At 72.2% G+C, this 55,016-nt stretch carries 48 protein-coding genes and 1 pseudogene; 23 read left to right on the plus strand and 26 right to left on the minus strand.

Translation table 11 applies throughout. The features are described 5' to 3' along the window. Nucleotides 1-92 precede the first annotated feature (92 nt). Nucleotides 93-338, plus strand: a pseudogene (locus IH09_RS28380) (PhzF family phenazine biosynthesis protein); the annotation flags it as partial. Between the two features lie 214 nt (nucleotides 339-552). On the opposite strand, the gene IH09_RS28385 reads toward IH09_RS28380, so the two are convergent. Together IH09_RS28385 and map are read right to left on the minus strand one after the other, a co-directional pair. Beyond that, nucleotides 553-1,242 carry a biliverdin-producing heme oxygenase gene (locus IH09_RS28385; protein ID WP_052860362.1) on the minus strand — a complete coding sequence of 230 codons (690 nt, stop codon included), beginning with the start codon at nucleotides 1,240-1,242 and terminating at the stop codon, nucleotides 553-555. Between the two features lie 139 nt (nucleotides 1,243-1,381). Further along, a complete protein-coding gene (gene map / locus IH09_RS28390) occupies nucleotides 1,382-2,239 on the minus strand; it encodes a type I methionyl aminopeptidase (protein WP_052860363.1) in 858 nt (285 codons plus the stop codon). Nucleotides 2,240-2,306: 67 nt separating this feature from the next. Here map and IH09_RS28395 point away from each other — a divergent pair, with 67 nt between their 5' ends. After that, nucleotides 2,307-2,591, plus strand: coding sequence for a hypothetical protein (locus IH09_RS28395; RefSeq protein WP_052860364.1), 285 nt, complete (start codon nucleotides 2,307-2,309; stop codon nucleotides 2,589-2,591). A 146-nt stretch (nucleotides 2,592-2,737) separates the two neighbouring features. On the opposite strand, the gene IH09_RS28400 is transcribed toward IH09_RS28395, so the two are convergent. Beyond that, nucleotides 2,738-3,463, minus strand: coding sequence for a hypothetical protein (locus IH09_RS28400; RefSeq protein WP_052860365.1), 726 nt, complete (start codon nucleotides 3,461-3,463; stop codon nucleotides 2,738-2,740). A gap of 322 nt (nucleotides 3,464-3,785) precedes the next feature. On the opposite strand from IH09_RS28400, the gene npdG reads away from it, so the two are divergent. Next, on the plus strand, nucleotides 3,786-4,517 hold the full coding sequence (gene npdG, locus IH09_RS28405; RefSeq protein ID WP_052860366.1) for an NADPH-dependent F420 reductase: 732 nt from the start codon (nucleotides 3,786-3,788) through the stop codon (nucleotides 4,515-4,517). A 187-nt stretch (nucleotides 4,518-4,704) separates the two neighbouring features. Beyond that, nucleotides 4,705-4,947 (plus strand): hypothetical protein, encoded by a 243-nt coding sequence (locus IH09_RS28410; protein ID WP_052860367.1) that lies wholly within the window; start codon nucleotides 4,705-4,707, stop codon nucleotides 4,945-4,947. A 62-nt stretch (nucleotides 4,948-5,009) separates the two neighbouring features. On the opposite strand, the gene IH09_RS28415 is transcribed toward IH09_RS28410, so the two are convergent. Then, a complete protein-coding gene (locus IH09_RS28415) occupies nucleotides 5,010-5,828 on the minus strand; it encodes a site-2 protease family protein (protein WP_052860368.1) in 819 nt (272 codons plus the stop codon). A gap of 247 nt (nucleotides 5,829-6,075) precedes the next feature. Between IH09_RS28415 and IH09_RS28420 the strand changes: the two genes are divergently transcribed. Beyond that, the gene (locus IH09_RS28420) at nucleotides 6,076-9,597 is read left to right on the plus strand and encodes a BTAD domain-containing putative transcriptional regulator (RefSeq protein ID WP_052860400.1); all 3,522 of its coding nucleotides are present in this window, start codon (nucleotides 6,076-6,078) and stop codon (nucleotides 9,595-9,597) included. An 81-nt stretch (nucleotides 9,598-9,678) separates the two neighbouring features. Here IH09_RS28420 and IH09_RS28425 read toward each other — a convergent pair whose 3' ends face one another. The 3 genes from IH09_RS28425 to panB all read right to left on the minus strand — a co-directional run bounded on the left by IH09_RS28425 (nucleotide 9,679) and on the right by panB (nucleotide 12,673). Continuing rightward, on the minus strand, nucleotides 9,679-10,509 hold the full coding sequence (locus IH09_RS28425; RefSeq protein WP_052860369.1) for an ABC transporter permease: 831 nt from the start codon (nucleotides 10,507-10,509) through the stop codon (nucleotides 9,679-9,681). Then, on the minus strand, nucleotides 10,506-11,543 hold the full coding sequence (locus IH09_RS28430; protein WP_052860370.1) for an ATP-binding cassette domain-containing protein: 1,038 nt from the start codon (nucleotides 11,541-11,543) through the stop codon (nucleotides 10,506-10,508). The genes IH09_RS28425 and IH09_RS28430 overlap by 4 nt, the downstream gene beginning before the upstream one ends. A gap of 155 nt (nucleotides 11,544-11,698) precedes the next feature. Continuing rightward, a complete protein-coding gene (gene panB, locus IH09_RS28435) occupies nucleotides 11,699-12,673 on the minus strand; it encodes a 3-methyl-2-oxobutanoate hydroxymethyltransferase (protein WP_205379462.1) in 975 nt (324 codons plus the stop codon). Between the two features lie 155 nt (nucleotides 12,674-12,828). On the opposite strand from panB, the gene IH09_RS28440 reads away from it, so the two are divergent. The 4 genes from IH09_RS28440 (at nucleotide 12,829) to IH09_RS28455 (ending at nucleotide 18,025) form a co-directional block, all read left to right on the plus strand. Further along, on the plus strand, nucleotides 12,829-14,448 hold the full coding sequence (locus tag IH09_RS28440; protein ID WP_052860371.1) for an MFS transporter: 1,620 nt from the start codon (nucleotides 12,829-12,831) through the stop codon (nucleotides 14,446-14,448). Beyond that, entirely contained in the window at nucleotides 14,445-15,080 is a 636-nt protein-coding gene (locus IH09_RS28445) for a TetR/AcrR family transcriptional regulator (protein WP_052860372.1), read from the plus strand. The genes IH09_RS28440 and IH09_RS28445 overlap by 4 nt, the downstream gene beginning before the upstream one ends. Before the next feature lie 384 nt (nucleotides 15,081-15,464). Beyond that, nucleotides 15,465-16,385 carry an endonuclease/exonuclease/phosphatase family protein gene (locus tag IH09_RS28450; protein ID WP_387808675.1) on the plus strand — a complete coding sequence of 307 codons (921 nt, stop codon included), beginning with the start codon at nucleotides 15,465-15,467 and terminating at the stop codon, nucleotides 16,383-16,385. 416 nt (nucleotides 16,386-16,801) lie between these two features. Then, on the plus strand, nucleotides 16,802-18,025 hold the full coding sequence (locus IH09_RS28455; RefSeq protein WP_052860374.1) for an MFS transporter: 1,224 nt from the start codon (nucleotides 16,802-16,804) through the stop codon (nucleotides 18,023-18,025). Nucleotides 18,026-18,063: 38 nt separating this feature from the next. On the opposite strand, the gene IH09_RS28460 is transcribed toward IH09_RS28455, so the two are convergent. Further along, complete coding sequence (locus tag IH09_RS28460; RefSeq protein ID WP_052860375.1) at nucleotides 18,064-18,534, minus strand: ATP-binding protein; 471 nt, start codon at nucleotides 18,532-18,534, stop codon at nucleotides 18,064-18,066. A 142-nt stretch (nucleotides 18,535-18,676) separates the two neighbouring features. On the opposite strand from IH09_RS28460, the gene IH09_RS28465 reads away from it, so the two are divergent. After that, nucleotides 18,677-19,435 carry a GntR family transcriptional regulator gene (locus tag IH09_RS28465; RefSeq protein ID WP_052860376.1) on the plus strand — a complete coding sequence of 253 codons (759 nt, stop codon included), beginning with the start codon at nucleotides 18,677-18,679 and terminating at the stop codon, nucleotides 19,433-19,435. Between the two features lie 44 nt (nucleotides 19,436-19,479). Here the strand turns inward: IH09_RS28465 and IH09_RS28470 are convergent, their stop codons facing one another. The 3 genes from IH09_RS28470 to IH09_RS28480 all read right to left on the minus strand — a co-directional run bounded on the left by IH09_RS28470 (nucleotide 19,480) and on the right by IH09_RS28480 (nucleotide 23,772). After that, on the minus strand, nucleotides 19,480-21,312 hold the full coding sequence (locus IH09_RS28470) for an NAD+ synthase (RefSeq protein ID WP_052860377.1): 1,833 nt from the start codon (nucleotides 21,310-21,312) through the stop codon (nucleotides 19,480-19,482). 173 nt (nucleotides 21,313-21,485) lie between these two features. Next, on the minus strand, nucleotides 21,486-23,120 hold the full coding sequence (locus IH09_RS28475; protein ID WP_052860378.1) for a multicopper oxidase family protein: 1,635 nt from the start codon (nucleotides 23,118-23,120) through the stop codon (nucleotides 21,486-21,488). A 91-nt stretch (nucleotides 23,121-23,211) separates the two neighbouring features. After that, a complete protein-coding gene (locus IH09_RS28480; RefSeq protein WP_052860379.1) occupies nucleotides 23,212-23,772 on the minus strand; it encodes a hypothetical protein in 561 nt (186 codons plus the stop codon). Between the two features lie 323 nt (nucleotides 23,773-24,095). Here IH09_RS28480 and IH09_RS28485 point away from each other — a divergent pair, with 323 nt between their 5' ends. Both IH09_RS28485 and IH09_RS28490 read left to right on the plus strand, forming a co-directional pair. Continuing rightward, nucleotides 24,096-24,917, plus strand: a complete 822-nt coding sequence (locus IH09_RS28485) for a DUF998 domain-containing protein (RefSeq protein WP_052860402.1) — start codon at nucleotides 24,096-24,098, stop codon at nucleotides 24,915-24,917. Nucleotides 24,918-24,961: 44 nt separating this feature from the next. Beyond that, nucleotides 24,962-25,786: an alpha/beta fold hydrolase gene (locus IH09_RS28490; protein WP_052860403.1), complete on the plus strand. Its 825-nt coding sequence runs from the start codon at nucleotides 24,962-24,964 to the stop codon at nucleotides 25,784-25,786. Between the two features lie 160 nt (nucleotides 25,787-25,946). Here IH09_RS28490 and IH09_RS28495 read toward each other — a convergent pair whose 3' ends face one another. Genes IH09_RS28495 through IH09_RS28505 form a run of 3 tightly spaced genes read right to left on the minus strand, consistent with a single transcriptional unit; the run spans nucleotide 25,947 to nucleotide 27,909 of the window. Then, a complete protein-coding gene (locus IH09_RS28495) occupies nucleotides 25,947-26,612 on the minus strand; it encodes a hypothetical protein (protein WP_052860380.1) in 666 nt (221 codons plus the stop codon). Nucleotides 26,613-26,638: 26 nt separating this feature from the next. Beyond that, a complete protein-coding gene (locus IH09_RS28500) occupies nucleotides 26,639-27,577 on the minus strand; it encodes a WXG100 family type VII secretion target (protein WP_052860381.1) in 939 nt (312 codons plus the stop codon). Next, a complete protein-coding gene (locus IH09_RS28505; RefSeq protein ID WP_052860382.1) occupies nucleotides 27,574-27,909 on the minus strand; it encodes a hypothetical protein in 336 nt (111 codons plus the stop codon). The genes IH09_RS28500 and IH09_RS28505 overlap by 4 nt, the downstream gene beginning before the upstream one ends. 330 nt (nucleotides 27,910-28,239) lie before the next feature. On the opposite strand from IH09_RS28505, the gene IH09_RS28510 reads away from it, so the two are divergent. Then, nucleotides 28,240-29,601 carry a glutamine synthetase family protein gene (locus IH09_RS28510; protein ID WP_052860383.1) on the plus strand — a complete coding sequence of 454 codons (1,362 nt, stop codon included), beginning with the start codon at nucleotides 28,240-28,242 and terminating at the stop codon, nucleotides 29,599-29,601. A 23-nt stretch (nucleotides 29,602-29,624) separates the two neighbouring features. Beyond that, the gene (locus tag IH09_RS28515; protein ID WP_052860384.1) at nucleotides 29,625-32,648 is read left to right on the plus strand and encodes a bifunctional [glutamine synthetase] adenylyltransferase/[glutamine synthetase]-adenylyl-L-tyrosine phosphorylase; all 3,024 of its coding nucleotides are present in this window, start codon (nucleotides 29,625-29,627) and stop codon (nucleotides 32,646-32,648) included. Between the two features lie 25 nt (nucleotides 32,649-32,673). Here IH09_RS28515 and IH09_RS28520 read toward each other — a convergent pair whose 3' ends face one another. Continuing rightward, complete coding sequence (locus tag IH09_RS28520; RefSeq protein ID WP_052860385.1) at nucleotides 32,674-33,285, minus strand: TetR/AcrR family transcriptional regulator; 612 nt, start codon at nucleotides 33,283-33,285, stop codon at nucleotides 32,674-32,676. Between the two features lie 236 nt (nucleotides 33,286-33,521). On the opposite strand from IH09_RS28520, the gene IH09_RS28525 reads away from it, so the two are divergent. Together IH09_RS28525 and IH09_RS28530 are read left to right on the plus strand one after the other, a co-directional pair. Beyond that, a complete protein-coding gene (locus tag IH09_RS28525; protein WP_110952641.1) occupies nucleotides 33,522-35,159 on the plus strand; it encodes an APC family permease in 1,638 nt (545 codons plus the stop codon). 35 nt (nucleotides 35,160-35,194) lie between these two features. Then, on the plus strand, nucleotides 35,195-36,847 hold the full coding sequence (locus IH09_RS28530; protein ID WP_244934322.1) for an amidohydrolase: 1,653 nt from the start codon (nucleotides 35,195-35,197) through the stop codon (nucleotides 36,845-36,847). An 82-nt stretch (nucleotides 36,848-36,929) separates the two neighbouring features. On the opposite strand, the gene IH09_RS28535 is transcribed toward IH09_RS28530, so the two are convergent. The 3 genes from IH09_RS28535 to IH09_RS28545 all read right to left on the minus strand — a co-directional run bounded on the left by IH09_RS28535 (nucleotide 36,930) and on the right by IH09_RS28545 (nucleotide 40,688). Continuing rightward, nucleotides 36,930-37,778 carry a phosphatase PAP2 family protein gene (locus IH09_RS28535; RefSeq protein ID WP_094795293.1) on the minus strand — a complete coding sequence of 283 codons (849 nt, stop codon included), beginning with the start codon at nucleotides 37,776-37,778 and terminating at the stop codon, nucleotides 36,930-36,932. Between the two features lie 127 nt (nucleotides 37,779-37,905). Further along, a complete protein-coding gene (locus tag IH09_RS28540) occupies nucleotides 37,906-38,955 on the minus strand; it encodes a LacI family DNA-binding transcriptional regulator (RefSeq protein ID WP_052860387.1) in 1,050 nt (349 codons plus the stop codon). A 53-nt stretch (nucleotides 38,956-39,008) separates the two neighbouring features. Beyond that, nucleotides 39,009-40,688, minus strand: a complete 1,680-nt coding sequence (locus tag IH09_RS28545; RefSeq protein WP_052860388.1) for a glycoside hydrolase family 13 protein — start codon at nucleotides 40,686-40,688, stop codon at nucleotides 39,009-39,011. 372 nt (nucleotides 40,689-41,060) lie between these two features. Here IH09_RS28545 and IH09_RS28550 point away from each other — a divergent pair, with 372 nt between their 5' ends. The 6 genes from IH09_RS28550 (at nucleotide 41,061) to IH09_RS28575 (ending at nucleotide 47,374) form a co-directional block, all read left to right on the plus strand. Then, nucleotides 41,061-42,386, plus strand: a complete 1,326-nt coding sequence (locus IH09_RS28550) for an extracellular solute-binding protein (protein WP_110952642.1) — start codon at nucleotides 41,061-41,063, stop codon at nucleotides 42,384-42,386. Then, complete coding sequence (locus IH09_RS28555) at nucleotides 42,383-43,318, plus strand: carbohydrate ABC transporter permease (protein WP_052860389.1); 936 nt, start codon at nucleotides 42,383-42,385, stop codon at nucleotides 43,316-43,318. The genes IH09_RS28550 and IH09_RS28555 overlap by 4 nt, the downstream gene beginning before the upstream one ends. A gap of 11 nt (nucleotides 43,319-43,329) precedes the next feature. Continuing rightward, nucleotides 43,330-44,175: a sugar ABC transporter permease gene (locus IH09_RS28560; RefSeq protein WP_052860407.1), complete on the plus strand. Its 846-nt coding sequence runs from the start codon at nucleotides 43,330-43,332 to the stop codon at nucleotides 44,173-44,175. Nucleotide 44,176: 1 nt separating this feature from the next. Continuing rightward, nucleotides 44,177-45,805: a glycoside hydrolase family 13 protein gene (locus IH09_RS28565; RefSeq protein ID WP_052860390.1), complete on the plus strand. Its 1,629-nt coding sequence runs from the start codon at nucleotides 44,177-44,179 to the stop codon at nucleotides 45,803-45,805. Between the two features lies 1 nt (nucleotide 45,806). Further along, nucleotides 45,807-46,850, plus strand: coding sequence for a LacI family DNA-binding transcriptional regulator (locus tag IH09_RS28570; RefSeq protein WP_052860391.1), 1,044 nt, complete (start codon nucleotides 45,807-45,809; stop codon nucleotides 46,848-46,850). Between the two features lie 74 nt (nucleotides 46,851-46,924). After that, nucleotides 46,925-47,374 (plus strand): DUF6224 family protein, encoded by a 450-nt coding sequence (locus tag IH09_RS28575; RefSeq protein ID WP_052860392.1) that lies wholly within the window; start codon nucleotides 46,925-46,927, stop codon nucleotides 47,372-47,374. A gap of 118 nt (nucleotides 47,375-47,492) precedes the next feature. On the opposite strand, the gene IH09_RS28580 is transcribed toward IH09_RS28575, so the two are convergent. From IH09_RS28580 to IH09_RS28590, 3 genes are all read right to left on the minus strand, one after another. Further along, entirely contained in the window at nucleotides 47,493-48,110 is a 618-nt protein-coding gene (locus IH09_RS28580) for a hypothetical protein (RefSeq protein ID WP_244934323.1), read from the minus strand. A gap of 167 nt (nucleotides 48,111-48,277) precedes the next feature. Further along, complete coding sequence (locus IH09_RS28585; RefSeq protein ID WP_052860393.1) at nucleotides 48,278-48,526, minus strand: DUF397 domain-containing protein; 249 nt, start codon at nucleotides 48,524-48,526, stop codon at nucleotides 48,278-48,280. Continuing rightward, nucleotides 48,523-49,353: a helix-turn-helix domain-containing protein gene (locus tag IH09_RS28590; RefSeq protein WP_052860394.1), complete on the minus strand. Its 831-nt coding sequence runs from the start codon at nucleotides 49,351-49,353 to the stop codon at nucleotides 48,523-48,525. The genes IH09_RS28585 and IH09_RS28590 overlap by 4 nt, the downstream gene beginning before the upstream one ends. Nucleotides 49,354-49,511: 158 nt before the next feature. Between IH09_RS28590 and IH09_RS28595 the strand changes: the two genes are divergently transcribed. Beyond that, nucleotides 49,512-49,982 carry an ATP-binding protein gene (locus IH09_RS28595; protein ID WP_052860395.1) on the plus strand — a complete coding sequence of 157 codons (471 nt, stop codon included), beginning with the start codon at nucleotides 49,512-49,514 and terminating at the stop codon, nucleotides 49,980-49,982. A gap of 199 nt (nucleotides 49,983-50,181) precedes the next feature. Here IH09_RS28595 and IH09_RS28600 read toward each other — a convergent pair whose 3' ends face one another. From IH09_RS28600 to IH09_RS28620, 5 genes are read right to left on the minus strand one after another with little or no spacing between them, the layout of a single operon-like run. Continuing rightward, entirely contained in the window at nucleotides 50,182-50,646 is a 465-nt protein-coding gene (locus tag IH09_RS28600; protein WP_318279582.1) for a MarR family winged helix-turn-helix transcriptional regulator, read from the minus strand. After that, nucleotides 50,640-51,242: a 3'-5' exonuclease gene (locus IH09_RS28605; RefSeq protein WP_052860396.1), complete on the minus strand. Its 603-nt coding sequence runs from the start codon at nucleotides 51,240-51,242 to the stop codon at nucleotides 50,640-50,642. The genes IH09_RS28600 and IH09_RS28605 overlap by 7 nt, the downstream gene beginning before the upstream one ends. After that, entirely contained in the window at nucleotides 51,239-52,405 is a 1,167-nt protein-coding gene (locus IH09_RS28610) for a radical SAM protein (protein WP_240150623.1), read from the minus strand. The genes IH09_RS28605 and IH09_RS28610 overlap by 4 nt, the downstream gene beginning before the upstream one ends. Nucleotides 52,406-52,436: 31 nt before the next feature. Next, nucleotides 52,437-53,474, minus strand: a complete 1,038-nt coding sequence (locus IH09_RS28615; protein WP_052860398.1) for a nucleoside-diphosphate kinase — start codon at nucleotides 53,472-53,474, stop codon at nucleotides 52,437-52,439. Next, nucleotides 53,471-54,493 (minus strand): thymidylate synthase, encoded by a 1,023-nt coding sequence (locus tag IH09_RS28620; RefSeq protein ID WP_240150624.1) that lies wholly within the window; start codon nucleotides 54,491-54,493, stop codon nucleotides 53,471-53,473. The genes IH09_RS28615 and IH09_RS28620 overlap by 4 nt, the downstream gene beginning before the upstream one ends. Between the last annotated feature and the right edge of the window lie 523 nt (nucleotides 54,494-55,016).

Consider the following 55,016-nt stretch of genomic DNA (forward strand, 5'->3'; position numbering starts at 1 on the left):
AGCGAACGCGGGAGACCAGCGCATCCAACACCGTTCGGGACGCGCGCAGTTCCGGGAGCTGGCAGCAAATGCCACTCCTGAACACTGTTTAGGAACGGTGGCTCTATGCCTGGGCCTGGCAGGACGAGGCCGCCGGAGTGGTCCGCGCACGGGCCTTCCCGCGCCGGGGCGACGCCATCGTGGAGGACGAGGCGACCGGCGCCGCCGCACTCCTGCTGACCCATGAACTGGGCCGCCCCCTGGACATCCGCCAGGGAACGGGCTCGCAGATCCTCACCCGCCCCCACCCGGACGGCACCATCGAGGTCGGCGGCCGGGTACGCGCCGATACGCCGTAACGGCTCGTAGGCCCGGAGCGAGGCGCCCCGCGCCCGTACGCCGCAGCCCATATCCGGCTACGGCGTACGGGCTCCGGCGTACGAACCGTGCGGGGGGCGTCGGTGCGGCGAGCGCCTGCGCAGGGAGCGCCGACCCCGGACGGCGGCCCCGGACTGCGGGCCCCGACCCACGGCCGCCGGCCCGCTCGGCCTGTAGGCTCCGCGCCCCACCCGCCTACGCGCTCAGCGGGAACTGCTCGCCGAGCTCCTGGAAGACCGCGCTGTTCAGTGCGAACGCGCGCTTGCACTCGTCGACCACCCGCTGCTTCTCCAGGTCGTCCACCGGCAGTGCGTCCAGCAGCTCGCGGTACTCGCGCTTGAAGGCGGAGGGATTGCCGATGCCTTCGAAGACGTAGAACCGCACGCCGTCGCCCTTGCGGGCGAAGCCCCAGGTCTTCTCCGCCGTGCCGCGGATGATCTGGCCGCCGGAGAGGTCGCCCAGATAGCGGGTGTAGTGGTGGGCGACATAGCCGGCCGGCCAGTCCCGGGCGCAGGTGGTGATCCGGTCGGCGTACGCGGCGGTGGCCGCCAGCGGCTCCAGGCCGTTTCGCCAGGACGAGCCGCCCAGGTGGGTGAGGTCGCGCTCCAGTTCGGCGGTGCGGGCCAGCTCGGGGCGGATGAAGGGGCCCGCGACCGGGTCCTGGGCGAGCGCCGCGGAGGCCCCCTCCAGTGCGCGGTAGACGAACCACAGCTGCTCCGTGTAGCGCCGGTAGGCCGGGACGCCGAGCCTGCCGCCGAGGAGATCGCTCATGAAGGAGGAGTTCTCGGCCTCGGTGTGCTGCTGGTGTGACGCGGTGCGGATGACCGTCGAGAACGGTGTGGACGGCGCCGACGGCGCGGACGGGGTCGGGCTGGGCGCTTCCAAGGCGGACCTCCGGGGACCGAGGGGGAGCGGACGGGAACAGGTCGATTCCGCTAGAACTTAGGCTTACCTAACTACTTAGGCTTACCTAAGTCAACCTGTTCCCGACGCCCTGTCGGTAAAAAGCCTACCCCTGGACAGATCAGGGAAGCGTGAGGATTTCGGCGCCCGTCTCCGTCACGACGAGGGTGTGCTCGAACTGCGCGGTGCGCTTGCGGTCCTTGGTCACGACCGTCCAGCCGTCGTCCCACATGTCGTAGTCGTGGCTGCCCAGCGTCAGCATCGGCTCGATCGTGAAGGTCATACCGGGCTTGATGTCGGTGGTGTGGTGCGGGCTGTCGTAGTGCGGCACGATCAGGCCGGAGTGGAAGGACGAGTTGATGCCGTGGCCGGTGAAGTCCCGGACCACGCCGTAGCCGAACCGCTTGGCGTAGGACTCGATGACCCGGCCGATGATGTTGATCTGTCGGCCCGGCTTGACCGCCTTGATCGCGCGGTTGAGCGCCTCGCGGGTGCGCTCCACCAGCAGTGCCGACTCCTCGTCCGCCTCGCCGCACAGGTAGGTGGCGTTGTTGTCGCCGTGCACACCGTTGATGTAGGCGGTGACGTCCAGGTTCACGATGTCGCCGTCCTTGAGGACGGTCGAGTCCGGGATGCCGTGGCAGATGACCTCGTTGAGCGAGGAGCACAGCGACTTGGGGAAGCCGCGGTAGCCGAGCGTGGAGGGGTAGGCGCCGTGGTCGCACATGAACTCGTGGGCGACCCGGTCCAGTTCATCGGTGGTCACGCCCGGCGCGATGAGCTTCGCGGCCTCCGCCATCGCCTGTGCGGCGATCCGGCCGGCGATCCGCATCCGCTCGATCGTTTCGGCGTCCTGCACCTCGGGCCCCGTATAAGGGGTGGGCGCGTCCTTCCCGACGTACTCGGGGCGCGGGATGGAGGCGGGGACGGGGCGGGCGGGGGAGATGCTCCCCGGGACAAGAAGCGACTGGCCAGACATGCCAGCGAGTGTATCCGCGGGCCATCGGGCAGGATGGCGGCACAGGAGTCACCCACAGGAGGCGGCAATGGCGCTGTTCAAGAGGCGTACGGTCGGCAAACCCGGCGAATGGTTCTACTGCCTCCGCCACCAGAAGGTCGAGGAGGGCCCCGAGTGCCGGGCCGCCGACCGCTTCGGCCCGTACGCCACCCGCGAGGAGGCGGCGCACGCCATGGACACGGCGCGCGAGCGCAACCTGGAGTGGGAGACCGACCCCCGCTGGCACGACAAGGGCAAGGGGCCGGACGAGAGCACGGACACGGGTTCGGGCTCGGGTGAGGGCAAGGGCTCGGGCGAGGGCGAAGACCGGTAGCGGGGGCGGATGCGGGGGAGCGGTGCGAGCTCCCGTCAGTCGGCCATGGGCCCGCCGTCCGCCTGCCCTGGGCTCAGGCCGGGCTCGGCCGCCGGACCCCGGCACCGCACCGGGCGGGGCCCGTCCGGGCCGGTGGCGGCCGGGGATCACCAGCGTGGGGGCGGCGGTGCGGTCAGTTCGTCGGCGAGCCGGGCCAGTCGGTCGCGGAAGCGGCGGCGCCCGGGGGCGGCCCGGCCCGGCGGCTGCCCAGGGAGCGATGCGGGTCCGCCGTGCTCCCCGGCGGCCGTGCTGACCAGGTGCTGAAGCGTGTCATGGTCGGGGCCGGGCATGGATCCGGGACCGATGTCAGGACCGATGTCCATGCCCATGCCGATGTCGATACCGGTGCCGGGACCTGCCGGTCCGGCGGTTCCGGGGGCGGTCGGCGGGGCGGCGAGCGCGTCATGGGCCAGTGCGTGCAGCTCGCGGTCGCCGCCGTCCAGCGCGAGCACCGTCGCGCCGTTGCGCCGTGCGTCGTGCACCCGCTCCAGCAGCCCGGCCCCCGGCTGCTCCGGCGTCACGACCAGCAGCGTCGTGCCGCGCCCGGCCGCCGCCAGCCGGCCGAGCCCCACCGACAGATGGGCCGGCACCCCGGCGCGTACGTGGTGCCGCACCAGCGTCGGCGACAGCTCCGGCAGCCCCGACCAGGCGGCCTCGTCGTCGAGATGCGCGGCCAGGTGCCAGGGCTCGTACGTGGCGCTGCCGACCAGCAGCAGCCCGCCGCCGTGCCGGGTGACACCGGCGCGTAGCGCCCCGGCGAAGCGGCGGCTGGCCTGCACCCATTCGGTGCCGGCGAGGACCTCGCGCAGCAGCGCGACCCGTGACGCATCCATGGCCCCGCATCCTGCCGCGGCACCACCCCGCCCGGTGATCGCTCCCATTGGCGTCACCCGTACGGGAGCTGGTGCGGTATCTCGTACGGGCCGGTGGCGGGTTGTGGCCCCGCCGCGGCCGGCCGCCAACTGGTGCTCCACCCCTGCCCGGTGGGTGGCGCCGCCCATGTCCGCGGTGCCGCCGACGCTGTTTCAGCGGTACCGGCGGGCGGGTCCCGCCGAGGGCGGTGCGCAGACGTGACCGCGGGGCCGGAGTGCCGGTGGCGCGGGTGGGCCGACGGCGCCAGGATGCCGCCGGTGAAGGCGTGACAGTATCGCTGTCATGACTACTCCTGACGCTGCTCAGCCCGTGAACATCGCGACCGTCGCCAAGGCCGCCCTCAAGCGCGATCCCTGGGACCTGCCGGATGTCTCCGGCCTCGTTGTCGGCGTCCTCGGCGGCACCGGTGACCAGGGGCGCGGCCTGGCCTACCGGTTCGCCAAGGCCGGCCAGAAGGTGATCATCGGCTCCCGGGCCGCCGAGCGTGCGCAGACCGCGGCCGGGGAACTCGGCCTGGGCATCGAGGGCGCGGCCAACGCCGACTGCGCCCGGCGCAGCGATGTCGTGATCGTCGCCGTGCCCTGGGAGGGCCACGCCGAGACCCTGGAATCCCTCCGCGCGGAGCTGGCCGGCAAGATCGTCATCGACTGCGTCAATCCGCTCGGCTTCGACAAGAAGGGCGCCTTCGCGCTCAAGCCGGCCGAGGGCAGCGCCGCCGAGCAGGCCGCGGCCCTGCTCCCCGACTCCAGGGTCACCGCCGCCTTCCACCACCTGTCCGCGGTGCTGCTCCAGGACCCGGAGACCGCGGAGATCAACACCGATGTGATGGTGCTCGGCGAGGCCCGCGCGGACACCGACGTGGTGCAGGCGCTGGCCGCCCGCATCCCCGGTATGCGCGGCGTCTTCGCGGGCCGGTTGCGCAACGCCCACCAGGTCGAATCGCTGGTCGCGAACCTGGTCTCGGTCAACCGCCGCTACAAGGCACACGCCGGCCTCCGGGTCACGGACGTCTGAGCCGAACACGGACTTCTGAGCCGGTCACGCATGTCCGGGCCGGTCACGCACGTCCGGGCCCGGCGCGCCGGAGGCCGGTCGCGGACGGCGGGCCGGGCCGTGGCGCCGCACGGGCCCGCGTGGGGCACGAACGGGGCATGGGGGACACTGGGGAGGACCGCGCCACCCCCGACAGGAGCCGACCCCCATGCCCTCCGTGCCCTCGTCCCGCCCGGCCCCGCGACTCGCCGTCTGGGCCGCCGTCGTGTGCGTCCTCGCCGTCGCCGCGGCCGTTGTCTCCTTCGCACGGGGCAGCTGGCTCGGCGTCGTATGGATCCTGATGGCCGGTATCTCCAGCAACATGGCGTGGTTCTACGTACGCAAGGCGAAGCTGGACCGGGCGGCACAGGCGGACCGGGCGGCGCAGCCCGGCGCGGCGGCGTCCGGCTGACGCCGCCGGGTGCGCCGCGACACCGCCCGCCGGGTGCGCCGCGACACCCGCCCGCCGGTGCGCTACGTCAGTGCCTGGCCGATGCCGGTGACCGGCGGGATCTGCGGTTCGCCCTGCCAGAAGCGGAACAGCTCCCGGCCCCAGTAGCTGTCCCAGTTGGAGACGCCCAGGGCGCGCAGGATCGCGTCCACCAGGTCGAAGAACACGTGGTTGATCTCCGGCACCCAGAGCAGCCCGAAGACCGCCAGCAGCCCGAACGGCGCGAACGGCTCCACCTGGCGCCGCAGCCGGTGCGACAGCCACGGCTCGATCACGCCGTAGCCGTCCAGCCCCGGGACCGGCAGGAAGTTCAAGATCGCCGCCGTCACCTGCAACAGCGCCAGGAACGCCAGCGCGTAGCGGAACGCGGCGGGCACTCCGGCCAGCTGGTGGAGCCAGAACGGCGCGGTCACCACCGCGGCGAACAGGATGTTCGTCAGCGGTCCGGCCGCCGAGATCAGGCTGTGCCGCCAGCGCCCCCGGATGCGGCTCCGCTCGATGAATACCGCGCCGCCCGGCAGCCCGAACCCGCCCAGGATCACGAAGAGCACCGGCAGCACGATGCTCAGCAGCGCATGCGTGTACTTCAGGGGGTTCAGCGTCAGATAGCCCTTGGCCTCCACCGAGATGTCGCCGCTGTGCAGCGCGGTGCGGGCGTGCGCGTACTCGTGCAGACAGAGCGACACCACCCAGCCGGACACCACGAACACGAACACCGCGAAGCCGGTGCCCGCCGCGAGCGCCCCGCTCCACACGGCCCATCCCGACACCGCCAGGACGGCGACGAGCGCGAGGAAGACCGGGCTGATGCGTCGGTCGGCGCGCCGGATTGCTGTGGTCATCGTCTGCGGCTCCCGGAGGTCTGGTGGTGGGCAGCCCGACCGTATCCACGGAACGGCGCCCGGTGCACGGAAAAGGCCCGTGTGCGGAAAACGAGGCGCGGTGCTCCCGGGGTTCCGGGCAGGCTGGACCCAGGGGCGGATTTCCGGGTACGGCCGGGGCCTCGGCGGAGCCATTTCAGGGACATTTCAGGGACACGGGAAGGGTGACCGGACAGTGGGCGGCACAGCCGTGAACGACAATGGGCCGGTGCGCTACGGAATCCTCGGCACCACCCAGGCCGGCCGGGCCGACGGAACCCCCGTCGCCCTCGGCGGTGCACGACTGCGCGCCCTGCTCACCGCCCTCGCGCTGCGGCCCGGCCGGGCGCTGTCCCCGGACGTACTGATCGCCGACATCTGGGGCATGGACCCGCCCGCCGATGCGGCCGGTGCGCTGCAGGCCCTGGTCGGCCGGCTGCGCCGGGCCCTGGGCCGCACCGCGGTCGCCTCCGTCGACGGCGGCTACCGCCTGTGCGCCGAGCCCGACGCCGTCGACCTGCACCGCTTCGAACGGCTCGCGGCGGAGGGCGGCCGGGCACTCGCCGCCGCGGACCCGGCCCGCGCCGCCGTCCTCCTCGACGAGGCGCTGGCGCTCTGGCGCGGTCCGGCCCTCGCCGACCTGCCCGACGACCGTGTCGAGGCGGCCCGCGCCGAGACCCGCCGGCTGGACGCGCAGCGCACCCGGCTCGCCGCCGATCTCGCCCTCGGCCGGGCGGGCCAGGCGTTGCCCACGCTGGCCGCGCTCTGCCAGGACCATCCGCTGGACGAGCCGCTCCAGGCCCTGCGGCTGCGCGCGCTGCGCGATGCGGGCCGCACCGCCGAGGCGCTCGCCGCCTACGAGGAGATACGCACCGTCATCGCCGACCGCCTCGGCGCCGACCCCGGTCCCGAGCTCCGCGCCCTGCACGCGGAACTGCTCCGACCCGCGCCGGTCCGGGACGCGGCGCCGGCCCGGCGCGCGGCCACACCGCCGGGACCGGCTACCGGCCCGGGGCCGGCGGCACCGGCCGGGCCAGCCTCTGGAACCCCCGCCGCGCCCCACCAGGCCACCCCGCCCCCTTCCGGCACCCCGGCCACCACCGGCACCCCCACCGCGTACCCCGCCCCCGCCACGGACACCACCACCGGCACCCCCACCCCGGGAACGTCCGGCACTCCCACGGCTGGCCCCCGCACCCCCCTGGTCCCCGCCCGCCCCGGCAATCTCCGGGCCCGCCTCACCTCCTTCGTCGGCCGGGACACCGACCTGGCCGCGCTCCGCGCCGACCTGGCCGCGCACCGGCTGGTGACCCTGCTGGGGCCCGGCGGGGCCGGGAAGACGCGGCTGTCGCAGGAGGGCGCGGAGAGCGCGGTGGCCGCCGCGCCGGACGCCTGGCCGCACGGCGTCTGGCTGGCCGAACTCGCACCGCTCGACGATCCGCAGACCGTCCCCGAGGCGGTGCTCACCGCGCTCGGCGCCCGGGAGACCGTCGTCCGCAGCAGCGCCGTCGAGGGCCTGCGAGCCGCCGCCGACCCGACCGCACTGGACCCGCTCGCCCGGCTCGCCGAGCTCTGCGCCGACCGCCGGATGCTGCTGGTCCTCGACAACTGCGAGCATCTGATCGGCGCCGCCGCCGCGCTCGCCGAGCGGCTGCTCGCCGACTGCCCCGGGGTGACGGTGCTGGCGACCAGCCGCGAACCGCTGGCCGTACCGGGCGAGGTGCTGCGCCCCGTCGAACCGCTGCCCGACCCCGTCGCGCTGCGGCTGCTCGCCGACCGCGGCGCCGCCGCCCGCCCCGGCTTCCGTGTCGAGGACGACCGGGCCGCCTGCGCCGAGATCTGCCGTCGGCTGGACGGACTCCCGCTGGCCATCGAACTCGCCGCCGCCCGGCTGCGGCTGCTCTCACCGCGGCAGATCGCCGACCGGCTCGACGACCGCTTCCGGCTGCTGACCAGCGGCAGCCGGACCCTGCTGCCCCGGCAGCAGACGCTGCGCGCGGTCGTGGACTGGTCCTGGGACCTGACCGACGAGCCCGAGCGCGCCGTGCTCCGCCGGCTGTCCGTCTTCGCCGGCGGCTGCGATCTGACCGCCGCCGAGGAGGTCTGCGCGGGCGGTGGCGTCGACGGGCGCGAGGTGGCCGGGCTGCTCGGCTCGCTGATCGACAAATCGCTGGTGGTGGCGGCGCCCGCACCGGACGGACAGATGCGCTACCGGCTGCTGGAGACCGTGGGGGAGTACGCGGGCGAGCGGCTGGACGAGGCCGGGGAGCGGGCCGGCGCCGAGCGCCGCCACCTCGTCGCCTACCGTGAACTGGCCCGCACCGCCGACCCGTTGCTGCGCGGCCACGGCCAGCGCGGCTGGCTGGAGCGGCTGGGGCTGGAACACGACAACCTGCGTACCGCGCTGCGCCGCGCCATCGCCGCCCGCGACGAACACGAGGCGCTCTGCCTGGTGCTGTCGATGCAGTGGTTCTGGTCGCTGCTCGATCTGCGCAGCGAGGCCCGCCAGTGGTCGGAGGCGGTCGGCGCGCTCGGCCCCGACCCCTTCGAACCGCCCGTCGGGCCCGCCCCCGACCTGTACGAATCGCCCATCGACCGGCCGCCGCCGCTGGCCCCCGAGCAGCTCCAGGAGGCCCGCCGGGAGGTCCGGCTGGTCGCCCTGTCCAGCCTGGAGACCGACGTCGAGGCGCTGCGGTCGCCGCGGATGGAGCGGCAGGTGGCGGGCATTCTCGCCGCCTACCGCGGCGGTATGCCGCAGACCTGCAAGCTGCCGGGCGTCCTGTGGTTCTACGCGGTGATGCTCAGCGGCTCGTTCGACGGCGTGCTGGACGAGGTCGAGAAGGCGGTGCGCGCCTGCCGCGAGTTCGGTTACGAATGGGAGCTCGCCTTCGTCCTGCAACTGCGCTCCAAGCTGCTCAACGACCAGCCCGGCGGACTGGAGCAGGCGGCCCGGGACGCCGACGAATCGCTGCGGATCTTCATCCGGCTCGGCGACACCTGGGGCGCGGCCGAGGCGCTGGCGGGGCGCGGCGAAACCCGGGAGAAGCGCGGCGAGTACGGACTGGCGAAGCAGGACTACCGGGCGGCGATGGTCCACGCCGAGGACCTGGGCGCCCATGGCCAGACCCTGCTGCTGCGCACCCGGCTGGCCGGCGTGCTGATCGAGGAGGGCCAGGGGGAGACCGGTGAGCGGCTGCTGCGCGAGGTGCTGGCGGCGGCCAGGGACCAGCCCAGCGGCCGCGAAGCGACGCCCTTCGCGCATCTGTCGCTCACGACGTGGCTGTCGGTCTCGGGGCGTACGGCGGAGGCCCGCGACGAACTGCTCGCGGTGCGGGAGGCGTTCGGTGAGCGCGCTCCGGAGCTGTTCCGGGGGGTCCTGGAGTCCTTGCTGATCTCGCTGGACCTGGACGAGGGGCGCGGCGACGAGCTGCCGGCGAGGTTCCGCTCGGCGGCGGTTCTGGTGCGGGGCACGATGGCGCGGGTGGTGGCGCCGGACCTGCCGGTCGTCCATCTCCTCACCGGAGCCCGGGTGCTGACGGCCGTCCACGGCGAGCGTGGCGGATGGGACGCGGCGCGGCTGGTGGGCGCGTACGACGCGCTGGTGAGCATGCAGGTACCGACACTGATCGTCCGTCGCGACCGGGCGCGCGCCGAGGCGGCGGCGCGGGCGGCGCTCGACGACGCCGCGTACGCCCGCGCGTACGCCGAAGGCGGCGGCCTCTCCTTGGAGGAGGCCACCGCCCTCGTCTGACGCGAGCCGGGCGAATGGGATACGCGTCAGGTCTGTGGCGCGCGGAGGCGCGTCAGGCCGGTGCCGTCCGGTCGCCGGACCTCAGGTCTTCTTGCGGAACTTGGCGACCGCCAACGGCATCGTCACGGCCGTGATGGCGACCGCCCAGCCCAGCGTGACGAGCGTGGGCTGCGCGATGGCACCCTGTCCGTTCATCAGCGCGCGGGCCGCGTCGGCCAGGTTGGAGAGCGGGTTGACCTTGGTGAACCCCTCCAGCCAGCCGGGCATCGACTGCGTCGGCGCGAAGATCGAGGAGCCGAACTGGAGCGGCATCAGCACCAGCATCGCCACCCCCTGCACCGACTGCGGGCTCTTCATGGCGAGCCCCAGCAGGACGAAGATCCACATCAGGGCGGCGCCGAACACCGTGGACAGCACGATCGCGCCGAGGAATTCGAGGAAGCTGCCCCGGATCTCCAGGCCGAGCAGGAAGCCCATGCCGAGCAGGATCGCGGTGGCGATCAGCATCCGGCCGATCTCGACGACGATCTTGGCTATCAGGACCGAGGACCGGGCGATGGGCATCGTCCGGAAGCGGTCCATGACGCCCTTGCGGAAGTCGTCGTTGACGCCGCTGCCCACCGCCATGGCGATGTTCATGCCCATCATCGCCATCATGCCGGGCACCAGGTACTGGACGTACTCCTGCTGATTGCCCTTGCCCGCGATGGCGCCGCCGAAGACGTACACGAAGAGCAGGATGAAGATGACCGGCATGAGCAGGGCGTCGAACATCGACTCCGGGTCCTGCTTGATCTGGAGGGCGTTGCGGCGCACCAGCGCGCCGATGTGCCGCAGATTGGCGCGTACGCCGATCCGGCCCTCGTCGCCGCGGGCCTTCACCGGCGGCGCCGTCACTGTCGCGGCACTCATGCCGATACCTCCGCGTACTGCTGGTCCTGGGTGTCGCCGGCGTCCGCGCCGGCCCCCGCCTCGGAGGTCTTCTGGCCGGTGACGGCCAGGAACACCTCGTCCAGGCTGGGCAGATGGGTGCTGATCGCGGCGAGCTCGAAGCCCTGCCGGGCGAGCACGCCGACCACGGCGGTCAGCTGCTCGTCGCTGATGATCGGGACGTTGACCACGCCCTCGGCGCGGTCCGCGGTGGCCCCCGCGATGCCGTCCAGACCGGCCTGCGCGATGGCACCGGCCATCCGCTCCAGCTCGCCGGGGTCCGTCGGCCGGATCTGCAGCGTCCGGCCGCCGACCTTGGCCTTCAGCTCGTCCACCCGGCCCTCGGCGATCACCTGGCCGCGGTCGATGACCGTCAGTTCGTTCGCCAGCTGCTCGGCCTCTTCCATGTACTGGGTGGTGAGCAGCACCGTCGCGCCCTCGTAGACCATCCGCCGCACCTCTTCCCACACCTCGTTGCGGGTACGGGGGTCGAGGCCGGTCGTCGGCTCGTCCAGATAGAGGACCGAGGGCTGCCCGATCATGGAGGCGGCCAGATCCAGCCGGCGGCGCATACCGCCGGAGTACTTGGCGGCGGGCCGCTTGGCGGCCTCGGTCAGCGAGAACCGCTCCAGCATCTCGTCCGCGCGCCTGCGGGCGTCCTTGCGGGACAGATCGAGCAGCCGCCCGATCATGTAGAGGTTCTCCCGGCCGGAGAGCTTCTCGTCGACCGAGGCGTACTGCCCGGTCAGGCCGATCCTGCGGCGCAGCGCGCGGGGCTGGCGCACCACGTCGTAGCCGGCCACGAAGGCGCTGCCGGCGTCGGGTACCAGGAGGGTGGACAAGCAGCGTACGAGGGTGGTCTTGCCGGCGCCGTTGGGGCCGAGCACGCCGAGCACGGTGCCTTCCCGCACGTCCAGGTCCACACCGTCGACGGCTTTGACCTCGCCGAAGTGCTTGACCAGACCGCGCACCTCCACGGCGTTTCCGCCCTTGGTGGTTATCGTCTGTCGCGTCATGCCCTCAAAGGTGCCAGCCGCCACCGACAACGCACCGACAGGCCGCCGACACCGCGCCCGGCCCACCGACAGACGGGCCGGGCGCGGTCCCCTACGGGAGCCCGGGGTCGGACCCTACGGGACCGCCCCGGCCCGGCGGAACCTCCGGGAGGCCCCTAGTGGAAGCTGTGCTCCTCGGCCGGGAAGGCGCCGCCGACGACCTCCTCGGCGAACTCCCGCGCCGCCCCGCCGAGCAGATCGCGCAGCTGGAGGTACTTCTTGACGAAGCGGGGTACCCGGCCGCCGGTCAGGCCCGCCATATCGGTCCACACCAGCACCTGGGCGTCACACCCCGGGCCCGCGCCGATGCCGACGGTCGGGATGTGCAGCGCGCGGGTGACCTCGGCGGCCAGCGCGGCCGGCACCGCCTCCAGGACGACCGCGAACGCCCCCGCGTGCTGGACCGCCTTGGCGTCCCGCAGCAGCTGCTGGGCCGCTTCCTCGCCGCGGCCCTGGACGGGGTAGCCGCCGAAGGCGTTGACGGACTGCGGGGTCAGGCCGATGTGCGCCATCACCGGGATACCGGCCGAGACCAGCAGCTCCACCTGGTGCGCGGAGCGCTCGCCGCCCTCCAGTTTGACGGCGCCCACCCCCGCTTCCTTGACCAGCCGGGTGGCGTTGCGCAGCGCCTGCGCCGGCCCTTCCTGATAGCTGCCGAACGGCAGGTCGGCGACGACGAGGGTGCGCTTGGTGCCGCGGACGACCGCGGCGGACAGCATCGTGATCTCGTCCATCGTGACCGGCACGGTGGACTCGTAGCCGAGGTGGCAGTTGCCCATCGAGTCGCCGACGAGCAGGACGGGGATGCCGGCCTCGTCGAAGACACCGGCGGTCATCGCGTCGTAGGCGGTGAGCATCGGCCACTTCTCGCCGCGCCGCTTGGCGGCGGCGATATCGCGGACCGTGATGCGGCGCGAACCCTTGCCCCCGTACAGCGTCTTGCTGCTGTCGGCCACGGGCGGTGCGGCGGGCTCGGCGGCGGTCTGCGCGGCAGGTGCCGAAGCGGGTTCCGCGGCGGGCGGTGCGGCGGACTGTTCGGCGGGCGGTACGGGCCCCTCGGCCGGTTTCCGGGCAGGCGAAAGCTGCGTCATGGTGACGGCTCCTGTTCCTGATCTCGAAGCGCCCTTACGGCGTCTCCGGACTCGGTCCCATGCTGGCACGGCGCGCGGGCCGAGCGGAAGGGGCGGCCGTCCACGCCGTCGGCGATACGGAACGGGTCCGTATCGGAAAGGCGTAAGGTGCCTCCATGGCCTCCTCCCCCTCCGCTCCGGGCATACCCGCCGCCCGTCAGGTCCCCGACCACATCCACCGCCGCCGCTGGGCGATCCTGTCCGTCCTGATGCTCAGCCTGCTGATAGTGGTGCTGGACAACTCCATCCTCAACGTCGCGATGAAGACGATCGCGACCCCGGCCCCCGTCGGCCTCGGCGCCACCCAGAGCGAGCTGGAGTGGGGGATCAACTCCTACACCCTCGTTTTCGCCGGGCTGCTGTTCACCTCGGGGCTGCTCGGCGACCGGCTCGGCCGCAAGAAGGTGCTCCTCTTCGGCCTGGTGGTCTTCGGCGCCGGTTCGGTGCTCGCCGCGTTCTCCGGATCGCCCGGCGAACTCATCACCTTCCGCGCGGTGATGGGCCTGGGCGGCGCCTTCGTGATGCCCTCCACCCTGGCCATCCTGATGAACGTCTTCGAGCGGGACGAGCAGCCCAAGGCGATCGGCATCTGGGCCGGCGGCGTGGGCCTGGCCATCGCGATCGGCCCGATCGCCGGCGGTCTGCTGCTCGACCACTTCTGGTGGGGCTCGGTCTTCCTCGTCAACGTCCCGATAGTGCTGATCGCGCTGACCGCGATGATCCTGCTGGTGCCCGACTCCAAGGACCCCAGCCCCGGCCGGCTGGACCCGTTCGGCGTGCTGCTCTCCGTCGTCGGCCTCGTCCTGCTGGTCTACGGGATCATCAAGGGCGGCCAGCTCGCCGACTTCACCGATCCGCAGGTCCTCGGCACGGTCCTCGGCGGCCTCGTCGTACTGGGCGGCTTCGTCCTCCACCAGAAGCGCAGCGACCACCCGTCCATCGACATCGGCTACTTCCGCAAGCCCGCCTTCTCGGCCGCCGTGGCCGCCATCGCGCTGGTCTTCTTCGCGCTGATGGGCGTCACGTTCTTCACCGTCTTCTACATCCAGAGCGTGCGCGGCTACACCCCGCTCCAGGCCGGTCTGCTGATCCTGCCGCTGGCCGCCGCCCAGATGATCTTCGCGCCGCGGGCCCGGCTGGTCGTCGCCCGGTTCGGCTCCCGCGTGGTGTGCACCGTCGGGATGCTGCTGGTCGCCGTCACCATGTCCGGCATGCTGCTGCTGGACACCGACACCCCGATCTGGGTCCTGGAGGTGCTGTTCTTCGTGCAGGGCACCGGTATGGCGCACATCATGCCGCCGGTCACCGTCTCGATCATGCAGTCGCTGCCGCGCGAGAAGGCCGGTTCCGGCTCCGCCCTCAACAACACCTTCCGGCAGGTCGGCGGCACCCTCGGCGTCGCCGTCCTCGGCTCGCTGCTGTCCACGACCTACCGCGACGGCATCCAGGGCAAGCTCGACGCGCTGCCCGGTGTGCCGGCCGACATCCGGCACGCGGCCGGCGAGTCCATCGAGGCGACCCTCGGCCTCGCCGGGAAGCTCGGCCCGGCCGGGCGTACGCTGGCCGACTCCGCGGAGGCCGCCTTCATCCACGCCATGCACGTCACCGCGCTCGGCTCGGCGGCCGTCGCGGTGGTCGGCGCCGTGGTGGTCGCGGTGTTCCTGCCGGGCCGCACGGCACCGGCACCCCGTGTGGCGGTGCCGCACGAACCGCGAAAGGCGGACGCACAGCGATGAACCGGACGGCGGGAGACCCCGAGGCGGCCTGCGAACGCCGCGGCCGGCCGCGCAGCGCCGCGGCCGACACCGCCATCATCGAGGCCGTACTGCGCATGATCGAGGACGGTGCCTCCATCGCCGAGCTGTCGATGGAGCGCATCGCCCGCGAGGCGGGCGTCGGCAAGGCCACGGTCTACCGCCGTTGGCCGGGCAAAAGCGCCCTGATGCTCGATGTGATGCGGTCCCTGGAGGCCCGGTGCCCGAAGCTCGACGGTGACTCGGTGCGCGACGACCTCGTCGCACTGCTCGAATTCCTGCGCCTGGGCGGGCTGGCCAAGCGCAATTCCGCCGTGCTGCGCACCGTTGTCAGCCACGTCAAGGCGCAGCCCGCGCTGTGGGCGGAGTACCACGACACGGTCATCCGGGACCGCCACGAGGCACTGCTCGCCGTGCTCCGCCGCGGCCGGGAGTCCGGCGAGATCCGCACCGACCACGACATCGAGGCGATCGCCGACCTCTTCGTCGGCCCGATGCTGGCCCGCGCCATACTCCACGAATGGAAGGAACTCCCCGAGGGGCTCGCGGAGGACATCGTCGACATGGTCCTGGACGGCGTCCGCCCGACGGCCCGAGCGGAGGTTGCGGGCTGACGGGGCCGACGGGGCTGACGGGCCGGGGCCGCCCCGCTCCGGCAGCACCCCTCGCCAGCCTGTCCCATTCCTTCCCGCCCATCCCTTTCCGTCCGCCCGGATGCCCGTCCGATGACGGGACCATGCCCGTTCTGTGACAGCTGCCTCCGACGGGCGCCGGGCCGGAACCCCGGGATGTCAGCGCGCCGTCCTCACTTTTAAGAAGGCGCTTTACGGACCATCGCCTAGGGTCGGTGATCACAGGCGAGGCGCGGCGCAGCGGAGCACGGCAGTGAGGACAGCGGTATGGCGCAGGCATTCATGACGGAACCGGGGCAGGGCCAGGACCCTGGCCGGGCCGGGTCCCGGGCCGGACGCCTGCTGAACTGGTGGCGCCCCGAGGGGATGTGGCGGCGCGGCATCGTACTGGCCGTACTCGCCGTGCTGCTCGGCCTGCTGATGATCCTGCACGCACAGCTCCCCAACGCGGTGGGAAACCTGGGCAGTCTGCTGGAGACGTTCCTGCCGTGGCTGGCGCTCGGCATCCCGCTGCTGCTGGTCTTCGCGGTACTGCGCCGCTCGGCGACCGCGCTCGTCGCGCTGCTGCTGCCGGCCGTCGTCTGGGTCAGCCTCTTCGGCGGGCTGGTCACCGACAAGAAGGGCACCGGCGGCAACCTCACCGTCGCCACGCACAACGTCGACGCCGACAACCCCGACCCGACGGGCACCGCCAAGGACATCGTGGCGTCCGGCGCCGACGTGGTGGCGCTGGAGGAACTGAGCGGCACCGCGCTGCCCAAGTACAAGGAGGCGCTGGCGAAGGCGTACCCGTACAGCACCGTGCAGGGCACCGTCGGCCTCTGGAGCAAGCGCCCGCTGTCCGACGCGGCGCCGGTGGACATCCGGATGGGCTGGACCCGGGCGCTGCGCGCCACCGTCACCGCCGCCGACGGCCAGAAGTTCGCCGTCTACGTCGCGCATCTGCCGTCCGTACGGGTCAAGCTCAAGGCGGGCTTCACCGCCAACCAGCGCGACGGCAGCGCCGCGCTGCTGGGCGAGGCGATCAAGGCCGAGCCGCTGAAGAAGGTGGTGCTGCTCGGCGACCTCAACGGCACCATGAACGACCGGTCGCTGGCCCCGGTCACCGCGCAGATGCGCTCCGCCCAGGGCGCGGCGGGCGACGGTTTCGGCTTCACCTGGCCGGCGGCCTTCCCGATGGCCCGTATCGACCAGATCATGATGAAGGGCATCGACCCGGTCTCGGCCTGGACCCTGCCGGCCACCGGCAGCGACCACCTGCCCGTCGCCGCCTCGATCAAAATCTGACACGGGATGCCGGCTGGGATGCCGGGTCACCGGGGGCGGCCACGGGGCCGGACGGAGCGGACGTCCGGCCCCGTGGCCGTCCCCGCATGACGTCCACCCGCGGCATACCGTCCTGTAACACCCCGTTCTCGGGCCGGAACGCCACGGCTGAGAGTCTTGGTTCCGTATCGGAATCAGAACGTGTCGACTCGGAACGTGTCGACTCGGAACTCATCGACGTGTAACGGAACGTTCGGAACGCCCGGGACGGCGCCACGGACAACGCCCGGGACCGTGCCCTGGACAACGCCCGGACGTCGTCCCGGACAACGCCCAGGACGACGTCCGGGGCAAGAAAAACGGCGTTCCCGACACGAAGACGTACGGACTCCCTGCCCGCGTGCGCCGCCGCACGCACCGTCCCCGAAAGGTTTTTCATGCCCTTGGCTCTGCTCGCGCTCGCGATCTCGGCCTTCGGTATCGGCACCACGGAGTTCGTGATGATGGGCCTGCTGCCCCATGTCGCGGACGATCTGGGCACCTCGGTGCCCACCGCCGGCTACCTCGTCTCCGCCTACGCCCTCGGCGTCGTCATCGGCGCCCCGCTGCTGACCGTCCTGGGCTCCCGCATCCCGCGCAGGCGGATGCTCGTCCTGCTGATGGGGGTCTTCACGGTCGGCAACCTCGCCTCCGCCCTGGCACCCGATTTCGGGCTGCTGATTGTCGGCCGGCTGCTGGCCGGGCTCCCGCACGGCGCGTTCTTCGGCGTCGGCGCGGTGGTCGCCGCCCGGCTGGTACGGGAGGGCCGGCAGGCCCGCGCGGTCGCCACGATGTTCCTCGGCCTGACCATCGCCAACATCGTCGGGGTGCCCGCCGCGACGCTGCTCGGCCAGCACCTCGGCTGGCGCGCGACCTTCCTCGTCGTGGCCGCCATCGGCCTCGTCGCGATGGCCGCCCTCGCCCGGCTGATCCCGCCGCTGCCGGCCGGGACGCGCACCGGTCCGGGCCGCGAACTGCGCGCACTGGGCAACCGCCAGGTGCTGCTCGGCCTGCTCACCACCGTCTTCGGCTTCGCCGGGGTCTTCGCCCTCTACAGCTACCTCGCCTCGATGATGACGGAGGTCACCGGCTTCGCCGAGACCTCCGTCCCCCTCGTCCTGGCCCTCTTCGGCATCGGGATGACCCTCGGCGCGCTCGCCGCGGGACCGCTCACCGACCGAGCGCTGCGCCCCACCCTGTACGGGGCCCTGGCGGCGCTCGCCGCCGTCCTCGCCGTCTTCCCCCTCGCTGCCCAGGTGAAATGGGCGGCCCTGGCCACCGTCGTCGTGATCGGCGCCGTCGGCTTCCTGACCACCACCCCGCTGCAGATGCTCGTCATGAACAAGGCCCCGCAGGCCCCCACCCTGGCCGCCGCCGCCAACCAGTCCGCCTTCAACCTCGCCAACGCGGGCGGCGCCTGGACCGGCGGCCTGGCCCTGTCGGCCGGCTGGGGCTGGACCTCTCCCGCCGTGGTGGGCGCGACCCTGGCCGCCCTCGGCCTAGCCGTCGCGGTCACGGCGGGTCTGCTGGACCGGGACACGGGCGAGACGTCCCGCATCGTGGCCCGGGGTGGGGACGGGGAACCGGCCCTGGGGGCGGCGTCGGCCGAACGCGTCGGCTGAGCCTTCGGCGGGGGAATCGCGCACGGGGCCGGCCCGTGTCAGGACACGGGCCGGGGGCCGGGCAAGTTCACCTGCGGTCGGACTTCCCCGATCAGAAACGAGACCATCGTTCCCCCATGGGGACTCGGTTCCACGGCCCATGCCGTCGCAAGGTGGTCCAGAAGCAGCAGTCCGCGGCCGTCCGTCGCCTCCGGCTCAGGCGCTCGCATGCGGACCCGCTCCGGGCTGCCGGGACTGCGCACGTCGGTCCGGAGCCCGTGGCCGATTCGCCACCACTCCAGCCGGATCAGCCAAGGGCCGTCCGCCGCGGCGTGCCTGACGGCATTGCCCACCAGCTCGGATACCAGCAGTACGCCGTCATCGACCGGCCACCCGAGGCCGTACCCGTCGGCGAGCCGGCGAAAATGCCGCCGGGCCAGCGCTGCGGACTCCGGAACCGGATGCAGACTCAGCACGCTCAACGGCTCGGGCTGTACGCCGATACCGCCGACTCCGGCGATCCGTGTCATCACGATTCTCCCCACCACTGCGGACAGCACCAGGACGGAACATCTCTAGACATCTCCAGCGAAGCGGAATTTCTCTAGAGATGTCAATGCGGCCCCCTGCGCCCCGGGTTGCGTGGGAGTGCCGCTTAGGGTGTCTCTGGAGATGACCGGAGGAGGCGTAGTGACCGAACCCAAGTACCAACGGATCGCCGCCACGCTCAAAGCGGCCATTGCAGAGGGCGAATACGGCCCCGGCGACCGGCTGCCGGGCGAGAACGACCTCATGGCCGCTCACGGCGTGGCGCGGATGACCGCGCGTCAGGCCCTCGGCGTGTTGCAGAGCGAGGGGATCGCGGAGGCCCGTAAGGGCGCGGGAGTGTTCGTGCGGACGTTCCACCCGTTGCGACGGCGCGGCATTCAGCGCTTGACCCGCGAGGCATGGGGATCAGGGCGTTCGGTTTGGTCCGTCGACGCGACGGACCGGGATGTGGTCGTCGATCAGATCAGGGTCGGCGAGGAACCGGCTGCCGAACACATCGCCCGGGTGCTCGGCCTCGTGGCGGACGAACCGGTGTGCGTGCGCGACCGGCGCTTCGTGCTCGACGGCAAACCGGTGCTGCTCTCGACGTCCAGCCTTCCGGCCGGACTCGTCGCCGGATCTCCGATCACCCGGCCGGACACCGGCCCCGGCGGGATCTACGCCCGTCTGGCGGAGCTCGGACACGAGCCGGTTCACTTCCGTGAGGAGGTCCGTTCCCGTATGCCGACGTCCGATGAGACCGCCCGGCTCGCCCTGCCCGGCGGGACTCCGGTCCTTCTCGTCTGCCGCACCGCCTTCACGCAGGACGGCAGCGCCGTCGAGGTCAACGAGATGGTTCTGGACGCGAATTCCTACATCCTGGAGTACGACTTCGACGCCTGACCGGCACCGCGGGAATGCGGTCTGCGGCCTCGGGAGTCCGCTCCTCAGTCCCCCTCCCGCCAGTGATTGGTGATCGGCAGCCGGCGGTCCTTGCCGAAGCCCTTGGCGGAGATCTTGGTGCCGGGCGGGTACTGGCGGCGTTTGTACTCGGCGCGGTCGACCATGCGCAGGACCCGGGTGACGAGTTCCTCGGGGAAGCCCTCGGCGACGATCTGCTCGCGGCCCCGGTCGCGGTCGACGTACAGCTCCAGGATGCGGTCCAGGACGTCGTAGTCGGGCAGGGAGTCGGTGTCCACCTGGCCGGGGCGCAGTTCCGCGCTCGGGGGTTTGGCGATCGTGTGCTCCGGGATGGGCGGGGTGTGGCCGCGGTCGGCCGCCGACTGGTTGCGCCAGCGGGCGAGCTGGTAGACGACGGTCTTGTAGACGTCCTTGATCGGGCCGTAGCCGCCCACCGAATCGCCGTAGAGGGTCGAATAGCCGCACGCCAGCTCGGACTTGTTGCCGGGGGCGAGGACGAGGTGCCCCTCCTGGTTGGAGATCGCCATCAGGGTCGTGCCGCGCAGCCGCGACTGGAGGTTCTCCTCGGCGAGGCCGGTCAGCTCCAGCGCCGCCATGTACGCGTCGAACATCGGCGCGATCGGCACCGTACGGAAGGCGAGGCCCGTACGGCGGGCCAGTTCGGCGGCGTCGGTCAGGGAGTGCTCCGACGAGTAGCGGGAGGGCATGGCCACCGCGTGCACCCGCTCGGGGCCCAGCGCATCGCAGGCGAGGGCGGCGACCAGCGCGGAGTCGATCCCGCCGGACAGTCCGAGCACCACGCTGCGGAAGCCGTTCTTGGCGACATAGGCGTGCAGCCCGGTGACCAGCGCGGTGTAGATCTCCTCGGTGTCCGGCAGCCTCGCCCCGGTGTCCGCCGGCTGCCCCGCCTCGTTGCGGGGTGGCTGCGGTGGGTAGGCGGGGCGGTCGGGCGGGGGATCGGGGGAGAGCGTGACGGGAGGCCGCGGCGGGCAGTCGGGCAGCGGGTCGGGGGAGAGCGTGACGTGGTCGACGCGGAGGCCGTCGTCGAGGACGCCGGAGGGCGGTTCGGGCGCGGCGGCCGGGAGTTCGAGGTCGAGCAGCAGGGCGACCTCGGTGAACTGCGGTGCCCGCGCGATCACCCCGCCGTCCCGGTCGACGACGATGGAGTCGCCGTCGAAGACCAGCTCGTCCTGCCCGCCGGTCATCGCCAGATAGGCGGTGGTGCAGCCGGCCTGCCGGGCCCGTTTGCGGACCAGCTCCAGCCGGGTGTCGTCCTTGTCCCGTTCGTACGGTGAGGCGTTGACCGACAGCAGCAGCCCGGCCCCCGCGCTGCGCGCCGCGGGCACCCGGCCGCCCTCCTGCCACAGGTCCTCGCAGATGGCGAGCGCCACGTCCACGCCGTGGACCCGTACGACGGGCAGCGTGTCGCCGGGGACGAAGTACCGGAACTCGTCGAAGACGCCGTAGTTGGGGAGGTGGTGCTTGGCGAAGCTGAGCGCGATCCGGCCCCGGTGCAGTACCGCGGCGGCGTTCTGCGGGGCGCCGGCCGGCCGGCCGTAGCGCGGCAGGTCCTGCGGACAGCGGTCCAGATAGCCGACGAGCACCGGGAGTTCGCCCAGCCCCTCCGCCGCCAGCCGGCCGGCCAGCGCCCGCAGCGCGGCCCGGCTCGCCTCGACGAAGGAGGGGCGCAGCGCGAGATCCTCGACCGGATAGCCGGTCAGCGCCATCTCCGGGAACGCGACGAGGTGCGCCCCCTGCTCGGCGGCGTACCGGGTCCAGCGGACGATCGTCCCGGCGTTCCGGCCGATATCGCCGACGCAGGAGTCGATCTGATGCAGGGCGAGACGAAGTGAGGGCACCCTGTCAGTGTAATCGTCTTTCTGACGCAATGGGGGTCCGGCGCCCCGGTCCGGCCCTCCGGACCCGGCCCCCCGGACCCGGCTGGCTCCCGTCCGTGCGGGGACCGGTCGGGGGCCGGGTCCGGAGGCGGTCGCGTGCGGTCCGGCCGCACGCGTGGGCACGCCTGCGGAGGCTACCTCCGGTAGCCGAGGACCGTCATCATTCCCGACTCCGAGTGGTAGACGTTATGGCAGTGGATCATCCACAGACCGGGGTTGTCGGCGTCGAAGTCGACACTGACGGTGCGGCCCGGCAGCACGATGGTGGTGTCCTTGCGGGGGCCGCCGCCGGGCAGCGCGAAGGTGTGGCCGTGCAGATGCATCGGATGCCACATCGTGGTGCGGTTGCGGAAGGAGAGCCGGACCCGCTCACCGGCCTTGACCGGGTGCCGCTGGGACGGTGTGTACGGCTTCTTGTCGATCGCCCAGTCGTACGCCGCCATGGACCCGGTGAGGTCGAGTGCGAGGGTGCGGTCGGGGCGGCGGGCACTGGTCCGTACGGCCTCGGCGGCCTTCAGGCGGTCCGCGGTGAGCAGCCGGCCGTCCAGTTCCTTCGGGCGCGTGGCCGGGCCGGGTGCCGCGCCGCCGCCGGTGCGCAGTACGGCCAGTCCGGACCGCTTCTTGCCCTCGGCGACCGCGGTGAGCGGGAAGACGCCGTCCCCGGCCGTGACCAGGACGTCGTACCGCTCGCCCATGCCCAGCAGCAGCGCGTCGGTCCCGGCGTGCTCGACGGGAAAGCCGTCGGTGTGGGTGACGGTCATGGTGTGGCCGCCGAGCGCGACACGGTAGGCGGTGTCGCCGCCCGCGTTGACGAACCGGATCCGGATCCGGTCGCCCGGTGCGGCGCGGAACGTCTGCGGATCGTCGGCGGCGCGGCCGTTGACGAGGTGGTACGGGTAGTCCACGTCCCCGGCGTCGCCGCCCAGCCACTTGCTGGTGGCGCCCATCAGCATCCGCGGTGGGCCGCCGGGACGGGACGTACCGCCGGACGAGGGCATGCGGCCGCCCATGCCGTGCGCCCCGTGGTCCATACCGCCCATGCCCTTCCCGTCGTCCCCCTCACCCATGTCCATACCGCCGTGGCCGCCGCCCATGCCCTTGCGGAGCTCGGCCAGCACCGCGTCCGGGGTGCTGCCGTCCACCCCGTCGAGCCAGTCGTCCAGTACGACGACCCACTCCTTGTCGTACGCGAGCGGCTCCTTGGGGTCCTCGACGATCAGCGGGGCGTACAGCCCGCGGTCCTGCTGCACGCCGGAGTGCGGATGGAACCAGTACGTGCCGGGGTGCGCGACCGCGAACCGGTAGGTGAAGGAGGCGCCGGCCGGGACGGGACGCTGGGTCAGATCCGGGACGCCGTCCATGTCGTTGCGGAGCGCCAGTCCGTGCCAGTGCAGGGACGTGGCCTGCGGGAGATGGTTGGCGAGGGTCAGCGCGAGGGTGTCGCCCGCCGTGACGCGGACCTCCTTGCCGGGCAGTTCACCGCCGTACGACCAGGAGTTGACGGTACGGCCGCCGAGATCCAGCCGGTCCGGGGTGGCGGTGAGCGCGACCTTCCGTACGGGGCCCGCGCCCCGCTTCCGCTCGGCCGCGGCGACCTCCGGGCCGTCCGGGGAGACATATCCGGCCGGGGTGGCGCCGGGGCCGGGGGAGGGGTTCTTGCCGTCGTGCGGGCCGGATCCGGCGTCTCCGGTGGAGCAGGCGGCCAGCAGACCGCTGCCGGCGACGACGAGACCCGCGCCGAGCAGGGCGCGGCGGGAGTGGGTACGCATGGTGAAGCACCTCATGAGGGTGTCGGTGGTGATGTGGCGGAAGGGGCACGGGGTCGCGGACGCGCGCAGGCGTCGGCGGCCGGGTGCGCTCCTACACGCGCAGCACCGACAGCCGGGCGAGGAGCTTGTGGCGGGGTGGCGGCGGCAGCGGCCGCAGACCGCGCAGCAGACGGGCCCGGAGGGCGGCCGACACGCCCGTCCGCGCCTGCCCGAGCAGCAGGCCGACGCCGAGCAGGACCAGCAGCGCCGTCGCCCAGACGGAGAGCACGGCCCGGCAGACGGTGCCGGGGTCCATCGCACCGCCGCCGCTGGCACTGTCGGAGACGGTGAGCGCGGTCGGGTGTGTCGGGGGGTGTGCTGCTGTGGTCGTCGCCTTCGACGAGGCGATCGGCCTCGCCGGTAGGGGCGCCGCCGGACGGTCCGCCCGGTGCGTCGCCATCGGCACGGTCATCGGCGCCGCCACGGGCACTGCCATCGGCCCGGTCATCGCCATCGGCTCCGGCGCCGGGTGGCCCGCCGCGGTGAGGGTCTCGTGTCCGCCGTGCCCGTCCGTCGGATGCCCGAAGGTGTGCATCGCGACGATCCCGGCGATCAGCGCCGCGAACAGCAGCAGCCGACCGCACCACGCGGCGGCCTTCCCCTGTTCACGCATTGCGGACCTTTCGGCGGGACGCACGGACCGGCGGGCTTCACGGGCCCACGGCCGCACGGACTCGCGGGCGTACGGACGGCATACGGACGCACGGGGCCGCGGACTTCGGTGCGCCCCGCGATTCCGGCGACTCCGGCGCACCCTACCCCCGCGGGGTATCGGCCTCCGAGGGCGGGCCCCCGACGGCCGCGCCGCGCGGCGATGTGGCGCTCTTTGTGCCGCTATCACCGCATTGGCGTCGGCAGTCTGCCTATCCTGGGCCTCTCGCGCCACCGGCGTCCCCGGCGTTCCGCGTGCTCCGCCGGGTCCACCCGACCACCAGGATGTCCGTGACCCCGACCAGCCCCCTCCCCACCCGCCGCCGGGCGGCCGCCGTACCGCTGCTGCTCGGCGCCCTCGCCTACACCGCCTGGGTCCTGGAGGTGGTGGTCTCCACCGGCCTCAACCCGGTGGAGGCGTACGTCAGCGAGCTGGCCGCCGCCGATCAGCCGCTCGGCGGGCTGTTCCGCGCCACCGACCTGGTCGCCGGGCTGCTGGTCCTGGCCGGTGCGGTGACCGCGCTGTTCACCCTGGAACGCCGGCCGTGGGCGACGGCGGGCTGGGCCGCGCTCGCGCTCTTCGGCGCGGCCACCGCCCTCGACTCCCGGCTGCCGCTGAGCTGCGCGCCGACCAGCGACCCGGTGTGCGCGGCCCGGGAGACCGCGGGCCTGGTGCCGGCCACCCACACCGCGCACGCCATCAGCAGTTCGCTCGCCATGACCGGCGCGCTCGGCGCCATAGTCCTGCTGACCGTCGCCGCCCGCCGCTACGACTGGTGGCCGGCGCTCGCCCGCTACGGGCCGCCGCTGGTACTGGCCGAATTCGCCGCCACCTGCTGGACGCTGGTCTCGGTCGCGGCCTTCACCGCGGGCCAGGGCACCTGGGCCCTCGGCGTCGGCCAGCGCCTCCAGGTCCTGCTGGTCGCCCTCTACATCGCGATACTCGCCGGGTGCGTGGCACGCAACGGGCGCGCGGCCGGGGAGCGTACGGCGGGGGCAGCGGCACCGGGCCGGGCGGGCCGTACGGAACCCGGGCAGCCCCCGGCACCAACCTCCGGCGACACCCCCGCGCCACCTCCCGGCCGCGACCCGGGAGCGGACCGGTGAACCGCGCCGGCCGCACCCGTCACGCCGGCCGCGCGCCCGGCCGGATGCTGCGCGTGGGCGGTGTGCCGCTGCACGTGCTGAGCGAGGGCGCCGGCCCGGTGTGCGTGCTCACCGGCGGGCTCGGCCTGGCCTGGTACGACTGGGACGCGGTCGCGGCGCTGCTCGCCCCGCACCGCACCGTCGTCCGCTTCGACCGGCCCGGTCTGGGCCTGAGCGCCCCCGCGCCGGAGCCGCCCACGGTCGCCGCCGAGGCGGACCGGATCGCCCAACTCCTCGACGTGCTCGGCCATTTCGGTCCCGCCACCGTCGTCGGCCACTCGCTCGGCGGGTTCCACGCCGAGGCGTTCGCCCGCCGGTATCCGGACCGCTGCGCCGGTCTCGTCCTGGTCGACACCAGCGTCGAGGAGGACCCGCGGCCGCTGCTGCCGCGCGCGGTCCGCACCGCCTGGGCGGGTGGTGTGGCGGGGGCGCTCTCCGCCGTCGGTGTGCCGCGCGCCCTCGGCCCGGCCGCCCGCCGCCTGGTCACCCGCGCCGCGACCGTCGCCGGCCATCCGCCGCACCCCTGGGAGCGCGCCGGATACCGCACCAGCCGGGTGCTGCGCGCCTGCGCCCTGGAGCACGCGACGTACGGCTACCAGGCCGCCGAACTCGCCGCGCTCCGTCCGGGCCACCCGCTGCCCGCCGTACCGGTGACGGTCCTGGCGGCCTATGACGGCAGCGAGACGGCGCGCGAACTGCGCTGGCTGGAGCGGCAGCGGGCACTCGCCGCGGAACTGGGCGGCCGGTTCACGGTCGCCGCCCCCGCCGGACATCTGGTGATGGCCGACGCACCGGAAACGGTCGCCCGCGCCGTCCTGACGCGAGGCTGAGCGCGCCCGCACCGGAAACGGCCGGGCCGCGATCCGGCGGGGCCCTCACTGGGACGGCGGGGCCACGGTCCGGCGGCGCCCCCACCGCCCGCTCCCGCCCGGCCGCGCCGACGCCGCCCCGACCCGCCGCCCCGACCCGCCGCGCCGACCAGGGCCGCCGCTACCGCACCGGCTGCACCGGCTGTTCCGGCGCGAGCAGACCGGCCAGCAACGCCCCCTCCCGCCGGTCGTCCGACGCCAGGGCCAGCCAGGAGCCGTCGGTGAAGGCGATGTCCGCCCGGCCCTTGTGGCGCGGCGGCGGCGGTTCACGCCGCCGGGTGAACTGCCCGCGCGGCACCTCACCGAAGAGCTCGGCCGCCCGTCGGTCCGGCTCGGCGGGGTTGCTCAGCAGCAGCAGCCGCTGATCGGTGAAGGCCAGTGCGAGCTGCTCGTTGTAGTAGTTCGCGATGTCACTCGTGCCCGTCCGGGTGGCGACGACGAACCAGCCCGCCGCGCTGTCCCAGCCGCCCTCCCAGACGGGCCCCCGGAAGATCCGGCGCAGCCCGCGCCAGGTCTGCCGCGCCCCCGCCTCCAGCAGACCGGCGGGTACGGAGCACACCCACATGACGGCGGCGACCGGGAGGAAGATCCGTCCCCACCCCGTGAACCGCGCCTTCCCCTCCGCCGCCGGCTTGGGCCGGCGGCACCGCTTCGGGATGGTGTCGGGCACCAGCTGGTCGAGCCGCACGGAGAGCGCGCCGAGCAGCGTCTCACCCGGCCGCAGCAGACCGGCGGTGTGTGTGAGGAGCCAGGCGTCCCGCTGGGGGACGGCGGGGGTGGGGTGCATATCCGTCTCTCTGTCGGCCCCGGCGGTCAGCCGAAGGTGTCCTCGATACTGCCCTTGGGCACGCGGTACGGCGCGGGCTGCGCCGGCCGGTCGTCGTCCAGCGCCTCCTTGCCGAAGTGCTTGACCGCCTCCTCGGCCTTGCCCTTGTAGTCACCGGTGAGACCGGTGGCGGCGTTGATCAGGGGATTCGAGCCGTGGCCGTGGATCTGGCCGGTCACGATGTGGTGGGCCATCCAGTCCTTGAAGCTCTGCCCGCGCAGGCCCGTGGGCCCGCCCAGCTTGCGCAGCGTGGCCGCGACCTTGCGCGCCTCGTTGAACGATTTCGCACCGCTCTTGAACTCCTTGACGGCCTTCATCAGGTCCCGCAGCGTCTTGGCCAGTGCCGCGGAGACCTTCTCCACCCGGGCGAGGAAGACCGTCACCTCCGCCTCGGCGACCAGCCCGTCCACCACCGTGGCCAGGCCGAGCGTCAGGATGTCGGTGATCACCATCGCGGCCAGCGTCATCGCCGCCCACTCGATCGCCTCACGGATGATCGCGACGATCGCGTCCTCGGCGAACTTGCACTCCGCGGCGGCCTGGCTCAGGATCTGCGCCGTCGTGCCCATGTCCTTGCCGGTGTCGTCGAGCGCGTCGACGATCTTGCCCAGCCCCTGGCCGAACCCGTCCGACGCGTCGCCCTCCCAGTGCTCGGGCAGGACCCGCGCCGCCGACCGCAGCTCCCCGGCCACCCGGTGCAGCGCCTCGCCCTGGGCCCGCCACTCCTGGGCCGCGGCGGTCAGCTGCGTCGGCATACCGGTGACCTTTTCGAGCTCGTCCATCAGCCCGATCTTGTCCAGGAACCACCGGATCGCGTCGTCGAGCCCGGCGTCGATGCCGTGCTCCTCGCTGGTGTGGACCTCCTGGATGTCGGGGAGTTTCTCGATCTCCTTGTCGACCCAGGCGTACGCGGCGCTCACGCTCATACCGGCACGCTCCCGCCGCCCGCGCCGCTCCCGCCGAAGCCTTCCTGGAGGGCGTACTCGTTGGCGACGTAGGCACCGGCCATGGCGCGCAGGCTCTCCGCCGCGCTCTGGAGGATGTCCGTCAGATCGTGGATGTTCTGCTGTGCCGCCGTGGCGTGCTCGTTGTACGAGGTGTGCAGTTCGTCGGATTCCGGCAGCTTGCCGAAGGCGCCCGACGGTATCTCCACATGCGCCAGCGCCAGCGCGATCCGCGGGATCGCCTCCTGCTGGTGTTCGGTGGCGCTCGCACAGCTGAAAAGCGCGTCCGGATTGGTCTGGAAGCCCTGTCCCATGCCCCGTTGTCCCCCTCGGCCGGGTCCGTCCGGGCCGCGCAGCGCGTGGCCCGGCCCCAGGCTAGGGATCTCGTGACACGGACCCGTCAATGACCGGTCAACGGAGCCTCAGGTACCCCCCAAGTCTGGCCCAAGCCTCCGTCTGCGGCCATCCGAGGGCGCTGAGAGTGTCCGGCGGGGGAAGGATTGCCGTGGGGGTAACGGGCCGACGGTTCTGATTCCGGCCAAGGGTGCGTAATGTGACGGTAACCCCCTCACGTGATACTGGTGTGCCACACGTGTTTTTCCTGCGCGTGGACGGGCCGAATGACCTGCAAGGATTGGTGACCCATGGACAAGCAGCAGGAGTTTGTGCTCCGAACGCTGGAGGAGCGCGATATCCGCTTCGTACGGCTGTGGTTCACCGATGTTCTCGGGTTCCTCAAGTCCGTGGCGGTCGCCCCGGCGGAGCTTGAACAGGCGTTTGACGAGGGCATCGGCTTCGACGGCTCGGCGATCGAGGGATTCGCCCGAGTGTACGAATCCGACATGATCGCCAAGCCGGACCCCGGCACCTTCCAGATCCTGCCGTGGCGCGCCGAGGCCCCCGGCACCGCCCGGATGTTCTGCGACATCCTGATGCCGGACGGCTCCCCCTCCTACGCCGACCCGCGCTATGTCCTCAAGCGCATCCTGGCCAAGACCTCCGACCTCGGGTTCACCTTCTACACCCACCCCGAGATCGAGTTCTTCCTGCTCAAGGACAAGCCCGTGGACGGCCAGCGGCCGACCCCCGGCGACTCCTCGGGCTACTTCGACCACACCCCGCAGAACGTCGGGATGGACTTCCGCCGGCAGGCCATCACGATGCTGGAGTCGATGGGCATCTCGGTGGAGTTCAGCCACCACGAGGGCGCCCCCGGCCAGCAGGAGATCGACCTGCGGTACGCCGACGCGCTGTCCACCGCCGACAACATCATGACCTTCCGGCTCGTGATGAAGCAGGTCGCGCTGGAACAGGGCGTCCAGGCCACGTTCATGCCCAAGCCGTTCTCCGAGTACCCCGGCTCCGGGATGCACACCCACCTCTCGCTCTTCGAGGGCGACCGCAACGCCTTCCACGAGTCCGGCGCCGAGTACCAACTCTCCAAGGTGGGACGGTCGTTCATCGCCGGACTGCTGCGGCACGCCGGCGAGATCTCCGCCGTCACCAACCAGTGGGTCAACTCCTACAAGCGCATCTGGGGCGGCGCCAACCGCACCGCGGGCGCCGGCGGCGAGGCCCCCTCGTACATCTGCTGGGGCCACAACAACCGCTCCGCGCTCATCCGCGTCCCGATGTACAAGCCCGGCAAGATGGGCTCCACCCGCGTCGAGGTCCGCTCCATCGACTCGGGCGCCAACCCGTATCTGACGTACGCGGTGCTGCTCGCCGCCGGCCTCAAGGGCATCGAGGCGGGCTACGAACTCCCGCCCGGCGCCGACGACGACGTCTGGGCGCTCTCCGACGCCGAGCGCCGTGCCATGGGCATCGAACCGTTGCCGCAGAACCTCGGCGAGGCCATCGACCTCATGGAGCGCAGCGAACTGGTCGCCGAAACCCTCGGCGAGCACGTCTTCGACTTCTTCCTGCGCAACAAGAAGCAGGAGTGGGAGGAGTACCGCTCCGAGGTCACCGCGTTCGAGCTGCGCAAGATGCTGCCGGTTCTCTGAGCCCCCCCGAGAGGCGGCCCGCCATGGCACTACCCGCTCCGCAGGGACGGCGGAGCAGCGCCTTCATCCGGCTGCTGAGGCACGGTTTCACCCAGCCCTCGGCGGCCGGACTGCTGCTCGACGCCCCCGAACTCGCCCCCGTACGCGATGACTCGGTGCTGCTCGAAGCGCTCGGTGCCACCGCGGACCCCGATCTGGCGCTGCTCGGCCTGGTCCGCCTGGTGGAGGCCCAGGACCCGGACGACCAGCAGGAGCTGCTGAGCACCGTCGTCGCGGCGAAACCGCTGCGCGACCGGCTGCTGGGGGTGCTGGGCGCCTCCGAGGCGCTCGGCGACCACCTCGCCCGGCATCCGCACGACTGGCGGTCGCTGGTCACCTACGAGTCGGCCGATCTGCACCCCGGCACCCCGGAGTTCGAGGAGTCGCTCGCCGAGGGCATCTGGGGCGAACGGGGCGCGGACCGCCCCCGCGCGGATGCGCTGCGGGCCGCCTACCGCAGGTGTCTGCTGGGCATCGCGGCCCGCGATGTGTGCGGCACCACCGATGTCGCGGAGACCGCGGCGGAACTGGCGGACCTGGCCACCGCCACGGTGCGCGCCGCCCTGGAGATCTCCCGCGAGGAGCAGCCGGGCGACGCGGCCGTCTGCCGGCTCTCCGTCATCGGCATGGGCAAATGCGGCGGCCGCGAGCTGAACTACGTCTCGGACGTCGACGTCATCTTCGTCGCCGAACCGAAGGAGGGGGTGGAGGAGGCCGCCGCGCTCCGGTCCGCCACCCGGATAGCCGCCCGGATGATGCGGGTCTGCTCGGACATCACCGCCGAGGGCACCATCTGGCCGGTGGACGCCAACCTGCGCCCCGAGGGCCGCAACGGCCCGCTCGTCCGCACCCTGAGCAGCCATCTCGCCTACTACCAGCGCTGGGCCAAGACCTGGGAGTTCCAGGCGCTGCTCAAGGCCCGCCCGATGGCCGGCGATCCGGAGCTGGGGCGCGCCTACGTCGAGGGGCTCTCCCCGATGGTCTGGCAGGCCGCCGAGCGGGACAACTTCGTCGCCGACGTCCGGCAGATGCGCCGCCGGGTCGTCGAGAACATCCCCGCCGACCGGGTCGACCGGGAACTCAAACTCGGCCCCGGCGGGCTGCGCGACGTCGAATTCGCCGTCCAGCTCCTCCAGTTGGTGCACGGCCGCAGCGATGCGACGCTGCGCAGCGCCACCACCCTGGAGGCGCTCGGCGCGCTCGCGGCCGGCGGTTACGTCGGGCGCCAGGACGCCGCCGCGCTGGACGCCGCCTACCGCTTCCTGCGCACCCTGGAGCACCGCATCCAGCTCTACCGGATGCGCCGTACGCATCTGATGCCCGAGAGCGACGCCGATCTGCGCCGGCTGGCCCGCTCGCTGGGCATGCGCACCGAGGCGGTGGACACCCTCCGCAGGGAGTGGAAGTGGCACGCCCGCGAGGTGCGCCGCATCCACGAAAAACTGTTCTACCGGCCGCTGTTGGACGCCGTCGCCCATCTCGAACCCGGCGAGACCCGGCTGTCCGCCAAGGCCGCGGGCCACCGCCTCGAAGCGCTGGGCTACGCGGACCCGGTGGCCGCGCTGCGTCATCTGGAGGCACTGGCCTCAGGCGTCACCCGCAAGGCCGCGATTCAGCGTACGCTGCTGCCCGTGCTGCTCTCCTGGTTCGCGGACTCCGCCGACCCGGACGCCGGACTGCTCAACTTCCGCAAGGTTTCCGACGCGCTCGGCAAGACCCCCTGGTACCTGCGCCTGCTGCGCGACGAGGGCGCCGCCGCCGAGAACCTCGCCCGGGTGCTCTCCGCCGGACGGCTCGCCCCCGATCTGCTGCTGCGCGCGCCCGAGGCGGTCGCCCTGCTCGGCGCCCCCGACGGCCTGCGGCCGCGCGGCCGGGCTGCCCTGGAGCAGGAGGTGCTGGCCGCGGTCGGCCGCGCGGACGGCGCCGAAGCGGCGGTCGCGGCGGCCCGCGGGGTGCGCCGCCGGGAGCTGTTCCGCACCGCCGCCGCCGACCTGATCGGCGCGTACGGCACGGAGGGCAGCCCGGCGGAGAAGGACCACGGGAGCGCCATCGACGTCGTCGGCTCCGCCGTCTCCGACCTCACCGCCGCCACCCTCGCCGGTGCGCTGCGGGCCGCCGTCCGCGAGCAGTGGGGCGACACCCTGCCCACCCGCTTCACGGTGATCGGCGTGGGCCGCTTCGGCGGCCACGAGCTGAGCTACGGCTCGGACGCCGATGTGCTGTTCGTGCACGAACCCCGGGAGGGAGCCGACGAGCAGGAGGCCGCCAAGGCCGCCCGCGCCGTCGCCGACGAGATGCGCCGGCTGCTCCAACTGCCGTCCGCCGACCCGCCGTTGCCGATCGACGCGGACCTGCGCCCGGAGGGCAGGTCCGGTCCGCTGGTGCGCACCCTCGCCTCGTACGCGGCCTACTACCGCCGCTGGTCGCTGGTGTGGGAGGCGCAGGCACTGCTGCGCGCCGAACCGGTCGCGGGCGACGCCGGGCTGGGCCAGCGCTTCCTCGACCTGATCGATCCGCTGCGCTATCCGGTCGAGGGCCTCGGCGAGGACGCGATCCGCGAGATCCGCCGGCTCAAGGCCCGGATGGAGTCCGAGCGGCTGCCGCGCGGCGCCGACCCGACCACCCACACCAAGCTGGGGCGCGGCGGTCTGAGCGATGTCGAGTGGACCGTCCAGCTGCTCCAGATGCGGCACGGCTGGTGCGTCCCCGGGCTGCGCACCACCCGCACCCGCGAGGCGCTGGCCGCCGCCCACGCCGCCGGGCTGGTCGGCACCGAGGAGGCGCAGACCCTGGACGAGGCGTGGGTGCTGGCGGCCCGGGTGCGCAACGCCGTGATGCTGGTCCGCGGCCGCCCCGGCGACACCTTCCCGGTGGACGGCCGGGAGCTGGCGGCGGTCGGCCGCTACCTCGGCTACGAGGAGGGCCACGTCGGGGAGATGCTCGACGACTACCGCCGCATCACCCGGCGGGCGCGGGGCGTGGTGGAGGAACTCTTCTACGAGGGGTGAGCGGCCCGCCGGCCGGCCGCCCGCGCTACGGCAGCCCGGCCGCCATCGCGCGGACCCGCTCCAGGACGCCCGCCAGCGACAGCTCGAAGGCGGTGTCGGCGCGCGCGGGGCCGGTGGCGGCGAGCGCCCGCGCCAGCCGCGGGGCGGCCCGCTCGTCGGCGACCTCCCACATCGTCTCCGGGGCGGCCAGGTCCAGCGCCGAGCCCAGCACCACGTTCTCCAGCGCCGCGATGACCGGAATGACGGTGGGCGGTGCGAAGCCGGCGTCCAGCAGTAGCCCGGCGGCCCGCTCGTACTGGGCCAGGACCTTCGGCGCCCGCACCGGCGACGCGGTGAGCAGCGGGATCGCGCGCGGATGGGCGGCGAAGGCGGCGCGGTAGGAGCGCGCCCAGGACTCCAGGGCCGCGTCCCACGGGCCGCCGTCGAGCGCCGAGGAGTCGATGGCCTCGGCCACCCGCTCCCGCAGCAGCTCGATCACCCCGGCCCGGCCGTCCACGTGGTGATACACCGAAGCGGTCTGCACACCGAGCGACCGGGCTATCTGCGGAACGCTGAACTCGCCCTGCGCGTCGACGAGTCGCAGCGCCGTCGTGGCGATCCGCGCCCGGTCCAGCAGCGGTTTGCGCGGTCTCGCCATGTTGTCACTCCCACCCGTGAGGTCTTCCCGAATCGTACGGGCGGGGCTACATTGCAGAAACCGAAAGTCTTTAGGTTCCGGCTCCGGTCCACGGTTCCTATGTCCTGCTCGCGGTCCGGTGGGCGTCGTCAACGACGAGGCCCCCGGCGGCTGCCGCCTCGCGCCGTGCCACCCGTACACGCGCCCGGCGCTCCGCCGTCCGCGCTCCGCCTCCCCCGCAGAAGGGCACCAGCGCCATGGCCGTAGCGCCCGAGACCCGAGACGGGCCGCCGACGCGGCCGTCCGGCCCACCCGGACCCGCCACCGTCCCCGGACCCGGCCCCTCCGACGCCTCGACACCGACCGCCGGCACACTGCGCCGCGGCACCCTGGGCGTCGCGGACATCGCCTTCTTCGTCATCTCCGCCGCCGCCCCGCTCACCGTCATGGCCGGTGTCGCCCCGCTCGCCATCGGCGCCGGCGGCGTCGGCGCGCCCGTCGGCTACCTCCTCGCCGGCGCCACCCTCGCGCTCTTCGCGGTCGGCTTCACGACCATGGCCCGCCACGTCCGCAGCGGCGGCGGCTTCTACGCCTTCATCACCCGGGGCCTGGGCCGCCCGGCCGGCTTCGGCGCCGCCACCGTGGCGCTGCTCGCGTACAACGGCATGCAGATCGGCGTCTACGGGCTGCTCGCCACCGGCACCCAGGACGCCCTCGAAGCGCTCTGGGGCATCCACGTCCCCTGGCCGCCGATCGCCGTCGCGGGCGTCTTCGTGATCTGGTTCCTCGGCTACCGCAGTATCGACTTCGGCGCCAAGGTCCTCGGCGTCCTGCTGCTCGCCGAGACCGGCATCCTCGTCCTGCTCGCCGGGGGAGTGCTGCTGCGCGGCGGCGCGCACGGCCTCACCCTGGACTCCCTGGCCCCCGGCAACGTCCTGGTGCCCGGCACCGGTGCGGTCCTCGCCTTCGCCTTCGCCGCCTTCACCGGCTTCGAGTCGACCGCCATCTACCGCCGCGAGGCCCGCGATCCGGCCCGCACGATCCCGCGCGCCACCTATATCGCGGTCGCCTTCCTCGGGCTCTTCTACGCCTTCACCGTCTGGATCGTCATCCAGGCGGTCGGCAGCGACGAGATCGTCGGGGCCGCCGTCCAGGACCCGGCCGGCCTCTTCTTCACCGCGACCACCCACTACGTCGGCACCTGGGCCGCCGACCTGATGCACGTCTTCATCGTCACCAGCATCCTCGCCTCCCAACTGGCCTTCCACAACGCGATCAACCGCTACGGCCTCGCGCTCTCCCGGGAGGGCGTGCTGCCCGCCGCGCTCGGCCGCGTCCACCGCCGGCACGGCTCGCCGTACACCGCCGGTGTGGTGCAGAGCGCCCTCGCGCTCGTCGTCGTCCTCGGCTTCGCCGTCGCCGGCGCGGACCCCTACCAGCAGCTGCTGCTGTGGATGAACACTCCGGGAATGCTGGGCCTGCTGGCGCTCCAGGCGGTCACCGCCGCCGTGCCGCTGTACTTCCGGCGTTTCACCCACCGGGAGGGCGCGCTGCGCACCCGTATCGTGCCGATCGCCGCCACCGTCCTGATGGCGGGCGCCCTCTGCCTGGTCATCACCAAGATCGACCTGATGACGGGCGCACCGCTCGCCACCAACGCCGCCCTGGTCCTCACCGTCCCCGCCGCCTTCGTCCTCGGCCTGCTCCTCGCCCGCCGCCTGCGCCGCACCCGCCCCGCGGTCTACGCGGGCTTCGCGGCGGAGCCGCCCGGGGAGGCGGAACCGGCGGACGGGGAACGGGCGGCGCCGGCACCGGCCGCGGCGGAACGGGCGGCGCACACCGGGCCGCACACCGGGCCGCCCACCGCCTCCGCCGCCACCCCGCCCACCCGCTGACCCCCCGATCCGCCCGACCCGCCCAAGGAGCCCCCGTGCCGACCGTGCCCGCCGCGTCCTCCCCGCTCACCATCGCCGACACCGTGCTGACCGGTGCGCGGATCCGCACCCTCGACCCCCGGCGGCCCTGGGCCGAGGCCGTCGCCGTCAAGGACGGCACGATCGTCGCGGTCGGCGACGCGCGGGACGTACGGGACTGGCGGGGCGCGGCGACCGAGGTCGTCGACCTGGCGGGGGCCACCCTCACCCCCGGCCTCGTCGACGGACACAGCCACCCGGTCTGGGGCGTCGAGATGTCCACCGGCCTCGACCTCTCCGGCTGCCGCGACCTCGACGGGCTGCGCACCGCCCTCGCCGCCGCCGCCCGCGCACTGCCCCCGGGCGGCTGGGTGACCGGCTGGGGGCTGGACCACAACGTCTTCGGCGACCGGCCCATCCACCGCGACCTGATCGAGGACGTGCTCGGCGGCGCGCCCGCCTTCCTCCGGCTCTACGACGGCCATTCGGCGCTGGCCGACGGCCGCGCCCTGGCGGCCGCCGGGATCGACGGGCCACGGGAGTTCGCCCAGCGCGCCAGCGTGGTCTGCGACGACTCCGGCCGGCCCACCGGGCATCTCGTGGAGCACGCCGCCACGGACCTGCTGCGGCCCGTCCTGCCGCGCCCCTCGGCCGCCGACCGGCGGGCGCGGCTGCTCGCGCTGCTCGGCGAGATGGCCGCGGCCGGGCTGACCGGCGCACATGTCATGGACCTCCAGGACCCGGACGCCCTCCACCTGCTGGCCGGTATCGAGGCGGACGCCGACCTCCCGCTGCGGCTGCGGCTCGCGCCCTGGTGCATGCCCGGTGTGGACGCCGACGGCCTCGACCACCTCGTCGCGCTCCAGCGGCTCACCGGCCGGCGCTGGCGGGTGGGCGGGGTGAAGTTCTTCATGGACGGCACCGTCGAGGGCGGTACGGCCTGGCTGGAGCGGGCCGACTGCCACGGCCAGGGCACGGAGGCGTTCTGGCCGGACCCCGCGGCGTACACCCGCGCCGTGCACCACCTGGACCGCGCCGGGGTCCGCACCGCCACGCACGCCATCGGCGACGCCGCCGTCCGGCACGTCCTGGACACCGTCGAGGCGCTCGGCGCCGACCGGGCGCCCGGCCGCTACCGGCACCGCGTCGAGCACATCGAGACCGTGCCGGACGAGCAGCTGCCACGGTTCGCCGCCCTGGGCGTCGCCGCCTCCATGCAGCCCACCCACACCGCGTACACCCGCGCCGACCACACCGACGCCTGGTCGCAGCGGATCGGCACGGAGCGGGCGGAGCGGGCCTGGCGGTGCCGCGATCTGCGGGACGCGGGCGCGGTGCTGGTCCTCGGCTCCGACTGGCCGATCGCGCACCACGATCCGCGCCAGGTCATGGCCACCGCCCGGCTGCGGCGCCCCGCGGGCGAGCCCGGCACCGCGCCGGTCACCCCCGGCCAGGCGCTGACCGGTCTGATGGCGCTGGAGGGCTGTACGTCGCACACCGCGCTGGCGGCCGGCGAGGAGGCGGTGGCGGGCCGGATCGCCCCCGGCTACCGGGCCGATCTCACGGCCCTGGGCGTCGATCCGGTGACCGCCCCGGCCGACGAGCTGGGCACCGCCCCCGTCCGGCTGACGATGACCGGCGGCCGGATCACCCACCGGGCGGTGGGATAGCCCCCGGCCCCTCGCTCCGTTCGCGTGCGGCGGACGGGCACCGGCCGGCTCGCGCCCGCGCCCCGTCCGCCCCGTCCCGCCGTCAGGTGAGCGGGCTCCGGGCGTCGGGATACCGGGCCAGCCCGTGCGGCAGGGCGCCGTACCAGGTGCGGGCCAGGGCGAAACCGAAGGTCAGGCAGAGGATGCCGCCGAGGGCGTCCAGCCAGAAGTGATTGGCCGTACAGACGATGACCAGCAGTGTCGTGGTGGGGTAGAGCAGACCCAGCGTCTTGGCCCACCAGGGCTTGGTCAGCAGCGCGATGGTGATACCGCACCACAGCGACCAGCCGATGTGCATCGACGGCATCGCGGCGTACTGGTTGGACATCGAGGCGAGGTTGCCGGACGCCAGCGAACCCCAGGTGTCGTGCACGATCACGGTGTCGATGAAACCGCCGCCGGTCATCAGCCGGGGCGGCGCCAGCGGGTAGAAGTAGAAGCCGACCAGGGCGACCCCGGTGGTGGCGAACAGGGCCAGCCGCGCCGCGGCGTAACGGCCCGGATGCCAGCGGTAGAGCCAGATCAGCACCCCGATCGTCATGATGAAGTGCAACGTCGCGTAGTAGTAGTTCATCGAGACGATCAGCCACGTCAGCGAGTTCACCGCATGGTTGATGGAGTGCTCCACGGCGATGCCCAGGGTGTGCTCCGCCCGCCAGATCCAGTCGGCGTTCTCCAGCGCCTTGGCCTTCTGCTCGGGTACGGCGTTGCGGATCAGCGAGTACGTCCAGTAGCTGACCGCGATCAGCAGGACCTCGAACCAGAGGCGGGGCGCCCGCGGCGCCCGCAGCCTGGCCATCAGGCCCCCGCCCGACGGACGGTCCGCGCTCTCCCCGTTGGGTGGCGGGGTGTCTGGCCGGCCTTCCAAAGTCCTCACATGCGCTTCACCCATAGGCAGACAGTCTGCCAGAAAGCGGTGTACCGCCGATCATCCTTCGGTCGGGTATTCGACGTCCGGCCTCAGGCGTACGGGGAGCGGCGGGCGTAGATCTCGCGGGGGAGACGGTCCCGGCCACCCCTTAGGGGGCCTGGGGCGGTACGGGGCTCGCGGCGGTGTCCGGGGCCGAGGCGGTGGAGCCGCGCACCACCAGCTCGGGGAGGAAGACGAACTCGCTGTGCGGGGCGGGGGTGCCGCCGATCTCCTCCAGGAGCGCGCGCACCGCCGCCTGCCCCATCGCCGGCACCGGCTGGCGGACGGTGGTCAGCGGCGGGTCGGTGAAGGCGATGAGCGGCGAGTCGTCGAAGCCGACGACGGACACCTGGCGCGGTACGTCCAGACCGCGCTGCCGCGCCGCGCGGACCGCCCCGAGCGCCATCATGTCGCTGGCGCAGACGACCGCCGTGGCACCCCGGTCGATCAGCGCGCCGGCCGCGGCCTGGCCGCCCTCCAGGGTGTACAGCGAGTGCTCGACGAACCGCGTGGCCTCGGCCGGCCCGAGGCCCAGCTGCTCGTGCACGCTGCGCAGAAAGCCCTCGATCTTGCGCTGGACGGGCACGAACCGCTGCGGGCCGAGCGCCAGCCCGATGCGCCGGTGGCCGAGCGCCACCAGATGCGTCACGGCCAGCTGCGCCGCGGCCCGGTCGTCGGGCGAGACGAACGGCGCCCGCACCCGGTCGGAGAAACCGTTGATGAGGACGAACGGCACGCCCCGGGCGCGCAGCCGCTCATAGCGCTGCATATCGGCGGAGGTATCGGCGTGCAGCCCCGAGACGAAGATGATGCCGGCGACCCCGCGGTCCACCAGCATCTCCGTCAGCTCGTCCTCGGTGGAGCCGCCCGGCGTCTGCGTCGCCAGCACCGGGGTGTAGCCCTGGCGGGTCAGGGCCTGCCCGATGACCTGGGCGAAGGCCGGGAAGATCGGGTTCTCCAGCTCCGGCGTGATCAGTCCGACCAGCCCCGCGCTGCGCTGCCGCAGCCGCACCGGCCGTTCGTAGCCCAGTACGTCGAGGGCGGCCAGCACCGACTGGCGGGTGGTGGCGGAGACGCCGGGCTTCCCGTTGAGGACCCGGCTGACGGTGGCTTCGCTGACACCCGCCTGCGCTGCGATATCGGCCAGCCGGGCGGTCATGGGTGGGACCTTACCGTTCACCAGTCGGAATGCCCACCGGATGTTTCCGCCCGTCAGAGCGCCCACCAGACGCAGCTGTCGCCCGGCAGGACGGCCGCTCCGTCCCGCACCGTCACCGGTGCGCTGGCCAGCAGCGGGCGGCCGGGCAGCGGGAGTTCGACGGGCCGGCCGAGGGTGTTGACGGTGCACAGCACACCGGGCCGGGCGAACGTGAGCACCCCCTCGGGCGCCGGCCGCCAGCTCAGTTCCCCGTCGCCCAGGCCCGGCAGCTGCCGCCGCAGGCCGAGGGCGGCGCGGTAGAACTCCAGGGTGGAGGACGGGTCGCCGTGCTGCGCCGCGACGGAGAGTCCGCCCCAGTCGGCGGGCTGCGGGAGCCAGCTGCCGCCGGGCCCGAAGCCGTACGACGGTTCGTCCCCGGTCCAGGGGATCGGCACCCGGCAGCCGTCGCGGAAACCGTCCTGGCCGCCGGCGCCGGACGCGCCGTCGGAAGCACCGTCGGGGGCACCGCCGGCGGCCGGCCGGCCGCGGAAGAACGCCGGGTCCTGGCGGACCTCGTCGGGCAGGTCGGTCACCTCGGGCAGGCCCAGTTCCTCACCCTGGTAGAGGTAGGCGGAGCCGGGCAGTGCGAGCATCAGCAGGGTGGCGGCGCGGGCCCGCGGCAGGCCGCCGCCCAGGCGGGTGCGGTGCCGTACGACGTCGTGGTTGGAGAGCACCCAGGTGGTGGGGGCGCCGACCGAGGCGGTGGCGGCGAGCGAGGCGTCGATGACCGTACGCAGCGCACCGGCCTGCCAGTCGGCCGTCAGGAACTGGAAGTTGAACGCCTGGTGCAGCTCGTCGGGGCGGACGTACAGGGCCAGCCGCTCGGGGGAGGGGGCCCACGCCTCGGCGACGCCGATCCGCTCGGCCGGGGGTGTCCCCTGCCCGGGGACGGCGGAGTAGCTGTCGAGCAGCCGGCGCCAGGTGCGGTGGATGGCGTGCACCCCGTCCTGGTCGAAGAACGGCAGCACCTGGTTGCCGATCAGCTTGGCCTGTTCGCCGTGGCCGATGTCCGGCAGACCGGCCGCCTTGACCATGCCGTGCGCGACATCCACGCGGAAGCCGTCCACGCCGAGGTCCAGCCAGAAGCGCAGGATCGCGGCGAACTCCTCGTGCACGTCCGGGTTGTCCCAGTCGAGATCGGGCTGCTCGGGGGCGAAGAGATGGAGGTACCAGTCGCCCCGGTCGGTGCGGGTCCAGGCCGGTCCGCCGAAGACCGACTCCCAGTCGTTGGGCGGGAGTTCGCCGTGCGCGCCCTTGCCGGGCCGGAAGACGTAGCGCTGCCGGGCCAGTTCGGGGTCCTGGAACCACGGGTGCCGGTCGGAGGTGTGGTTGGGGACGATGTCCACGATGACGCGCAGCCCCAGGCCGTGGGCCGCGCGGATCAGCTCCTCGGCGTCCCGCAGCTCGCCGAAGAGCGGGTCGACGGTGCGGTAGTCGGCGACGTCGTAGCCGCCGTCGGCCTGCGGCGAGGCGTAGAACGGCGTGAGCCAGACGGCGTCCACGCCCAGCTCCGCGAGGTACGGCAACCGTTCGCGCGCACCGCGCAGATCGCCGATGCCGTCGCCGTCGCTGTCGGCGAACGAGCGGACGTACACCTGGTAGATGACGGCGTCGCGCCACCACCCCGCGGCTCGGCCCGGTTCGGGCGCCCGGCGGGCGGTGGTGGGGGTGGGGGAAGTGAGCTCCTGGGTCATCTGCCGTCCCTGTCGAGGTCGAGAGTGGTGGCCGAGGGGTCGTGGCCGGGGATCGCTGAGCGGTGACCGCTGAGCGGAGATCGCCGGGTGGCGATCGAGGGGTGGAGATCGCGGGGTGGTGATCGAAGGACGGGGACCGCGCGGCCGGCGGCCGGGGGACGATCCCTCGTCACGCAATCAACGCTCGGGCGGGCACGGGGTGACGGTGCGGGGGCACGGGCGGGGCGCCCGCCGCGCGGGCGCACTTCCGGCCGGGCCCACTGCAACGGATTCCTGGTTTCTTGCAGCAATTTTCCGCAAGGTCTTTCGGTTTACCTGGCCGCGCTGTTACGTTCCTGACCGCCATCTCAGGCGATTCCCCTAGGAGTTCACATGCGGCGTGGCATACCTGGCATATTTGGCAGACATGGCAGAAACGGCACATACGGCATACGTGGTGTGACGGCCGCGGCGCTGGCGGCGGGTCTGGCCCTGACGGCGACGGGATGCGGCGGCGGGAGTGACGGCGAGGCCGCCGCCGGGGGCGAACTGTCCGGCACCGTCACCTTCTGGGACACCTCCAACGACGCCGAGAAGGCGACGTACCGGAAGCTCGCCGAGGGGTTCCAGAAGGAGCATCCCAAGGTCCAGGTCAAATATGTGAGCGTGCCGTTCGGGGACGCCAACGCCAAGTTCAAGAACGCGGCGGGCGGCGGTTCCGGCGCCCCCGACGTGATGCGCACCGAGGTCGCCTGGGTCGCCGACTTCGCGAACCTCGGCTACCTCGCCCCGCTGGACGGCACCCCCGCCCTCGACAAGACCGAGGACTACCTCCCGCAGGCCCTCGGCAGCACCAAGTTCAAGGGAAAGACCTACGCCGCTCCGCAGGTCATCGACACCCTCGGGCTCTTCTACAACAAGAAGCTCCTCAAGGACGCGGGCGTCACGGTGCCCAAGACCTTCCCCGAACTGACCGCCGCCGCGAAGCAGATCAAGGAGAAGACCGGCGCCACCGCCCTCTACCTGCGCGGTGACGACCCCTACTGGTTCCTCCCCTACCTCTACGGCCAGGGCGGCAACATGGTCGACGCCCGCGACAAGATCGTGCTGATCGACGACGACGCCGGCGTCAAGGCGTTCAAGACCATCAAGGACCTGGTCGACTCCAAGGCCGCCGTCACCGACGCCACCGACGGCCAGGAGAACCAGCTCAAGGCCCTCAAGGACGGCAGCGTCGCGATGGCCGTGGACGGCCCCTGGGACATCGAGGGCGCCCGCGCGGGCAAGGTGTTCAAGGGCCCCGGGAACAAGGACAACCTCGGCGTCGCCCCCGTCCCCGGCGGCTCCGCCCAGGGCTCCCCGCAGGGCGGCTGGAACCTCTCCGTCTACGCCGGTTCCAAGAACCTCCAGGCGTCCTACGCCTTCGTCAAGTACATGAGCTCCGCCCAGGTCCAGCAGCAGACCACCGAGCAGCTCAGCCTGCTGCCCACCCGCAAGTCCGTCTACGACGCGCCGGCCGTCAAGAACAACGAGATGGTGAAGTTCTTCAAGCCCGCCGTGGACAGCGCCGTCCAGCGCCCCTGGATCGCCGAGGGCAACTCCCTCTTCGAGCCGATCAAGGTCCAGATGAACAAGGTCCTCACCGGCTCCGCCACACCCGAGCAGGCCGCCAAGGCCACCGGTGACGCCTACCGGAAGCTGCTCAAGGACTACAAGTGACCCTCGCCCAAAGGGTGCGCAGAACGTTCGGCACCCACTGGTACGCCTGGACGATGGTCGCCCCGGTGGTACTCGTCATCGGCGTGATCATCGGCTACCCGCTGGTGCGCGGCCTCTTCCTGTCGTTCACCGACGCCAACGAGGCCAACGTCGAGCGCACCATCGGCGTCAACCACATCCCCGCCACCTACGAGTTCACCGGCCTCGACAACTACCGCGCGGTCCTCTCCGACGGCCTCTTCTGGGACCGGCTCGGCTGGACCGTGCTGTGGACGGTCTCCTGCGTCGCGGCCACCTTCCTCATCGGCCTCGCGCTGGCCAACCTGCTCAACCGCACACTCCGGGGCCGCACCTTCTACCGGCTGGCGCTGATCCTGCCCTGGGCCATCCCCGCCTTCATCTCCGTCTTCACCTGGCGGATGCTCTACAACGAGAAGAACGGCATCCTCAACAAGCTGCTCTCCGGCGGCGGTATCGACGCCGTCCCCTGGCTCAACGACCCCACCTGGGCCAAGCTCTCGGTCATCGCCGTCAACGTCTGGCTGGGCGTCCCCTTCATGCTCGTCGCGCTGCTCGGCGGCCTCCAGTCCATACCGGGCGAGCTGTACGAGGCCGCCGAGATGGACGGCGCCGGGCCCTGGCAGCGGTTCCGCAACATCACCGTGCCCGGTCTGCGGGCGGTGAGCGGCACCGTGATCCTGCTCTCCACCATCTGGACCTTCAACATGTTCCCGGTGATCTTCCTGCTCACCAGGGGCGGGCCGGGCGACGCCACCGAGATCCTGGTGACCTACGCCTACCGGCTCTCCTTCGTCGACAGCCCCCGCGACTTCTCCCGCTCCGCGGCCTGGGGCGTGCTGATCCTGGTGCTGCTCTCACTCGTCGCGGCGGGCTACCGCCGTTCGCTGCGCAAGCAGGGAGAGGTGTGGTGACCGTGGTGACCATGTACCGCGCACCCCACCGGCGCAACCGGCGCACCCCGCTGGCCTCCGCCGGGCTCCATCTGGCCCTCCTGACCGCCGCCGCCGTCGCGGTCTTCCCGCCGCTGTGGCTGCTGGTGACCTCCTTCAAACCGCGCGACGACGCCTTCTCCACCGAACTGGTCACCCACTTCACCCTCGCCAACTACACCCATGTACTGGCCGATACGGAGTTCCTGACCTGGTTCAAGAACTCCGTCCTGATCGTCGGGGTGACCACCGTCCTCGGCGTCTTCATCGCGGCCACCACCGGCTACGCCGTCAGCCGCTTCCGCTTCCCCGGGATGCGCCCGCTGATGTGGCTGCTGCTGATCACTCAGATGTTCCCGGTCGCGGTGCTGATCGTGCCGCTCTACAACCTGATGGCGAGCCTGGGCCTGCTCAACCAGCCCGCGGGCCTGATCGTCACCTACCTGACCATCGCGGTCCCGTTCTGCGCCTGGATGATGAAGGGTTTCTTCGACACCATCCCGGTGGAGATCGACGAATCCGGCCGGGTCGACGGCCTCAACCCCTTCGGCACGTTCTGGCGGCTGGTGCTGCCGCTGGCCCGCCCCGGGCTCGCCGTCACCGGCTTCTACACCTTCGTCACCGCCTGGGCCGAGGTCGCCTACGCCTCCGCCTTCATGACCGGCGAGGAGAACCTGACGCTCGCCGGCGGCCTCCAGACCTTCGTCAACCAGTACACCAACGACTGGGGATCGATGACCGCCGCGGCCGTGATCATCGCCGTGCCCGCCGCCCTGGTCTTCTCCTTCGCCCAGCGCCACCTCGTATCCGGACTGACCGCCGGCACCACCAAGGGATGACATGACGCGATACGACACCGCCCCCGCCGACCCGACCGCCCCCGCCGCCACCACGACCGACTGGTGGCGTGACGCGGTGATCTACCAGGTCTACCCGCGCAGCTTCGCCGACGGCAACGGCGACGGCATGGGCGACCTGCCCGGCATCCGCAGCCGGCTGCCCTACCTGCGGGACCTGGGCGTGGACGCCGTCTGGCTCAGCCCCTTCTACGCCTCCCCGCAGGCCGACGCCGGCTACGACGTCGCCGACTACCGCGCCATCGACCCGATGTTCGGCACCCTGCACGACGCCGACGCGGTCATCCGCGAGGCGCACGCCCTGGGCCTGCGCATCATCGTCGACGTCGTCCCCAACCACTGCTCCGACCAGCACGAATGGTTCCAGCGGGCACTGCGCGAGGGCCCCGGCTCACCGCTCCGGCAGCGTTTCCACTTCCGCCCCGGCCGGGGCGCCGACGGCGAACTGCCGCCCAACGACTGGGAGTCCATCTTCGGCGGCCCCGCCTGGACCCGCCTCCCCGAACCCGACGGACAGTGGTACCTCCACCTCTTCGCCCCCGAACAGCCCGACTTCAACTGGGACCACCCCGCCGTCCAGGACGAGTTCCGCTCCATCCTGCGCTTCTGGCTGGACCTGGGCGTGGACGGCTTCCGGGTGGACGTGGCCCACGGACTCGTCAAGGCCCCCGGACTGCCGGACATGGGCCGCGCCGGACAGCTGAAACTCCTCGGCAACCAGGTGCTGCCCTTCTTCGACCAGGACGGGGTGCACACCGTCTACCGCTCCTGGCGCACCGTCCTGGACGAGTACTCCGGCGACCGGATCGCGGTCGCCGAAGCCTGGACCCCCAGCCCCGACCGCACCGCCCGCTACCTGCGCCCCGACGAACTCCACCAGGCGTTCAACTTCCACTACCTCAACACCGGCTGGGACGCCACCGCGCTGCGCGCCGCCATCGACTCCTCCCTGGACGCGATGCGGCCGGTGGGCGCCCCGACCACCTGGGTGCTCTCCAACCACGACGTCGTCCGCCACCGCACCCGCTTCGGCGGCGGCCTCGACCGCGCCCGCGCCGCCACCCTGCTGATGCTCGCGCTGCCCGGCTCCGCCTACGTCTACCAGGGCGAGGAACTGGGCCTGCCCGAGGTGACCGACCTGCCCGACGAGGTCCGCCAGGACCCCTCCTTCTTCCGGGCCAGCGGCCAGGACGGGCTGCGCGACGGCTGCCGGGTGCCGATCCCCTGGACCGGGGACGAACCGTCGTACGGCTTCGGGACCGGCGGCAGCTGGCTCCCGCAGCCCGCCGGGTGGGCCGCGCTCAGCGTCGCCGCGCAGACCGGCGACCCGGACTCCACCCTGGAGCTGTACCGCACCGCCCTCGCCCTGCGCCGCGCCCACCCCGGCCTCGGCGCGGGCGACGCGGTGGAGTGGCTGGCCGCCCCGGCCGGCGTCCTGGCCTTCCGCCGCCCCGGCGGCCTGGTCTGCACCGTCAACACCACCGACGCCCCCGTCCGCCTTCCGGCCCCCGGCCGCCCGCTGCTCACCTCCCTGCCCGCCGACCGCCAACCGGCCGCCACGGACGGTGTGTTCGAGCTCCCCGCCGACACCGCCATCTGGTGGGAGGCATGAGGTGATACCGCCCGCTGACCGCGCCACCCCGCGGCTGGCCGAGATCGCCGGCCGGGCGCGGGTCAGCGAGGCGACCGTCAGCCGGGTCCTCAACGGCAGGCCGGGGGTGGCGGACACCACCCGGCAGCGGGTCCTCGCCGCGCTGGACGTCCTCGGCCACGAACGCCCGGTACGTCCGCCGCGGCATCCCGCGGGTCTGGTCGGCCTGGTCATCCCGGAGCTGACCAACCCCATCTTCCCGGCGTTCGCCCAGGTCATCGAGGAGTCGCTGACCGGCCACGGCTACACCTCGGTGCTCTGCACCGGCGGCGCGCACGAGGACGAACGCGTGGCGCAACTGGTGCGGCGCGGCGTCACCGGCATCGTGTTCCTGTCCGGGCTGCACGCCGACACCGCCGCCGACCCGGCCCGCTACGCCCGGCTGACCGCCCGCGGCGTCCCGCTGGTCCTCATCAACGGCCATCGCGCCGGTATCGACGCCCCCTTCGTCTCCCTCGACGACGCCGCGGCGGCCCGGACGGCCGTGTGCCACCTGGCCGAGCTGGGCCACGAACGCATCGGCCTCGCCGTCGGCCCGGCCCGTTACGTCCCCTCGCGCCGCAAGGCCGAGGGGTTCGTGGCGGCCCTGGGTGAGTCGTTCGGCCTGACGGGGGAGCGGGCCGAACGGCGCGTCCGGCACACCCTGTTCAGCGTCGAGGGCGGCCACGCCGCCGCCACCGCCCTGCTCGACGCGGGCTGCACCGGCATCGTCTGCGGCAGCGACCTGATGGCCCTCGGCGCGGTCCGCGCCGCCCGGCAGCGCGGCCTCGCCGTCCCCGCCCAGGTCTCGGTGGTCGGCTTCGACGACTCCCCGCTGATCGCCTTCACCGACCCGCCCCTGACCACGGTGCGCCAGCCGGTCCGGGCGATGGCCACCGCCGCCGTGGGCGCCCTGGTCGAGGAGATCCGCCGCAACCCCGTCCAGCGCACCGAATTCGTCTTCCGACCCGAACTCGTCGTCCGCGGCTCCACGGCCCCCGCGCCCCGGAGCCCGCTCCGCGAATGACGACCGGCCACCCGCCGCACCTGACACACTGGGTTCCCAGCAATGAACACACAGTGACCAGGAGTTGGTGTCAGATGAGCGATGACGACGACGCGCGGCCGTACACCAAGGACGAAGTGCTGCACGGCGTGGCGCTCCTCCAGGCGCACCTCGCCGGGGACCAGGACGCGGTGGCGGCCCTGCACGGCGACGACGACGCCGACTCGGCGGTGGAGGCCGCGCGCGCCATGTACGCGATGGGCCACATCATCGTCTACGGCCTGATCGTCCCCGAGATGTGGGTCATCAAGAAGGGCTTCAGCTACGGCGAGACCCGCCATGTGCCGGAACTCCAGCTGGCGATCCTCGTGGTCGAACGCCTGGCGGACCGGGTGGAGATGGCGCGTGACGTGCCCGCGGTGTGCGCCCTGTCGGCGGGCGATGTGATGGGCCTGATCGTGCAGTGCACCGGGACGACGAGGGAGGAAGTGCCCGCCTTCCTCAACACGGTGCGCGAACGGACCCTGCAATCGATGACGGCGTAGACCGGTCGGTCCCCCTGGGCGGCGTACGCCACGAACGCCGCCCAGGCGTCGGCGGGTTACGGCGAGCCGGGGGCCCGCCGTGTTCCCGGAGCCGCGGTTCCGCCCGAACCGACCCGGATCAGGCGGTGAGCAGGAACCAGCCCCCGAGCCCGCCGCACATGCTCGCGTTGAAGGCGCCGGTGCGGTAGCCGGCCGGTACGGGCACACCGGGGCAGATGTACACGCCGGCGCGGGCCAGTTGCTGGTACCACACGCCGATGTTGCCACAGCCGGTGCTGATGTGGCCGGTGAGCACGTAGCCGGTGGGGATCGGCGAACCCGCACAGACCCACTGGCCGTCGCGGGCCAGCTGGAGGAACCAGGTGTCGATGTTGCTGTTGCAGCCGTTGGCGTTGTGGAGGGTGATCACGTAGCCGGGCGGGATCGGTGAGGTGGCGCAGACCCAGATCCCGTCCTGCACGGGCTGCATGTACCAGGCGCCGGCGCCGTTGCACCCGTTCGCCGCGCGGCTGGTGATCACGTAACCCGGCGGTATGGGCGTGCCGGGGCAGACCCACCCGGGGCCCGCCTGAGCGGCGGCGACCGGCGCCGCCTGGGACGCCGCACTGGCCGTCCCGGCGGCCGGTCCGGTGAGGACGGCCATCAGCAGCGCGACCACCCCCACCACCGCGGCGAGCCGGCTCCCGACCGCCGCCACCGAAGAACGACCGAGCAGATGGCGATACTTGACGTTCACTTCACACCGGTCCAATCGTCGGATCCACGAAGCGCCGCACGATGACCGTGCGGCGCCGGGCTGTGGAGCTGGAGTGACCTTAGTGGGAACCGATGCGGCCGATCATTACCGAACGGACACGTCCGCAACGTGGCTGGAAATCGGCGGGGGGAGGGAGCCTGGACCGGTCAGTCTTCTTGGGCGGCGTACGTGACGAACGCTGTCCAGGCGTTGGCGGGTACGGCGAGCTGGGGGCCGGCGGTGTTCTTGGAGTCGCGGATGTGGACGGTGGTGGGGGAGGTGGCGATCTCTACGCAGGAGTCGCCGGAGTCGCCGCTGTGGCTGCTCTTGTACCAGGTGAGGGCAACTTCGATGCAGTCATCGCCCGAGCTGCCGCTGTGGCTGCTCTTGTACCAGGCCAGTTCGCTGTTGTTCATTGCGCTCCTCGCATCCGCTTCAGCAGGCTCCGGGAGTCCTCGGGAGTAAGGGCCTGCGAGCGCAGTTTGGCATAGCGCATGTGGAGGATGCTGATCGTCTTCGGGTCGGAGATGAACTGGCCATTCTCCTGGCCCTCGCAGTATCCGAACCACTGGTTGTCCGGAGTCTCCAGCAGCTGCATCGGTCCGTTCAGTCCCGCGTGCACTCCCCGCTCCTGCGGCATGACCTGGAACTCGATGTTCCGGAGTTTCGTGGACTCCAGTAGATGGTCGAGGAGTTCCCTGGCGGCAACCGGCCCGCCTGTCTCACGTCGCACGATGTGTTCGTCGACGATGAAGCTGTACGCCGTGTTCTGCCTCTCTGTCAGCAGATTTTGCCGCTCCAAGCGGGCGGCGACCTGGGTCTCGACCTCCTCATCGGCCAGCAGCGGGATGCGGTTCTCGAACAGCGTCCGCGCGTACGCCTCAGTCTGCAACAGGCCCGGAATCAGGCGGCATTCGTACGTGTACAGGCTGATCGCCTGCTCCTCCAAGCCCGCCCACTGACGGAACCACGCCGCCAAACCCGGCTGCCGCGCCAGATGCTTGGCCGCTGCCCGAAGTACTCCGAACGCATCCAGCACCTTCTCCGCCCGGTCGATGAACTCCGGCGGGGGGAGCCTGCGCCCCTGCTCGATCGAGGCGACGGTCCCCGGGGAGAACTGTACGAACGCGGCCAGTTGCTTCTGGGTGAGCTTCGCGCGTTCGCGGAAGACCTTGACGACGGCCCCGAACGACTTGAGGCTGTCAGTGGACTCCGGCTCGTCGTTACACGTACCTGCTGCCATGCCCGGCCACCTCCAGTGTGCCTGTCAGGCCCCTTCGCCCAACCTGACCATGCTCACTGCCTGTTACCCGTACTGTCCACCCTCGGTACTCGTACGCTGACTCTCCGTACTACCGAAAAGCCTGGTCATCCACGGTCCGGACCCGTCACCTTGGGGTCATGCCAGCTCACGCCACCCTCCGGGCCACCCAATCCCCGGTTACCGTACGTGTGTTCACGCAGCGCTTCAGCGCCACCCGGCGCGGGGCCCGTCTCGCGCGCCTCCTGGCCGTCGACCAACTCGACACCTGGGGCCTCCCTTACGGCAGCGACCTCTCCGACTCCGTCGCCGCGATCGTCGCCGAACTCGCCGCGAACGCCGCGATCCACGGCCGCGTACCGGGCCGGGACTTCGAACTGCGCCTCGCGCTCCTGCACGGCGCCGCCGGTCCCGGCACCCTGCGCATCGAGGTCGCCGATACCCGTACGGAGCGGCGTCCGCCCGGTCCGGAGGGGCTCACGCTCCCGCCGCCCGACTCCGAGTCGGGGCGCGGCCTCCTCCTGGTGGCGGCGTTCGCCACCCGCTGGTCGGTCCTCGACCGCGACCCGGTCGGTAAGATCGTCCGCGCCGAACTCGACCTGCTGCCGTGAAGGGGCTCTCCCATGAGCCGCGACGAGGGGACGGGCTGTCAGGACGCCGGTTCGCGGTCGGCGTACGCGTGCATCGGTTCGACCTTCGACGGCTCCGGCCGCAGGCGGTGGTCGTGGAGTCGCGGAAGTCTCGTTCGCGATAGAGACGGAACTGCCTGTGGAGGGGGTCCCGCGCGGGGGTCGGACGGTCGGTCGCCCGTCAGATGTCCTCCGCTTGCCGTGCGAGTTGAGTGTCCAGGGTGGAACGCAGTTGGGCCAGGACGGCTTCGAGCTGATGAAGCAGCTCGGGCGGGTGCTGGGACAGGACGGCGTCCTGGCGCGCGTTGACGGGGCCGAAGAACGCGTCAGCGCGTTCCTTGACCTGGGGGGTGCTGCGCAGGGTGACGATCCGCCGGTCGGTGTGTTCGCGGGTGCGGATGACGTACCCGGCCCGTTCGAGGCGGTTGAGCAGTGCGGTCATGGCCCCCGATGACAGTGAGATGCGACCGCTGAGCAGAGCTGGGGGCAGCGGGACGAGGGCTGCACGCCGCCCGAGTTGGCCTGTGCGCTCGACCGGGATGTCCCGTCCGCGCAGCTCCATCTCAATGCGGCGCATCAGCAGGCTCTTACCGGTGGAGTGGGCCCCCATCACGCCTATGCGGATGAGGTTCGATGGTGTCACCACAGGGTGGGCTCCTGTTCTGGTTCGGGGGATCCGGGCAGGCCGGGCGGGACAGCGGCGGCCACGAGCTGTTCCCAGCTCTCGTAGTGGCTGGCCATGGCGATGAGGAGCTGGGCGGTCGCGTACGCGTCGAACGTCGCGCGGTGACGGTGCGCCGGAGCTTGGCTCAGATCCGGCGTCTCATGCTCGATCAGGGCGTCGAGGCTGTACTTGTGCAGATCCCGGTAGGTGGCCTTGGCCAGCCGTAGCGTGTCGATGACTCCGGCCGGCTGCCACTGCGGAAGGTGCGCGGACAGGACGCGGTAGTCCACATGCGCGTTGTGGGCGGCGATCCATGCGGTGCCCAGGCACGCGTGGACCGCGTCCTTGATCTCCTCCCACCCCGGCTTGTCGTCGAGCATCTGGTTGGTCAGGCCGTGCACCCGAGCCGCGAAGGGCGTGACGGGGCGGTTCGGCTTGGTCAGCCAGGCGCCGGCGGTGCTCTTGTCGGGCTGCCCGTCGAGTAGGGGGAGCGCAGCCACCTCGACCAGGTCGGGCGGGTTGCATCCGTTGCCCTCGACATCGACAACCAGGAGCGTGGGCCAGGAGGAGAAGTTCATGCGGCCGGTGTTCCGTCCTCCGCCTCCCAGCCGATGGCGGCTCGGCCGTGCTGGCGGTAGTGGTGAGGCTTGGCTCGGTCGTGGCACTGGTAGCCGAAGCCGTGCTGGAGGTAGTAGCGCGGCGGTTCGTCCAGTCCCTCCACGACGATGGCACGCTCGTTGACCTCGACCGAGCCGGTCGCCCCGAGTCCGCGCGCCTCTTGTGTGACGGCCGTCAACTCCGGCTTGACCCAGGCGGCCTGGCACTTCGCGATCTGCTCGGGCGGGCAAATATCGCACAGCTCGCGGATGCCGTAGTGACCGTTGTAATCAGCCTCTCCATGCGCGTACGCGACACCGCAGGAGGTCTTGCGGAACAGCGCCCCCCATGATGAGTCGTGCTCGAAGGCGTCGAGTATGCGTTGCTCTGCGGCCTCGGGCATGATCTTCCGCCGGGCCGTGTCCTCATAGGGCATCTCCAGGCCGTGCGCCTCGTAGTACTCGGCGATCTCCTTGCGGAAGAACAGACCGGTGAAGACCGTGGCGTGCGCGTGCTGGGACAGCTCGTGGGCGCGAGCGATGTCGGTGTCGGAGTCGTTGAGGCCGGGAACAATGGGCCGCCAGTACAGGACGGTGCGGTACCGCTCGGCGTGCTCGTACAGGGTGCGCAGGCTCGCGGCAGCGATGTAGCTGTCCACAGGCTCGATCCGCTCGTCCTGGATGTTGGAGTGCGTCACCAGCACGGTCAGGCGCAGGTTCGTGAAGCTGTTGAGGACGGCGCAGTCCTCCGGATCGACGCGCCACCTGGTGATGATCAGGACATGGTTCGTCAGGCCCTGATCATCGAGTTGCCGCAGGACGTTGAACAGGTGCGGCTTGACGACGGGCAGCATCGGGTCGGTGGCCCGGTTCAGGAGCTGGATCGGTGTCTTGTGCGGGCGGAAGTAGCTGTGACCCACGAGGCGGCGCACGGCTTCCTCGTCGCTCATCAGGCGCCGCGGGACCTTCATCTCGAAGTTCTCGAAGGTGTGACGGATGCAGTACCCGCACTCCAGCGGGCAGCCGATGATCCAGTTCAGCGAGAGTCCCGACTTGCGGTACTCGATCACCTCGGCAAGTTCCTGCTTCAGGCCACTGATCTTGTCCGGGGAGAGGATCGGCAGGGCCCGGCCAGCGCCAGGCATGGGGATGCTCATAAGGGGCTCCAGGGGTAGGTCAGGCGTCAGCGGGCGTGCTCGGTGCCGGGAGATCCGGGGCGAGGAGGTTACGACGGCCGGCCCCGTACCAGGTGCCGAAGTCGCGTCGGGCCGCGTCGGGGTCGTCGCTGGTGTGGACGAGGTTGTGCACGAGCCGCTTCTCGGCGAGCGCGGCGCTCAGGCTGTCGTCACCGAGATCGCCGCGGATCGTGCCGGCGGCAGCCTTGGTGGGGTCGTAGTGCCCGAGCAGGTCGCGCAGTCTGGTGTGCACACCCGGCTCGCCGTGGGCGAGCGCGACGGTGACCGAGCGTCCCGCGTATGCCTCGTCCAGGCACGCCGGAATGTTCCGGTCGGGGAACCAATCACGGTCCACCAGAAGGTCCCAGTAGTGCACGTGGACCTGCCACGGCTGCACGGTGACCTCACGCCGATTCGTGATCGTGGCGCCTTCGGCGGCGATCCGTTCGAGGACGGCATCGACCAGGCCGCGCTCCACCGCGTCGGGTTTGCACAGGATGACCGAGCAGCGGTTGAAGTCGGAGACCTTCAGGGCCCGTCCGGGGCCGTACCAGGTGCCGAACTCCCGGCGGGCCGCGTCGGGGTCGTCGGAGGTGTGCACGAGGTTCCTCACGAGCCTGCCGCCTCTGTCGGCAGCCGGCACACTGTCCTGGCCGAGGTCGCCGCGGATCGTGCCGGGCACGGCCTTGGTGGGGTCGGTGTGCCCAATCAGGCGCCGCAGCCGGGTGTGGATGTCGGGCCCACCGTGCGCGAGGGCCACCGTGATGGGCTGTCCCACGTACGCGTCCTCGATGCGCGCGGGCAGATCCGCGGGGAAGTGGCCCGGGTCGGCGAGCGTGTCCCGGTAGGCGACGTGGGCCTGCCACGGTTCGGCGACCAGGTCCGTACGTGCATGGACAGAGACGCCGGCGCTCTCAATCCGTTCGAGGACGGCATCGACCAAGCCGCGCTCCACCGCATCGGGCTTGCACAGGACGACGGCCCAGCGATCGAAGTCGATGCCCTCGACAACGGCGCCGGACGGCGGTTTGCGGCTCATCGGGAACCCTCCGTGGTCGCGCAGGCCGCCCACTTGTGCCCGAGGAGCCACCGCAGGCCGGGGTGCAGCGCATCGAGCACGTCGCGGCTGACCTTGTCGGTCTCGTCATGCTGGAGCTGGCGATATACCTCGAACAGCAGCACCACCTGCTGCCAGTAGGTGTCTACGTCCAGACGGGCGATCTCGTCGGCGGAGTACTTCACCGCGTTGGTACGCAGCAGCTCTTCGTGCTCCAGAAGCCGCTTGATGGTGTCGGGGCCCGTCTCCACGGACATCGAGGGAAAGGGGAACACGGGCGGTGTGCGGCGCAGGTCCGCCTCGTTGAGAACCCGTTTGACTCGTTCGACGTTGCGCTCGTTGACGTGCGCCGAACCGATCGTGTGGGTGTAGTGGCCCAGTTCGAGACCGAGTCGGATCGCGGCGTACTCCTGAATCATCGTGAACGAGAACACGTCGGACAGGAGCCCGCAGTCGAGGTCGTTGGCCCGCATGTTGCACACCATGTGCAGGCGTCCGCCGCGGGCGAGGAGGTGGAGGCCGGCCAGGCACGCCATATCGGGGTTGTGGTCGATGGCCAGTTCGGCGGCCGAGAACACCGGGAGGTACCCGCGCTTGCTGTCGGGCTCGGTGCGCAGCAGTTCCAGCACCCGGGCGAAGGGGGACTCGGTGTCCCCATCGGCCGGATTGAAGAGGGTGTGGCCGTAGGCAGACCCGCCGAGCGTGATGCCGTCGGCGGAGCTGGCGCGCATCGACGGCGCGTAGTAGCCGATCATCTCCAGGTCTCGGCGGCCGGCCAGGTACCAGAGCGCTTCAGCGAACTGGAAGACCGGGTTGGCCTTCCGCACCGCGATGTAGGGCAGCCGCTGGCGCGGGTCCGGCAGCCGGAAGCTGACTCCGACTACCTCGCGGGCATCGTTGCCTCGGGCCGTGATGCGGTACTCAGGCCCTTCGCAGGCCAGTCGCAGCAGGTCGAGATAGGCGCCTTCGACGGTGCGATATGTGGGTGCGGTGAGCATCATCTCTCCAGGTCAGCGGACAGTCGGAGGACGGCTGATGGACTAGGGGTCGTGCTCTGCGCTGGAACCACCCGACGACCTGGGCTCGCAACTCCAGGCCGCCGAGCGGCGGTCCAGGCAGCCGGTACGAGATCGTGCAGGTCGACGACCTGATAGCCCTTCAGCTTCCGAACAAGCCGGGAAGCGAAGAACCAGCCGATCTGGGGGTGGCTGCAAGGGAGGGGTGAATCAACGCCCGAGAGGGCTTGGACGCCGTCGAGACGGCTCCGCTGGTAGGCGGTGCCGATCACTCCGCAGAGGGGGCTTCGGCGATTTCGCCACTCGGGGCCTTGGCGCCCACGGGATCGCCGAATTCGGAGTAGGTGATGACTGGGAGGTCGGGGGCGGTCGAGGCGGCTTTGCGTGGGCACCGCTCACTCTTTCGCCACCTCGATCGCTTCGGGGTCCGTCGTCCACTCCACGCCGCCGGTCACGGGCGCAAGCCACGCCACGGGGGGCGTGTCGGGAACCTTGATCACGAGGCCGG

The organism is Streptomyces celluloflavus, from assembly GCA_000720995.1.
Taxonomy (GTDB): Bacteria; Actinomycetota; Actinomycetes; order Streptomycetales; family Streptomycetaceae; genus Streptomyces; species Streptomyces celluloflavus.

Bases quoted from the DNA above. Each gene is read 5' to 3' on its own strand.
- map (WP_052860363.1), bottom strand. From the start codon at position 2,239: ATGTCTGGCCAGTCGCTTCTTGTCCCGGGGAGCATCTCCCCCGCCCGC.
- IH09_RS28395 (WP_052860364.1), top strand. From the start codon at position 2,307: ATGGCGCTGTTCAAGAGGCGTACGGTCGGCAAACCCGGCGAATGGTTC.
- IH09_RS28400 (WP_052860365.1), bottom strand. From the start codon at position 3,463: ATGGATGCGTCACGGGTCGCGCTGCTGCGCGAGGTCCTCGCCGGCACC.
- npdG (WP_052860366.1), top strand. From the start codon at position 3,786: ATGACTACTCCTGACGCTGCTCAGCCCGTGAACATCGCGACCGTCGCC.
- IH09_RS28410 (WP_052860367.1), top strand. From the start codon at position 4,705: ATGCCCTCCGTGCCCTCGTCCCGCCCGGCCCCGCGACTCGCCGTCTGG.
- IH09_RS28415 (WP_052860368.1), bottom strand. From the start codon at position 5,828: ATGACCACAGCAATCCGGCGCGCCGACCGACGCATCAGCCCGGTCTTC.
- IH09_RS28425 (WP_052860369.1), bottom strand. From the start codon at position 10,509: ATGAGTGCCGCGACAGTGACGGCGCCGCCGGTGAAGGCCCGCGGCGAC.
- IH09_RS28430 (WP_052860370.1), bottom strand. From the start codon at position 11,543: ATGACGCGACAGACGATAACCACCAAGGGCGGAAACGCCGTGGAGGTG.
- panB (WP_205379462.1), bottom strand. From the start codon at position 12,673: ATGACGCAGCTTTCGCCTGCCCGGAAACCGGCCGAGGGGCCCGTACCG.
- IH09_RS28440 (WP_052860371.1), top strand. From the start codon at position 12,829: ATGGCCTCCTCCCCCTCCGCTCCGGGCATACCCGCCGCCCGTCAGGTC.
- IH09_RS28445 (WP_052860372.1), top strand. From the start codon at position 14,445: ATGAACCGGACGGCGGGAGACCCCGAGGCGGCCTGCGAACGCCGCGGC.
- IH09_RS28450 (WP_387808675.1), top strand. From the start codon at position 15,465: ATGTGGCGGCGCGGCATCGTACTGGCCGTACTCGCCGTGCTGCTCGGC.
- IH09_RS28455 (WP_052860374.1), top strand. From the start codon at position 16,802: ATGCCCTTGGCTCTGCTCGCGCTCGCGATCTCGGCCTTCGGTATCGGC.
- IH09_RS28460 (WP_052860375.1), bottom strand. From the start codon at position 18,534: ATGACACGGATCGCCGGAGTCGGCGGTATCGGCGTACAGCCCGAGCCG.
- IH09_RS28465 (WP_052860376.1), top strand. From the start codon at position 18,677: ATGACCGGAGGAGGCGTAGTGACCGAACCCAAGTACCAACGGATCGCC.
- IH09_RS28475 (WP_052860378.1), bottom strand. From the start codon at position 23,120: ATGCGTACCCACTCCCGCCGCGCCCTGCTCGGCGCGGGTCTCGTCGTC.
- IH09_RS28480 (WP_052860379.1), bottom strand. From the start codon at position 23,772: ATGCGTGAACAGGGGAAGGCCGCCGCGTGGTGCGGTCGGCTGCTGCTG.
- IH09_RS28485 (WP_052860402.1), top strand. From the start codon at position 24,096: ATGTCCGTGACCCCGACCAGCCCCCTCCCCACCCGCCGCCGGGCGGCC.
- IH09_RS28490 (WP_052860403.1), top strand. From the start codon at position 24,962: ATGCTGCGCGTGGGCGGTGTGCCGCTGCACGTGCTGAGCGAGGGCGCC.
- IH09_RS28495 (WP_052860380.1), bottom strand. From the start codon at position 26,612: ATGCACCCCACCCCCGCCGTCCCCCAGCGGGACGCCTGGCTCCTCACA.
- IH09_RS28500 (WP_052860381.1), bottom strand. From the start codon at position 27,577: ATGAGCGTGAGCGCCGCGTACGCCTGGGTCGACAAGGAGATCGAGAAA.
- IH09_RS28505 (WP_052860382.1), bottom strand. From the start codon at position 27,909: ATGGGACAGGGCTTCCAGACCAATCCGGACGCGCTTTTCAGCTGTGCG.
- IH09_RS28510 (WP_052860383.1), top strand. From the start codon at position 28,240: ATGGACAAGCAGCAGGAGTTTGTGCTCCGAACGCTGGAGGAGCGCGAT.
- IH09_RS28515 (WP_052860384.1), top strand. From the start codon at position 29,625: ATGGCACTACCCGCTCCGCAGGGACGGCGGAGCAGCGCCTTCATCCGG.
- IH09_RS28520 (WP_052860385.1), bottom strand. From the start codon at position 33,285: ATGGCGAGACCGCGCAAACCGCTGCTGGACCGGGCGCGGATCGCCACG.
- IH09_RS28525 (WP_110952641.1), top strand. From the start codon at position 33,522: ATGGCCGTAGCGCCCGAGACCCGAGACGGGCCGCCGACGCGGCCGTCC.
- IH09_RS28535 (WP_094795293.1), bottom strand. From the start codon at position 37,778: ATGGGTGAAGCGCATGTGAGGACTTTGGAAGGCCGGCCAGACACCCCG.
- IH09_RS28540 (WP_052860387.1), bottom strand. From the start codon at position 38,955: ATGACCGCCCGGCTGGCCGATATCGCAGCGCAGGCGGGTGTCAGCGAA.
- IH09_RS28545 (WP_052860388.1), bottom strand. From the start codon at position 40,688: ATGACCCAGGAGCTCACTTCCCCCACCCCCACCACCGCCCGCCGGGCG.
- IH09_RS28550 (WP_110952642.1), top strand. From the start codon at position 41,061: ATGCGGCGTGGCATACCTGGCATATTTGGCAGACATGGCAGAAACGGC.
- IH09_RS28560 (WP_052860407.1), top strand. From the start codon at position 43,330: ATGTACCGCGCACCCCACCGGCGCAACCGGCGCACCCCGCTGGCCTCC.
- IH09_RS28565 (WP_052860390.1), top strand. From the start codon at position 44,177: ATGACGCGATACGACACCGCCCCCGCCGACCCGACCGCCCCCGCCGCC.
- IH09_RS28575 (WP_052860392.1), top strand. From the start codon at position 46,925: ATGAGCGATGACGACGACGCGCGGCCGTACACCAAGGACGAAGTGCTG.
- IH09_RS28585 (WP_052860393.1), bottom strand. From the start codon at position 48,526: ATGAACAACAGCGAACTGGCCTGGTACAAGAGCAGCCACAGCGGCAGC.
- IH09_RS28590 (WP_052860394.1), bottom strand. From the start codon at position 49,353: ATGGCAGCAGGTACGTGTAACGACGAGCCGGAGTCCACTGACAGCCTC.
- IH09_RS28595 (WP_052860395.1), top strand. From the start codon at position 49,512: ATGCCAGCTCACGCCACCCTCCGGGCCACCCAATCCCCGGTTACCGTA.
- IH09_RS28605 (WP_052860396.1), bottom strand. From the start codon at position 51,242: ATGAACTTCTCCTCCTGGCCCACGCTCCTGGTTGTCGATGTCGAGGGC.
- IH09_RS28610 (WP_240150623.1), bottom strand. From the start codon at position 52,405: ATGCCTGGCGCTGGCCGGGCCCTGCCGATCCTCTCCCCGGACAAGATC.
- IH09_RS28615 (WP_052860398.1), bottom strand. From the start codon at position 53,474: ATGAGCCGCAAACCGCCGTCCGGCGCCGTTGTCGAGGGCATCGACTTC.
- IH09_RS28620 (WP_240150624.1), bottom strand. From the start codon at position 54,493: ATGATGCTCACCGCACCCACATATCGCACCGTCGAAGGCGCCTATCTC.